Genomic DNA, 47,194 nt, shown 5'->3' on the forward strand with positions numbered 1-47,194 from the left:
CGTTGCGTAGGTGGTTGCGTTGGCGGGGTGGTCCCGTCACAAGCCGTACCAGGAGCGACGCAGCAAGAGCTGTGGCACGACTCGTGACGGGACCACCCCGCCGGAAACGCTTGCTCAATGCGTTAGCGGGGCTGCCACTCCGAGTTCGCTCCGCAGAGGATTACGCAGGGGAGCTCGCTTTGCTTGTCTCCCTTGAGGAACGACGCGAACGCTGCTGCTCCCGCTGGCTCTACTGCCAGGCGGAAGTCTGCCCACAGGCGGTCTCGGGCCGCGAGGATCTCCTCGTCGGACACCAGGGTTGAGGTGACGTTGTGCTGCTGAAGGATTTTCAGCGAGAGGTCGCCTGCTCGGGTGGCGCCCAGGGCGTCGGCCGCTACTGACTTCACCTCGGAGTCGACTGGGTGACCGGCGACGAGGGCGTTGTGCATGGCGCAGCAGGTTTCTGGTTCCACGGCGATGATGTGGCGGCCGCCTGAGGCCAGTGCGGCGCCGGCGATCAGGCCTCCGCCGCCCACGGCTACGTAGATGGTGTCGACTTCGGGGGCGTCTTCGACGATTTCTTGGGTGACCGTGGACTGGCCCTCGATCACCGTTCGGTCGTTGTAGGCCTCGATGTAGGTCGGGCCGAGGTCGCGGGCGGCCAGGGCGGCCTCTGCGTAGGTGGTGCCGTGGCGGATCAGCTTGGCGCCCAGGGCTTCGATGCGGGCGGTTTTGGTTTCTGGGGCGGTCACGGGGACGAAGACGGTGGCGTGGGCGCCGAGTAGCTGGGCGGCTTGGGCTACTGCGATGCCGTGGTTGCCGCCGGACGCGGTGACGACTTCGGAGACGTTCAGGGAGAGGAGTTTGTTGACGGCTCCGCGGATCTTGAACGAGCCGGTCAGCTGGAGGTGTTCGAGTTTGAGCACCAGGGGTCGGCCGTCGACAGTGGCGTGCATGAGCGGGGTGCGGCGGACGTACTGCGACAGCGTTCTCATGTGACCAGCTTCCACAAGAACTGGACGAGAGTCACGATGCCCAGGATGAAACACACGAGGACGAAGGTGCCGCCGACCATGACGATCAGGCAGGCGCCCCAGGACGTTTCCTCGTTCGGGGTGGCGTCCAGGTCGTGCTGGAGCTCTATGCGGGCTTCCAGGTAGAGGGAGGCCAGGCGGGTTCGTGCGGCTTCGGTGGGGGCCTCGTCCACGCGGCCCTGCCAGCTGAGGGCCACCAGGCGGGACTCGGCTTTGCGGTAGGCGCGTTCGAAGGCGAGGGTTTCTTCCGGGTCGCGTTCGTCGGAGAGGTACGTCCAGCGGCCGGCTTGGGCCGGTTGGCCGAGGGTTCGGTAGACCTCGGCGAGGCGCTCGCGGAGATCGAGGCGGTGCGGGTAGGTGCCTACCAGCCCGGCGACGCGCTGACGTGCGCGAAGCACGCTCGCGAGGTCGCCTCGTCGCAACTCCTCGGCCGCTTTGTGGAGCGTCAGCTCTACCGGCATGAAGATTAGTTTTGCAGGTAGGGCTAGCTTTGACCCGTGTTTGGCCTATCGCTGCTGGTCTCCGGCCTCGCCTGGTGGCTCGGGCTGTACCTGCTCGCGCGCGATCCGCGCAAGCCGCTGCTGTGGTTCGCGGGCGCGGGGATGATCGGCTATTCGGCGGCGGTCGTCGTGCCGCATCCCGTGCTGCTCGGGGTACCTGCGCTGGCCTGGACGGGTGCGATCGTGTTGCTCGCGCGGCCCGAGTTGATCAGGTGGTGGCTGGTCGCGCTCCCACTGATCTTGGTGGCTTCGTGGTGGGTGCCGTGGATCGTGTTGGTTCCTTTGGCCGTGTCGACAGTCCTTGCCATAAGGAAACGCGTCTACTTTTCACTCGTTGGAGTGATGTTCGGGCTGTCGGCTGCCGCCTTCCTGCTGCAACTTCTGCCAGACGCGGTGACGCTGCCGATGATCGGCTTCGACCTCGTGGTGTTCGGGGTGCTGGTGGCCGTCACGGACGCAGTCGAGGAGGGCGAGGCGATCCGGGCGGACATGCTGCGGTCGTTCGTGATCGCGGGCTTCACGGCGGTGCTGTTCGGGTCGCAGGTGGTGTTGTTCGGCGGGCCGGACCTGCTCGCCTACACGACCGTGGCGGCGGCGATCGCGGTTCAGGTGCTGGCGAACCCGCTGGCCGCCGTCGTCGACCGGCTCGCGGTGCCCGCGGTGGCCGCTGAGCGTGCCGAGCTGCGGGAAGCCGCCGAGTCGTTGCCCAAGCGGCGGGCGCTGGTCACGGAGGACGAGGCGGAGTTCGCCCGGCTGACGCGCAAGGCGTTGAGTCACTACGGGGATCTCGGGAAGTTGGTGGCCAGTCCGTTGATCGCGCTCACGGACGAGGCTCCGCCGCTTGATCGCGCCGCGCAGTTGAAAAGCATGTTGCTCGTCAGCATTCAGCGGCTGAAGCCTGTCGACGGCGATTTCGGCACCAGCGACGAATGGCGTTACTACAACGCGCTGTACTTCTATTACGTCAAGGGAATCCGGCCGTACTCGGTGCGAACCAAGCGAGAGGGTCTCGACGCCGAGGATCGCCGCGCGCTGCAGTGGTTCGTGACACAGGTGCCGGAGCGGACGCTGCACAACTGGCAGAACGCCGCCGCACGGCTGGTCGCGGCGGACCTGATGGCAGGAGTTGGCAGCGCTTGACGTGGTTCTGGCAGCGTTGACCGGGCGATGGTCGGGCCATGTTGAAATTCGCCTTGAAACTCGACGGTGTCGCTTCGTTCACGATGGGCGTGCTCGCCCTGCTGATCCGCCCGGAAATCGGTATGCCGACGGGATGGCTGATCGGGATCGGTGTTTTCTTCCTCGTCTACGGCGCGGGCGTGTTCTCGCTCGGGATGCGTCCTGTTCCGGATCGCCGAATGGTGCTGCTTGTTGTCATCGGCAACACGGTGTGGGGCGTGGACAGCATTCTCACGGCCGAGCTGAAGTGGTTCCCGCTCACCGACGCGGGCGTCGGCCTGGTGTTGATGCAGGCGCTGGCCGTGTTCGTCTTCGCCGCGCTGCAGTTCATCGGCCTCAGGCGCGCAGGGTCCGCGAGCGACCGCGGAACTCAGCCACGATCTCGGTCCCTCGCCTGACCGTGATGTCGTAGATCCCGCTGCGGCCGAACCGGGTCCGTTCCACCGCCTCCGCCACCAGCTCGTCGCCCTCGTGCACGGGCTTGATGAAGTCGATCTCGGCCGTGGCGGCGACGGTGACGGACCCGGCCCTGTTGCAGGCGCACGCGAACGCCGTGTCCGCCAGCAAGAAGACGTAACCGCCGTGCGCGATGCCGTGGCCGTTGATCATGTTTTCCGCGACCGTCATCCGCAGCAACGCGTAGCCGTCGCGCAGCTCGATCGGCGCGATGCCGAGCGCGGTGGAGGCCTTGTCGGCGGCCAACATCTCAGCAGGACCATTCATTCGTCACTCCAAGCGCGACGTGTCGAGCGTCCCGTCGCAGCAGGCTCTGCATCACCTGCACAGCGCCTTCGGGAACTTCTTCGCCAACCGTGCACAGCATCTCCGTTTCAAGTCGCGCAAGAAGGCTCGCGCATCAGCGGAGTACACCAGATCGGCGTTCCGATGGCGTGATGGTCGGCTCCAGCCGGCCAAGACGACCGAGCCGTTGGCGGAGGACAAGCCAATCGTGGCAGCGTAATCACCCTGAAGGTGGTGTCACGCCGAGTTGAGCGCGCCTTACTGTCCGAGAGCTTGATCGCTCAAAATCGGAGGTGGTCACCATGGCTGGATGCTCTTGCTGCGGCTCGTGCACGGGTCCGGGCTGCGGGTGCTGCAGCGGCTGTTAGAAGCCTCGGACGAACGAACAAAGGCCGGTGCGGGGACGGAAGATCCCGGACCGGCCTTTGCTCTGCAGGGTGAATCAGCCCGTGTAGGTCTTGAACAGGTTCGTGAATTCCCAGTTGGCCTGGGAGATTCCACTGCACGTGGGTGAAACTCCGCCGCCGGGGCATGAACCGTTGTCACGGCCCGCGGACCAGAACGCGATCCGCCCGACGTGGTTGGCCTTCGCGTAGTCGACGACCTTGCGTGCGTCGGCCTGGGTGGTGGTCGGGCCCGTGTCGTTGCGTCCGATCATCGGCGTGAGGCCGAGCGAGGCCTTCAGTTGTGCGTCGGACTTCGACGGCCAGATGGCGCGCATCTGCCCGAGGGTGGCGTTCGAGGCGGCGACCATCGCGTCGCCCCAGTTGCCCGTGTAGCCGAAGTTCATCAGCATCGGGTTCACCAGCACGTCGACGCCCTTGGCGGCCGCGTCCTTCAGCACGTCGACCGAGTACGGGTCCATGCCGTAGTCCTGGCCCTGGATGCGCATCGTGTAGCTGACGGTGGTGCCGCGGGTGGTCTGCAGCCTCTTCAGCGCCGTGTTCACGATCGCCTGCGGGATCGTTGCTTCCACGTCCACATCGATGCTGTTCGACCCCACGGCGTCCAGCACGGCGACGTAGGCGTTGTACAGGGAGTCAGCCGTTGAGCAGACGTGCTCCAGGTACGGGCCCATCGCGCCGCCGGTCGCCACGATGACGCTGCCGCCCTGTGCTTTCAGCGCTTTGGCGTCGTTCACGATGCGGCTGTCGTTCAGCGGGACCGTGCCGCCCCACGCGGGTGCGCAGCCGGCGGAAGAGCCCAGGGCGAACGCGAGGGTGAAGTGCTTCTGGCCGGTCGCGTTGGCGACGTCGATCAGTGACGGCTTCGGCATCGTGATGTCGATGTACGGCGCGACGCGTGCGCTACCGGGCGTTGGTGGCACGTCGGACGTCGTAGTGGTGGTGGGCGTTGTTGTGGTGGTCGACGTTGGTGTCGAGCCGCCGCCGCACGGGACGCCGTTGAGCTTGCAGTTCGTAGGTACCGCGGAGCCGCTCACCAGGAAGCCGAAGCTCGTCGAGGCGCCCGCGGAGACGTTGCCGTTGTACTCGCGGTTGGTGAACGTGTGGTGGGTGCCGCTGCTGGTCAGCGTGGCGTCCCAAAAGGAGCCCATGGTGGCTCCCGGGAGGTCGAACTCGAGCTTCCAGCCGGCCAGCGCGGTGGTGCCGGCGGTGATCGTGTACTTGCCCTGGTAGCCGGAGCCCCAGGCCGAGTCCTGGCTGAACACCGCGGATTCGCCGGCGGCGGAGGCCGGGGCGATGGCGACGAGTCCGGCCACCAGTGCGGTGGCGGCCCCGGCGGCGAAAAGGGCGAAGCGGGCCATCGGGTGGTCCTTCCGGCAGGGGGGAAGGGGTGGTGTGGGAACACGGGGCGCGTCGCGTTCCCACACCACGACTGTGGGCGCTTCGTACTGAGAGCGCCTGCTCAATCACGGTAAGTGGCCTAGACCACAGCGTCAATGGGTCTAGACCTCTTCTGTCTGGCGGACAGTGGAACAATTCGGTGGGTGCATGGAGCTACTGGAATCGGATCGCTGCCCGGAACCGACATCGACGAGGCGGCGAAGATCGTCGTCGGCGAGCTGCCGGACCTGCCGCACGTACCGGAGCTGCCTGCCCGGGGAGTTGGCGCGGACATGATCGGCCGCACCGCCGGCCTGCTCGTCGACCTCGCGATCGAGGTCATCACCTCCGGCTACCGCGTGAACCCGCGTCCCGGTCGTGACCACCGCCTGGCCGTCGATCTGCTGCGGGGCGACCTGGACGCGTTCGACGAGGCGTTGGAACGTGCGGGTGCGCAGCCGGAGACGGTCAAGGTGCAGGCCGTCGGACCGTGGACGTTGATGTCGAACATCGAGCTGATGCGCGGCCACCGGGTGCTCACGGACCGCGGCGCGGTGAAGGAGTTCTCCGAGTCGCTCGCCGAGGGCCTCAAGCTGCACGCCGCCGAGGTCGCCAAGCGCACCAAGGCGAAGGTCGTCGTGCAGCTCGACGAACCGGGCCTGCCCGCCGTGCTGCAGGGCCTGCTGCCGACGCCGTCGAAGCTCGGCACCGTGGCCGCCGTGCCCGAACCGGACGCCCGCACCGTGCTGGCCGTCGTGATCGAGGCGTTGAAGGACCACGAGGTGATCGTCCACTGCTGCGCGCCGCACCCGCCGTTGACGTTGCTCAGGGAGGCGGGCGCGGCCGCGATCGCGTTCGACGCGACGCTGATCAAGGGGGCAGCGGCGCTCGACGAGATCGGCGAGACGTGGGAGGCGGGCACGACGCTGGCGCTGGGTCTGGTGCCCAGCACCGATCCCGGCACGCCCGTGACGTTGAAGGACGTGGGGCAGCGGGCGTTCAGCCTGGTCGACCGCCTCGGCTTCCCGCGGTCGATTCTGGCCGAGAGGGCGATGGCCACGCCGACGTGCGGACTAGCGGGTGCGACGTCCGGTTGGGTGAAGCGCTCGCTGTCGTTGACCCGTGATCTCTCCTCGTCCTTTTTGGAACCGCCCGAGGGCTGGTGATGTCCGGTTTGGGCGGCTAGTCTGCTGCGAACTATTAGGAAACTTTCTTAACCGTAGGCTTCCGCCGGGCCTGGATCGGGAGTTCCCCCTCATGCGCATCAGACGTGCAGTCCTAGTCGCCGCAGTGCTTTCCGGTGTGGTCGTGGCGCCCGCTCAGGCGGCCCCCACCGGGCAGATCAGGCTGGATCAGGTCGGTTTCGGCACCACCGAGGCGAAGCACGCCTACGTGCTCGGCGGGGCCGCGAACACCAAGTTCACGGTGGTCGACAGCCGCGGCAACACCGTGCTGACCGGGAAGACGGGCGCCTCGACGGGCTCGTGGAGCGACACGTTCCCCGCGGTGCACCCGATCGACTTCTCCGCACTGAAGAAGTCCGGCACGTACCGGATCAAGGTCGGCTCGACGACCTCGACGGCGTTCAAGGTCGACTCGCTGAACAAGCTGTTCCAGCCGGTCGCGAACAACACCGTGGAGTTCTTCCAGGCGCAGCGGGATGGCGCGAACGTCATTCCCGGCCGCCTGAACCGCAAGCCCGCGCACCTCACCGACCGCTCGGCCGCGGTCTACGAGACGCCGGTGTTCAAGGGCGAGGGCGGCGACGAGATCGCGGCGCCGCTGAAGCCGACGGGTGTGAAGGTCGACCTCGAAGGCGGCTGGTTCGACGCCGGTGACTTCGTGAAGTTCACCCACGCCTCGTCCTACTCGACCGCCTCGATGCTGCTGGCGTTGCGCAACAAGCACAACGACGCGCTGTACGAGGAGGCCAAGTTCGGCCTCAAGTGGCTCGACAAGGCGTGGGACGAGAAGACCGGGGTGCTGTACGCCCAGGTCGGCATCGGCACCGGCTCCGAGGAGTTCGGCTTCGTCGGCGACCACGACGTGTGGCGCCTGCCCGAGGCTGACGACAAGCTCGACGTCAAGCCGGGCGACAGCGAGTACTACATCAAGTACCGGCCGGTGTTCAGCGCGAACAAGGCTGGCGAGAAGATCAGCCCGAACCTGGTCGGCCGCGTCGCGGGCTCGTTCGCACTGGCCGCGCAGATCGAGGCTCGTCGCAACCCGCGTCTCGCGTGCGAGTACCTGAACAAGGCCGCTCAGCTGTTCGCGGCGGCCAAGACCGAGAACCCCGGCGAGCTCGTGACGGCGTTCCCGCACGCGTACTACCCGGAAGAGTCGTGGACCGACGACATGGAGTTCGGCGCCACCCAGCTCGCGCTGGCCGCGAAGGCGTTGAACGACAAGCGCTACAACCAGTTCGCTCGTGCCGCCGCGCACTGGGCCAAGGAGTTCCTGGCCACCGGTGACCCCGACACGTTGAACGTCTACAACATCTCCGCGCTCGGCCACGCCGATCTCGCTCCGTTGCTGAAGAAGGGCGTCCCCGGCGCCGAGGTGACCGAGAAGCAGGTCGTCGGCGACATCCAGCGCCAGCTCGAGAAGGGCGCGGTCGCTGCCCAGGCTTCGCCGTTCCGCACCGCCGCCAACGTCGAGACCTGGGACGTCGGCTCGCGCACGTTCGGCTTCATCACCACCGCCGCGCTGTACCAGAAGCTGACCGGCGACAAGAAGTACGAAACCTTCGGCACGCAGCAGCGCGGCTTCGCTCTCGGCACGAACGCCTGGGGCACCTCGCTGATCGTCGGCGTCGGCGCGAGGTTCCCCGAGTGCCCGCACCACCAGGCCGCGAACCTCTCCGGCTCGCCGAACGGTGGCTCGAAGGTGCTGGTCGGTGCCGTGATCAACGGCCCGAACGACGCCTCCCTGTTCGGCGACCTCGGCGAGATGCCGCCGGGCGCGGTGGACTGCACCAAGCCGTACACCAAGGAGTTCGACTCCGCGAAGTCCGTGTTCGCCGACGACCTCCGGTCGTGGCCGAGCTCCGAGCCCGCCATCGACTTCACGGCGACGGGCGTGCTGGGCTTCTCGCTGATCGCCAACTCCTGAGTGGCGCCAGTGCGAGCCGGGGTGTCCAATTCGGACTTGTGCTCAGGCTCGCGCTGGTCTTCTCGCTGCTTGTTTCGGCTGGTACGGCTGGTGTCGCTCACGCGCTGCCGCTGAACGTGGCCTGCCGAGTTCCCGGCGTGCACGACGCGGACGTGATCCGTGTCGTGCACGCCGTTGGTCTGTCCCTGAAGGTCAGCGAGAAGGTGATGCTCGCCGGGTTCGAGGCCGGGTGGGTCGAGTCGCACATGAACAACCTGGACTGCGGCGACGCGGACTCCCTGGGCGTGTTCCAGCAGCGGCCGTCGATGGGGTGGGGCACGCCCGCCGAGATCATGGACGTCTCGTACGCCGCGCGCCGGTTCTTCGAGTACGCGGTGAAGGTGGACCGGCCGGATCTCTCCGCGGGGATGCTCGCTGACGCGGTGCAGCGATCCTGCTGTCCGGAGCGCTACGACCAGGCGTTGGATCGGGCCTCGTCCATGCTGCGCCAGGCTTGGCAAGGCGGGCCCGAGGTGGTGGCCGGTGGCGTGTACGTCGTGGAGGACGGCGATGTCCGGGTTGATCGCACGCGCTTGAGCACTTCTGGTGACTTCGTCGGACGTCCTTCTGTGGCCGGCCGGTTCGTCTATGCGCGGACTGTTCGCGGTGACGTCAGGGTGCTGGCCGACGGAGTTTGGCGGCAAGTGGCCTCCGGTGTGGCGGGCGATCCTGAGGCGGTGTTGCGTCCTGATGGGACGGTCGTGCTGTACGGCGTGCTGGCCGACGGCAGCGTGGCGAAATTGTCAGACCCCTCTGAGATGATCGGAGCGGAGGCCTCGGGTGCCCTGCAGTGCTCCAACGAAGTCGCTCCTGCTGATCGGCGTGTGCAAGTACCGCCAACTCATGATCAAAGCGCCGCCAACTACACCCGACCTGTGAGCCCGCTCGATCGCGCAGGTCACGTTGGTAGTGGAAAAACGCCAGTTGATGTTGAGTTGGCGGTACTTGCAGACGCCATCGGCCGGCTCTGCGGGAACCCCGCAGAGCCCTTCCAGCCGAATGCCGAAACCGAAACGATTCCGAGTTGGCAGGTGCTCAGCCCGCCTGGGTTCGCCACCGGCAAGCCGTCCGCGGTCACCCTCCCGGACGGGTCCGTCGTCCTGTACCTCCGCTCCGGCACCACGCTCGTGGCAGGCGGCGCGGGTGCGTGGCGCGAGATCGCCCAGGGACTGGAAGCCTCGCCCGAGGCGGTCCTCCGTCCTGATGGGACGGTCAGCGTGCACACCCTGATCGGCGGACGCGTGCACCGCCTCGGCACGGCCTGGGAACCGTTGAGCGAGGCCAGGTTCATCGACACCGTGTCAGCTCAGCCAGACGGCACGGTCCACGCGCGCACGGCCGACGGTGAGGTGCTCAAAGTCGGTTGAACGGCTCCGCGTACCGGAACGCCCCGCCCGGCACGTCACCGAACAGCCGAGCCTGGAAGTGCGGCGCCCACTCCGGAACAGGCGGCGTGATCCCGAACTCCGCCGCGAGCCGGAAACCGTACCGCGAGTAGTAGTTCGGGTCGCCCAACAGGATGACGGCGCGCTCGCCACGAGCCTCCGCCGCGCCCAGAACGGCGTGCATCAGCGCCTTGCCGACGCCACTGCGCTGGTGGTCGGGGTGCACGCTGAGCGGCCCGATCCCCAAAGCGGGGAAGTCGTCGCCGATGTACCCGCGAGTGCCGACGACGTGCCCGATGACGCCGTCCGCGACGAGTGAGAACTCCGGAATCCAGCCCTCGTCCTCCCGCAACCAGTCGACCAGCGGTGCCTCGGGTCCGTTCTTGAACGCGAGGTTCGTGACGGTGCGGATGGCGTCGATGTCTGCGGGCGTCTCCCGCCGGATCAGCATGACGCGCACTGTGTCCCGGTAAGTCGTCGCGCGCCACCGAGTTTTCGCCGCCATAATCCGCTGCGTGGTCGTCAGACAGACCGTGATGGTGTGCGTACTCGCCGTGTTGGCCTACCTCGGACTGTGGTGGGCGTTCAGCGAAGCGGACGAACCAGCGCCAGCGGCACCGGAATCCCTGTTCCTCACGGACTATTCGAAGGCGGCGAAAGGCAGCTGCGTCAAGTTCACCGGCCCCGGCGAGAACGACCTGGGCCTGACGGTGATCGACTGCAAGGGCGAGCGGGCCGCGTTGAAGATCGGGACCGTGCTCACCGAAACGAGTGCCCAATGCCCGCGCGGTGAGTACAAGGTGTTGCGCGACACCAGGCACAACGCCGCGCTGTGCCTGCTGCCCAACGCCGAGCGCGGCGACTGCTTCGAGCTCGACACCGAGGATCTCCAACGGTCCGTGGTGGCCAAGTTCGACTGCGCTGCGCCACGCGTGAACGTGCAAGTTGTCGGCGTTGTGCGAGAAAGTTGCCCCGAAGAGGCCGAACTCGGTGTTCCCTATGAGGACATGACGCTCTGCCTGAGGAGGGTGCGTTGATCGTCTTCGAGGAACCCGCGCAGTTCGACGCCTGGCTGCACGAGCACGGTGCGCAGGAGACCGAGCTCTGGATCAAGTACGCCAAGAAGGGCTCGGGGCTCAAGTCGATCACTTACGCCGAGGCGCTGGACATCGCGTTGTGCCACGGATGGATTGATGGGCTCACACGGTCTGTGGACGACTCCTACTACTCGCAACGGTGGACGCCTCGGCGCCCCCGCAGCAAGTGGTCCAAGCGCAACTGCGCCAAGGTCGAGGAGCTGATCGCACAGGGCAAGATGCTGCCGGCGGGGCTCGCCGAGATCGAGAAGGCCAAGGCGGACGGACGCTGGGAGGCGGCGTACGCGGGCCCGGCGACGATCGAGGTGCCGGACGACCTCGTCGAGGCGCTCAAGGCGAACCCCAAGGCTGCCGCGTTCTTTGAGACGCTGAACAGCCAGAACAGGTACGCGATCCTGCTGCGCATCCACGACGCGAAGCGCGCGGAGACGCGGCAGAAGCGCATCGCCCAGTTCGTCGAAATGCTGGCCGACGGACGCAAGCTCTACGCTTGAACATCATGAAGTGGTTCCGCCGCCGCAAAGCCGAAGACGTCACGCCCGCTCACCTGCCGAACGCCGAGGAGGCCGCGCAGCGCTTCTGGGAGCGGTGGTTCGAGCTGGTACCGGTGGTGAGCGCGGCGCTTGGTGACGGGGAACCGCATCGGGTCGAGGACGAGCTGAAGGACCTCGTCCGGGAGTTGCACCCGGACCTGATGTTCTCGCTCGAGCAGGGCCACATGGCGATCTACGCGCTCGTGATCACCGGTCAGGAAGACCCGCGGCTGCGGCCGTACACCGACGCGTGGATCAACGCCGCCCCGCCGTCGGACATGGTGTGGGAGTTCCACGACTCGGTGCCGCCGGTGCCGGACCCGACCGAGGTGATCGTCAACCTCGGCGAGGTGCGCATGCGGCTCGGCGACTACCGCGTGGTGGCCCAGGTGGACGGTGACGTGGTGGACGTCGCGGTCTACCACCCGGCGCTCGCGGAGCTGAGCGACCAGCAGCGGCAGACGATGACGTTCCTGCCGCTGGACGTCACTCTCGGCGAGCGGCTGGCGGGGGAGCGGTTGCGGCGCGTGGAGACCGCGCAGCTGGAACCGGAGGGCACGATCAGCCTGCTGGAGCTGCGTTCACTAGTCAGGGAACTCGCCGGGGTTTCGGACGGCTGAAAACTGTCAGACCTGGTCACTAAGCTTAGTGACGTGACCAGCGAAGGCCTTGAAGACGTTCCCGCAGAGGTCCGCGAGCGGCATGCCGTGCTCGCGGAGGAGTTGCGCTCGCACCAGTTCCGCTACTACGTGCTGGACGACCCGATCGTCACCGATGGTGAGTTCGACGCGTTGCTCAAGTCGCTGGAGGCGCTCGAGGCCGAGCATCCGGGTCTGGCCACACCGGACTCGCCGACGCAGCTCGTCGGCGGCACGTTCTCGACCGAGTTCAGGGCGGTCGACCACCTGGAGCGCATGCTCAGCCTGGACAACGTCTTCGCCCAGGACGAGCTGACGGTGTGGTTCGAGCGCGTCCAGAAGGAGATCGGCGCGGGCACGCACTTCCTGTGCGAGCTGAAGATCGACGGCCTGGCGATCAACCTGCTGTACGAGAAGGGCAGGCTCACGCGGGCGTTGACCCGTGGCGACGGCCGCACGGGCGAGGACGTGACGTTGAACGTCCGCACGATCGCGGACGTGCCGGAGATCCTGAAGGGGTCCGACGAGTACCCGGTGCCGGATCTGGTCGAGGTGCGCGGCGAGGTCTTCTTCGCGGTTGAGGACTTCCTGGCGCTGAACGCTTCGCTGGTCGAGCAGGGCAAACCGCCGTTCGCGAACCCGCGCAACACCGCCGCGGGCTCGTTGCGGCAGAAGGACCCGAAGGTCACCGCCGCGCGCAAGCTGCGGATGATCTGCCACGGCATCGGCAAGACGGTGGGGTTCGAGGTCGCGCGCCAGTCACTGGCCTATGAGGCGTTGAAGTCGTGGGGCCTCCCGACTTCCCCGCACACCGCCGTGCTGACCGACCCGGTGGAGATCCGCGAGAAGGTCGAGTACTGGGGCGAACACCGGCACGACGCGGTCCACGAGATCGACGGCCTGGTCATCAAGGTCGACGAGGTGTCCCTGCAACGCCGGCTCGGCACCACGTCGCGCGCCCCGCGGTGGGCGATCGCGTACAAGTACCCGCCGGAGGAAGCCACCACCACGCTGCTGGACATCCAGGTCCAGGTGGGCCGCACGGGCCGCGTGACACCGTTCGCCCTGATGGAACCGGTGAAGGTGGCCGGCTCGACGGTCGCACGGGCCACGCTGCACAACGGGTCCGAGGTCAAGCGCAAGGGCGTGCTGATCGGCGATCGCATCGTGATCCGCAAGGCGGGCGACGTGATCCCCGAGGTGCTCGGCCCGGTGCTGGCCGCGCGCCCGGCCGACGCGCGTGAGTTCGTCATGCCGACCCGTTGCCCGGAGTGCAACGCCGAGCTGCGTGCCATGAAGGAAGGCGACGTCGACATCCGCTGCCCCAACGCGGAGACGTGCCCCGGCCAGCTGCGTGAACGCCTGGCGTACCTGGCTTCCCGTTCCGCGCTCGACATCGAGGTGCTCGGCTACGAGGCCGCCGCCGCGATCACCGAGTCCACGGTGTACACGAACGAGGCCGACCTGTTCGACCTCGACGCCGACGACCTGCAGCAGATCGAGCGCTTCAAGACCAAGAACGGCGAGCTGTCCGCGAACGCCTTGAAGCTGCTGGACAACCTGGAAGCGGCCAAGTCACGTCCTCTGTGGAGGGTGCTGGTCGCGCTGTCGATCCGCCACGTGGGCCCGACCGCCGCCCGCGCGCTGGCGCTCCAGTTCGGTTCGATGGACGCGATCATCGCCGCTGAGGAGGACGTCCTGGCCAGCGCCGAGGGCGTCGGCCCGACCATCGCGACGGCGGTGGTCGAATGGCGGGAAACGGAGTGGCGTCAAGGAGTCGTGGAGCGCTGGCGGGCCGCGGGCGTGCGGATGGAGGACGAGCGCGACGAGTCCATCACCCGCAACCTCGAAGGCCTGTCCATCGTGGTCACCGGCTCGCTGACCGAGTACTCCCGCGACTCGGCCAAGGAGTCGATCCTGGCCCGCGGTGGCAAGGCGGCCGGTTCGGTCTCCAAGAAAACCGCTTTCGTGGTGGTCGGCGACTCGCCAGGATCCAAGTACGACAAGGCCATCTCCCTGAAGGTCCCGGTTCTCGACGAGGCGGGCTTCCGCGTCCTGCTGGAACAGGGCCCGGACGCGGCGAGGGAGGTGGCCCTCCCAGGGGAAGAAGGCTCAGATGGCTGACCTGATCATCCGCCCGGCTCGCGAGGCCGACCTGCCGGTGGTCGGAGCGATCACGGTCGAGGCGTACAGCGTCGACGGCTTCGTGGACGCTCACGACGACTACGCCAAGACCCTCGCCGACGCCGCGTCCCGCTTTCGCGACGCCGAACTCCTGGTCGCGGCCGACAGCGGCTCCGGCGAAGTCCTCGGCTCCGTCACGGTCGTGCATCCCGCGACGCCCTACGCGGAGATCTCACAGCCGGGCGAGCTGGAGTTCCGCATGCTCTCGGTCGCGTCCTCGGCGCGCGGCCGAGGCGTGGGCGAGGCACTGGTGCGCACGGTGATCGACCGCGCCCGCGCCGCCGGTGCGGGCCAGGTGGTGCTGTCGTCGTCGGAGAAGATGCTGGCGGCGCACCGGTTGTACGAGCGGCTCGGCTTCACTCGTCTGCCGGACCGCGACTGGATGCCGTTGCCTGGCATCAAGCTGGTGGCCTACGCCTACGGAATGCCGCTCTGAGCAACCCCGTCGTGAGCCGCGCGTCCACCGGACAGCCGGCGAATGGGGGTTCGCGAGATGAGATGGGCCGTTGTCCTGCTGGCGCCGCTGCTGCTGGGCGCCTCGGCGACCCCTGGGACCCTCAGCGAGCCGGACCGGAGCCAGATCGCCGGAATCGCCCAGCGCTACCTGGAGAACCGGGCGCAGAAGGTCACCACCGGCCCTCAGACTCCAGGCTTCGGCGTACCGGTCACGCCGGCTCTGGCCGCGAAACTCGACGTCCACGAAGCGAAGCTCGACGCCGCCAGGAGGTTGCCGGCCCGCACGCGCTACCGGTCCGCGGAGATCAGGACGCGCGTGGACAGGTTCGACGTCGACCAGAACGGCAAGGCGGTCGTGGTGCGCGTCCACGAGCACGGCGAGCTGTACTTCGTCGACGCCGGCACAGTCCAGTACACCGGCTACGGCCTGCCGCACCTGCTGACCTTCAGCCGCGGCAACGAGGGCTGGGTGCTCGCCGACGTCGCGTTGGGGCACTACAAACACTGCGCCTTGCTGCCGGAAACCCAGCAACCGTCAGAGTGCTGAGATGATCCGCGCCCGCAGCTTGGAATCACCCGCCGCCTGCTCGTACAGCAGGTCACGCAGGACCTCCGCGGGCAACGATCTCAGCGTGTCCTTGAGCTCGAGGTCCTCCGCGTCCGGCGGCGGCACCGTCTCACCCCGGTCCAGCAACACCAGCCCGACGGCCACGCAGTGCTTGCAGAAGAACCCCTCCGACCCGTGCGGACAACTGCAAGCGCCCACCAAATGCGTGCCCGACCACGAAAGCTCCACCACGTACGCCGCGTCGTCACCGCCCCGCACCCGCGCCGCCACGTGCCTGCTGTGCACCCGCAAGGACTGCACGGAGTCGCGGTAGGTGAGCCCGCGCCAGTACGACTTGGTGCCCGCGCGGTGCAGCAGCAGCTCGGTGGTGAGGGTCGTCGACACGGAGGTCATCCAACCGGGTGACCACAGAAAGGATCAACATGATCGCGATCGGCCCACTGGAACCCGAGGACCGCGCCCGCTGGCAAGAGCTCTTCGAGGGCTACAACACCTTCTACGAACGCACGCTGCCAGCGGAAACCTACGACGAGAAGTGGGAAGCGTTCCAAGTGGGCAAAAGCATCCACGCCCTATGCGCCCGCGACGAGGGCGACATCATCGGCATCACGCACTTCTTCAAACACCCCAGCACGTCCGGCCCGGACGTCTGCTACCTGCAGGACCTCTTCACCGCACCCGAGGCGCGCGGCCGTGGTGCCGGCCGCGCGCTCATCGAGGCGGTGACGGAGTGGGCTCGCGAACAGGCCTGCGCCCGCGTCTACTGGCACACCAGCGAGTGGAACGAAACCGCCCGCAAGCTCTACGACCAGGTCGCGGAGAAGACGCCGTTCGTCCACTACCGCATCCTGCTCTAACGAGCCGTCGCCTCCAGGTCGAGCAGCGTCACGGCGGCGCGGAAGAACTTGTTGGTGCCCAGGTCGCGCACCGTCTTGATGTTGAACGCGGCCTTCAGCTTCTCCGCGTCACCCGCGCTCACGCCCTGCAGCGCGTCGACGGGGGCGTCCAGGATCTCGTTGAGCGGGAGGTTCTCGTAAGCCTTGTCGAGGAGCATGTCGAGGTTCACGGTCACGGCCATGATCTTCTTACCTCCAGAAGGTGAGGGCGATCACGGCCGATTCTGGCGGCAGAACAGCGAGCCCGCAGATCGGGCGGAGCTCAGCGCTTGCGGCGCATCACGGCCACCACGATCACGCCGGCCACCGCGAGCACCCCGGCGACACCCAGGGCCAGATCGCCCATCGTCAGGCCGGATTGGGCGAACGTCCACGCCAGTCGCATGGTCCCAAGCTAACCGTTGGAGCAACGCGGCGGCGAGGATTGTGTGGGACCGTATGAAGTGTGCTGCAAGCCTGTCTGAACGGCTCCCGCACAGCCGAGGAGCACCCGGCCCTGCCGCTGTCACCTGAGCGCCTGGCCGAGGACGCCGCCGACGTCGCCGCGCTCGGCGTCACCTCGGTGCACATCCACCCGAGGGACGTCATCGGCGCGCTCACGCTGGCCGGGCCGGAGATCGCCACCACGATCGCCACGGTGCGGGCGGCGGTGCCGGGCATCGAGATCAGCGTGTCGACGAACGTTCCCGGCAACCGCACGACGTTGATCGGCAGCTGGGCGCCGCTCGCGGCGGGGCGGCCGGACGTCGCCTGCGTGCACGTGAACCAGCCGGGGTGGCGTGAGCTGGCCCAGGCGTTGCACCGGGTCAACGTCGGTGTCGAACTCGTCGTGGAATCGCCCGCGGACCTGACCGAACCACCCCTGGGCACCACGAGGATCACCGTCAGCGCGACCCGGCAGACCGCGGAACAGCTGCTTCGGCACGTGGAACCGCTCGGCCTGCCGATCCTGTTGCACGGCAAGGACGACGACGCCTGGCTGGTCTTCGGGTACGCCGCGACGCTCGAACACCACGTGCGCATGGGCCTGGAAGACACCCTGCTGATGCCCGACGGCCGCCGGGCCAAGAACAACGCCGAGCTGATCGCGATGGCCAGACGGCAGCGGAGGGCCAAAGCCCCCAGCTAGCTAGTCCGGCAGCACCACGGCGACGATTCCGGCCAGATGCGCCAGCCGCGCCACCTCGGCCGCGCGGAACATCGGCCCGCCGGGACGTCCTACGACCAGCACGCGGTCCGGCTTGCCCAACGGTGTCGCGGCGAGTTCGGTGCCCAGCTCGCGCCAGGTCTCCGGTACCCACTCCTCCTCGCCGTCGAGCACGGTCGCGCGCTCCAGCGGGAACCACGGCACGTCCGCCATCCGCGTCTCCGGGGCGGCGGAGGAGGCGGTCAGGCGGTTGATGCCGGTGCCCTCGGGGCCGACGACGACGGCCCAGCCGGCGCGGATGATCTTCGGGACGCCCTCGGTGAAGATGTCGAGGCCCTTGCGCGGATCGTCGGCGATCTCCTCGACGAGTTCCAGCTCGCGGTGGGTGTCCAAAATCCCTGCGTACGGCCGCACGGCGTCCACCTCGACGCCTTCGACGGATTCGGCCGCGGTGATCAACGTGTCGGGCAGGCGGCCGGACGGCAGTTCCACCACGAGGTCGTCGATGGCGATGCCGGAACCGCGTTCCACCACGTCGACGCTGAGTATGTCCGCCCCGATCTCGCCCAAAGCCGTTGCGACCGCGCCGAGGGTGCCGGGACGGTCCGGGAGCTGGACCCGGATCAGGAACGACAAGGTGAACGCCTCCATAGCTCGTGCGCGAGACCCCGCGTCTTGCGCCGTTGCCGGTCGGTGATTCTCGCAGACGCATCGTCAGCGCATGACCTGCTGTCCGCGTTGCGGAACGGTTAAGTTGAGAGGTCGGTCAGAAACCCAGGCGGTAACCCGTTCGAAGGCGCGCCTGACCAGCCCATAGACTCACGGGGTTCCCGATTCGTATCCCGACCCTACGGGGGTTGACAGGAGTGCCCAGCATCTCCCGCGACGAGGTCGCGCACCTGGCGAAGCTCGCCAGGCTGGCTGTTACCGAGGACGAGCTCGACTTGTTCGCCGGCCAGCTCGACGTGATCCTCCAGTCGGTGGCCTCGGTTGGCGACATCGCCACGGCCGACATCCCACCGACGTCGCACGCCGTTCCGCTGACCAACGTCTTCCGCGAGGACGTGGTCCGTCCGAGCCTCGGTCAGCAGCAGGCGCTCTCAGGCGCTCCTGAAGCCGAGGACGGCCGGTTCCGCGTGCCCCGCATCCTTGGTGAGGAAGCATGACCAACGACCTGATCCACGCCACCGCGGCCGAACTCGCCGCGAAGATCCACAGCGGTGAGGTCTCCAGTGTCGAGGTCACGCAGGCCCACCTGAACCGCATCGCCGAGACCGACGGCAAGGTCCACGCCTTCCTGCACGTCGACACCGAGGGCGCGCTCGCGCAGGCCCGCAAGGTCGACGACGCCGTCAAGGCGGGCGAGAAGGTGTCCTCGCTCGCCGGTGTGCCGCTCGCGCTCAAGGACGTCATGACGACCGAGGGGGTGCCGACCACGGTCGGCTCCAAGATCCTCGAAGGCTGGATCCCGCCCTACGACGCCACGGTGACGCGCAAGCTCAAGGAAGCCGGCGTCGTCATCCTCGGCAAGACGAACATGGACGAGTTCGCCATGGGTTCGTCGACCGAGAACTCGGCGTACGGCCCCACGCACAACCCGTGGGACCTCGACCGCATCCCCGGTGGCTCCGGCGGTGGCTCGTCCGCCGCACTGGCCTCCCTGCAGGCGCCGCTCGCGATCGGCACCGACACCGGTGGCTCGATCCGCCAGCCCGGTGCGGTCACCGGCACCGTCGGCGTGAAGCCGACCTACGGCGGTGTGTCGCGCTACGGGCTCGTCGCGTTCTCGTCGTCGCTCGACCAGGCCGGTCCGTGTGCGCGCACGGTGCTGGACGCCGCGCTGCTGCACGAGATCATCGCGGGCTACGACGAGATGGACTCCACCTCGATCAACGCCCCGGTGCCGCCGGTCGTCGCCGCCGCCCGCGAGGGTCTGAACGGCGACCTGTCCGGTCTGCGCATCGGTGTCGTCACGCAGTTCAGCGGTGACGGCTACCAGCAGGGCGTGGCGCGCAGCTTCGAGGCCGCCGTGTCGCAGCTCAAGGAGCTCGGCGCGGAGATCGCGGACGTGTCGTGCCCGAGCTTCGACTACGCGCTGCCCGCCTACTACCTCATCGCGCCGAGCGAGTGCTCGTCGAACCTCGCCCGGTTCGACGCCATGCGCTACGGCCTGCGCGTCGGCGACGACGGCACGCGCAGCACCGAGGAGGTCATGTCGCTGACCCGAGAGGCCGGTTTCGGCCCGGAGGTCAAGCGCCGCATCATGATCGGCACGTACGCGCTGTCGTCCGGTTACTACGACGCGTACTACGGCTCGGCGCAGAAGGTCCGCACGCTGATCACGCGGGACTTCGCGAAGGCGTTCGAGAAGTTCGACGTGCTCATCTCGCCGACCACGCCGACCACGGCGTTCAAGATCGGTGAGCGCGCGAACGACCCGATCGCCATGTACAAGGCCGACCTCTGCACCATTCCCGCGAACCTCGCGGGCACGCCTGCCATGAGCGTGCCGAGCGGTCTGTCCGATGAGGACGGTCTGCCGGTCGGCCTGCAGATCATGGCTCCCGCGCTGCAGGACCACCGCATGTACCGGGTGGCCGCCGCGTACGAGGCCGCGCGTGGCGCGTTCGGAGGTCCGTCGCTGTGAACATCAAGAAGGCAAGGGGTTTCCTCGGCCTCGCGGGCGCCGTCGCCGGTGCCGCGGCCGCGTTCTCGGGCTTCCGGAACGCGCGGGCCAAGAACGACAAGCTGGCCCTGGCGAACGCGATCGCCAGCATCGCCGTGGCGATCACCGGTGCGGCGCTGGCCGTTCGTGCTCTGCGGAAGGACGACCTGGCATGACCTCTCTGGTTGAGCTGATGGACTACGACGAGGTCATCGAGAAGTACGACCCCGTCCTGGGCCTCGAGGTGCACGTCGAGCTGCACACCAACACGAAGATGTTCTGCGGCTGCGCCAACGTCTTCGGCGGCGAGCCGAACACGAACACCTGCCCGATCTGCCTCGGCCTGCCGGGCGCGCTGCCGGTGGTGAACGCCAAGGCGATCGAGTCGGCGATCCGCATCGGCCTCGCGCTGAACTGCGAGATCGCCGAGTGGTGCCGGTTCGCCCGGAAGAACTACTTCTACCCGGACATGCCGAAGAACTTCCAGACGTCGCAGTACGACGAGCCGATCGCGTTCAACGGCTGGCTCGACGTGACGCTGGACGACGGCGAGGTCGTGCGGATCGAGATCGAGCGCGCGCACATGGAGGAGGACACGGGCAAGTCGCTGCACGTCGGCGGCGCGACCGGTCGCATCCACGGCGCGGAGCACTCGCTGCTCGACTACAACCGCGCCGGTGTGCCGCTGATCGAGATCGTCACGAAGATGATCCCCGGCACCAAGGAACGCGCTCCCGAGGTGGCCCGCGCGTACGTCGCGGCGCTGCGCGACCTGCTCAAGGCGCTCGACGTGTCCGACGTCCGCATGGACCAGGGCTCGCTGCGCTGCGACGCGAACGTCTCGCTCTCGCCGAAGACCACCGGCGCGCTGGGCACCCGCACCGAGACCAAGAACGTCAACTCCCTGCGCAGCGTCGAACGCGCTGTCCGCTTCGAGATGACGCGTCAGGCCGCGGTGCTGGCGAACGGCGGCGAGGTCACCCAGGAGACCCGTCACTTCGACGAGTCCTCGGGTTCGACGTCGCCGGGCCGCAAGAAGGAGACGGCGGAGGACTACCGCTACTTCCCGGAGCCGGACCTGGTCCCGATCGCGCCGTCGCGCGAGTGGGTCGAGGAACTGCGCCTGACCTTGCCCGAGCTCCCCTGGGAGCGCCGCGCGCGCATCAAGGAGGAGTGGAAGCTCACCGACGAGGTCCTGCGCGACCTGGTCAACGCCAACGCGCTGGACGTCATCATCGCCACCGTCGAGGCGGGCGCGAAGCCGGACGAAGCCCGCTCCTGGTGGGTGTCGTACCTCGCGCAGCAGGCCAACTCGAAGGGCATCGAGGTCACCGACCTCGCCATCACCCCGGCCCAGGTCGCGAAGGTGATCGAGCTGGTGAACGCGGGCACGCTGACCAACAAGCTCGCCCGCGAGGTCGTCAACGGCGTCCTGGAGGGCGAAGGCTCCCCGGAAGTCGTCATCGAGAAGCGCGGCCTCAAGGTCGTCTCGGACGACTCGGCGTTGGAGAAGGCCGTCGACGAGGCCCTCGCCGCCCAGCCGGACGTCGCGCAGAAGATCCGCGACGGCAAGGTCCAGGCCGCCGGAGCCATCGTCGGCGCGGTCATGAAGGCCACGAAGGGTCAGGCCGACGCGGCCCGCGTGCGCGAGATCGTGCTCCAACGCTGCTCGTAGATACACATTCGCCATAAAAATCACAAAGGGTCACCTGTTTGTGCAGGTGGCCCTTTGTGATCTTAGGCCGACCGAGTGGCTGTTAGCTAAATGAGACGTATACCTGTAGCCGTGTGTGCGCGTCTTTCTGGCGCACCCATCTGGGGGGATGGGAAGTAAATAGTCCAAACGAGGGGGGAACCTCATGACCGTCCAGCGCGAGAACACGCTGGCCCCGGCAGTGGAGCCGGAACAGCAGGAATCGACGCTCGAAGGCACTCCGGTCACGCCGCAGCCCGCGCCACAGCCGCAGCCTGCGCCGCCGACCCCGGTGCCTTCGCCGTCGCCGAAGCCTCCGATCCGGCCGCAGTGCTGCGGGCAGCCGCCCGGCCCGATGATGCTCGTCGGCAACTTCGACGAGACCGAGCACCTGCACGACGCGGAATGCCCGAACCACCCGGACAACCTGGCGAAGCAGGAAGTCGCGAGCTAGTCACACTCCGCTCTGTCCGTCGGTCAGGCCTGCGCCTGGTTGGCGGACAGCGCCATTTGGAGGCATGTGGTGTGATGATCACATGCCCGCTCGTGCCCTGGAGAGAGCGCGCGAGTTGTACCGGACCGGTTGGGTCGAGCAAGAGAAATACCAGGCTCCTGCCGCCATCCGTCTCCTCAACCGTGCACTCGTGCACACCGATCGCGCCCCTGACAGTCCGGAACGGACTGAACTGCGGGTGCGGATTCTCTACACCCTGGGTCGCAGCCTGGGAGAAACCAGCGGCATGTCGGTCGCCATGGCGACATTCGACGCCGCGCGCCGCGAAACCGATCTTCTGGCAGACCCGAGGCAACGCGCGTTGCTGCACGGATGCATTGATCACAGCCAGGGCAACATCGTTCTCCGGCTCGGCCAACCGGAGCAGGCCGTCCAATGGTTTGGACCGATCATTTCGTTCATCGAGCACGAACGGGCGACTGCTCCGGATCAGCTCGACGCCGGACTGCTGAGGCAACTCGCATCGGCACGGATCGCCCGTGCGTTCGCCAACGCCGCGGTCCGCCGCCGCGATGTCGCCATCGCCGACCTGGAAAGCGCCAGTGCGCTCGCTCGCGAGTACCAGTTGGACGACCTGTACCCGTACACGCTGCACGCGCTTGCCAACACCCACAAGCAAAGCGGTGACCTGGCAGAGGCGTTGCGGCGGTACGAGGAGACAGAACACTTTCTCCGTGCGCACGGTCAGACGTCATTGCTCACTGGAGTACAGCTCGACCGCGCCGAACTGATGCTGATGGTCGGACTGTCCGATGAGGCCGGTAGGCAGCTGGACGAGGCGCTGCCGGTGATGCGCCGCGAGAAGCGGAAACAGGACGTCGCCGAGGTCGAGATGTTCCGCGCCTCTGCCGCGTTGCTCGACTACCAGCTCGATCTCGCTCGGCGAATGGCGAAGCGGTCTCAGCGAAAGCTGGAGAAGCGCGGCAGCACCTGGTGGATGATGGCCGCGCTCATCGAACTCTGGGCGCACGCGATGCAGGCCAAGCGAGTGACCGCGGCGTTGGTGGAGAAGGCGCTGACTCTCTCCGACGTGCTGGCGGCGAACCACCTCGTGGACGAGGCGCGGCTGGCGAAGTTGCTGGCTGCCAGGCTTCAGGTCCGCAGACGCAGGCTAGTCGAAGCCGAGGAACTGCTGCGGCAGCTGCCCGGCCCGAGAGGCGTCACTCCGATCGACCACCGGATGCAACGCAGGCTGCTGCTGGCCGAGCTGGCGTTGGCGAAAGGTAATCGCCGGGCGGCGTTGTTGCACGCTCGCAAGGGGCTCGAGGAACTGGGTCAGGTCCGTGACCAGCTCGGGGGCCTCGAACTCGTGTCGGCTACCGCCGTCCACGGCCGGGAACTGGGCGAGCTTGCAATCCGCTTGGTGCTGGAGAGCAACGACGCGCGGCGGTTGTTCGTGTGGCTCGAACGCACCCGTGCGCAGACCTACCGCTACGAACCGTTGGAGCACGTAGAGAACTCCGAGCTGGCCGAGCGCATCGTGGAAGTTCGCGGTCTCGGTCGGGACCTGATGCGTGCCGGTCTGGACGGCAGGCCCACCCAGGAGTTGAGGTCCAAGCTGGCCAAGGCGCAGCGGGAAGCCAACCGGTTGGGGTGGAACGCGCAGCGCTGGGGTCGGCCGCGTCCGATGGCCGGCCTCGCGGAGGTCGTCGCCGAACTGGGTGAGCGGGCCATGGTCAGCTTTGTGGTGTCGGGCGGCGGGATGGTCGCCGTTGTGATCGCCGGCGGCCAGGTGCGGATGGTTCGGCTGGGTGCGGCGAAGGAAGCGCTGGAGAGTGCGCAGAAGCTGCACTTCGACCTCAACGCGTTGGCGCCGGACTATCTGCAGCCGCCGTTGGTGCAGGTCATCGGGGCGTCGGCGCGTCGGCAGGCGGACACGCTGGACACGTTGCTGATCAAGCCGTTGGTCCATCTGATCGGTGAGCGCGAACTGATCGTGGTGCCCACCGGGACGCTGTACGCGGTGCCCTGGGGGGTCATTCCGAGCTTGCACGGCCGGCCTGTTGTCACGGCGCCCAGTGCCACGGCGTGGTTGGCGGCCGCGCAGTCGGACAACCCGCGGACCGACCGGGTGTTGCTGGTGCGGGGGCCGAGTCTGCTGTTCGCGGACGGCGAGTTGGACCGGCTGGCCGCGCACCACGACAAGGCCACGGTGCTTTCGGGGGAGGACGCGACGGCGGCGGAGGTGCTTGCTCATCTCGACGGGGCGGACCTCGTGCACGTTGCGGCGCACGGTGAGCATGAGAACGAGAACGCGTTGTTCTCGCGGCTCGAGTTGGTGGACGGGCCGTTGTTCGCGCACGAGTTGGGCAGGCTCCGCAAGCCGCCGGCCCATGTGGTGCTGGCGGCCTGTTCGTTGGCGTTGAACCGCATCAGGCCCGGTGACGAGGCGCTCGGGTTCGCCGGGGCGATGTTGGCCGGGGGCACGCGGACGGTAGTGGCGGCGGCCAGCAAGGTCGGGGACGAGGCGAGTGCGGCGGCGATGGCCGACTACCACCGGGCGCTGGCCGCGGGGGCCGCGCCGGCGGTGGCGTTGGCTGAGGCGATGGCGAAGGATCCGTTCCGCAGGCCGTTCCTGTGCCTGGGGTCTGGCTAGGCCGTTCGAGTGGTTGTGGGCGTTCAGTGAAATGAACGGCCTGGTCAGTGGTGATTTGTACCCTTACTTGTGGCAGCGGTTGGTGAACTTTTCTCGTTCGCCTGCGCGGTTTTGTGTCACCCTCTTGGTTCAGGTCTTGACCGAGGGGAAACAACGGCCCGCCTATCGGCTCTAGTCGATACGCGGGCCGTTGTGCGAGAAACGACCGATGCGCAGAACTCTGCTCGCTCTACTTCTGGCGGTCACCGCGGCGGTGGCGGCGCCCGTCAGTGGTACGGCACAACCGACAGCACCCACATCTCCGGTCACTGACCGAGAGCCCGGCAACGGGCCCGAGCGCAACGAAGTCGCCGCCGTGGACACGGTCGGCGCGAACCTCGTCCTGGCTCAGGGGGAGAACCAGGCCGACCGCTACCAGGGCTATCCGCGCCGGACGAAGCTGCGGACCTACCCCGAGAACCCTGCCGACAAGACCATCAAGCTCAACCTGGCGCCGTACCACTCGCTCGCGCCGAAGCTGAACACGTTGCAGCAGAAGAGCAACCGGATCTCGGTCGAGGTCGCCGGCCAGTCCGGGCTCGGCCGCGACCTCTACCTGGTCACGCTGACCGCGCCGGAGAGCCCGGCGGAAACCCGTCTGCAGGAACAGCTCCGGGCGAACGTAGAGGAGGGACGCAAGGTCCCCGCGGGTCTCTACAAGGCGCCGGTGTGGATCAACAACAACATCCACGGTGACGAGTGGGAGGGCACCGACGGCGCGCTCCGGGTCATCGAGCACCTCGCCACGTCCAACGACCGTGAGACGCAGAACCTGTTGCGCCGCAGCAGGATCTACTTCAACCTCACGGCGAACCCGGATGGTCGCGTCGCCGGCACCCGGCAGAACAACGCGGGTTTCGACCTCAACCGCGACTTCGCCACGAGCTCGCAGCCGGAGAACCGGGTCATGCGTGAGATCGTGGAGAACACCCAGCCGTTGATGATGCTGGACGAGCACGGCTACGTGGAGAACACGCTCATCGAGCCGACCACCCCGCCGCACGGTCAGAACTACGACTTCGACCTCTACATCAAGCACGGCCTGGCCAACGGGCTCGCGATGGAGAAGGGCGTGCAGGGGCTGGGGCACCCGGAGGCGGCGAAGCCGGAGATCCCGTTCCGCGACTACGACCCCGGCGTGTGGGACGGCTGGGCGCCGATCTACACCGCCCAGTACTCGATGTACCACGGCGCCATCTCGTACACGATCGAGATCCCGCAGCAGGTCAACCGGCAGGCGTACGACACGCTGCCCGCGGCCGAGCTGCAGCGCCGGGCGAAGATCAACACCGACGTCGCCGAGTCCACCATCAAGACCACGATCGACTACGTGGACGACCACCGCGGCGAGCTCATCTCCAACCAGGTCGAGATGTTCCGCCGCGGCAAGGCCGGCGAGCCGCAGCGTGAGATCCCGGACGGGTTCGTGCCGGGATTCGGACCGGAAGACCGCTACCGCACGGAGTTCCCGCGCGCCTACGTGATCACGAACGACCGCTCGGCACCCGCCGCTGCCCGGCTCGTCGACCTCCTGGTCGCGCACGACGTCCGGGTCGAACGCGCCGAAAAGCAGTTCACGCTGGGCGGTAAGCGCTATCCGGCCGGGTCGTACGTGGTCGACATGCACCAGCCGAAGCGTGCGCTCGCGAACGTGATGCTGGAGCAGGGCAGCGACATCAGCACCAAGGTCCCGGTCATGTACGACATCTCCGGCTGGAGCCACCGCCTGCTGTGGGGTGCGTCGATCGACATCTACAAGAACGGCGCGTTCCACTTCAACGGCAAGGACGTCGTCGCGGCGGCCCCGACCGGCACCGTCGACGCTGCTCCCGGCGCCGACCTCGCCCTGACGCTGAACGACGCCAAGGACGCCAACGCCGTCAACGATCTCCTCGGCCGTGGCATCGCGTTGCGCCGCCACGACGACGGCTCGATCGTGGTCCCGGCAGCCGAACGGCTCGCGGCGAAGGAGGTCGCCGACCGCTACGGCGTCCGGTTCACCACCGCCAAGCCGGGTGGAACGGCGTTGCAGCGCAAGACGATCGCGGCCGCCGTCGGCCCGGACGAGCTGCAGGTGCTGCGGGAGTCCGGTTTCGACGTCCGCACGATCTCCACGAACGTGCTCAACGCGGGCTTCGACTGGTCGCGGATCGACGTGCTGTTCGTGTCGTCCGGCCTGAACTACGCGCAGCTCAACGCCACGGCCAAGGCAGCGCTCGACGAGTTCCTGAAGCGCGGTGGCGTGGTCACCCGCGGCGCCACGGGCGGCAAGTTCAACGTCGACGCCAAGTTGCTGCAGGCCACCCCGGTCGCGGGCTGGGAGGACGCCAACGGTGTGGTGAACATGGTCAACGGCACCGGCCCGATCGGCACTGGTGCACTGCCGCACTCGTTCGTCTACTCACCGCAGTGGTTCACGAACCTCGGCACGGGCGTGACGGTCGAGCAGCGTTACGGGAGCACGGTGATCGCCGCAGGTCACTGGCGTCCGCGTGACGACGGCACGGGTGGTCAGGACGCGGCTGCAGGTCAGGCCGCGGTCGTGTCCGGTAGGTCGGCGAACGGCGCGAAGGTCGTGCTGTTCGGCACCGAGCCGATGTTCCGCAACCACCCGAAGGGTCTGTACGCGCAGGTGGCACGGGCCATCTTCTGGACCGGCACCCGCTAGGGACAGAGCAGGGCGGGGAAGCCCCGACAGCCTTCCCCGCCCTGCTCATCAATACCCCGCACGAGGGTTCCCCGCTCCCGGCCGGCAAAACCCCTAAGCCTCTGAGCAGCGAAAACCCGCTCAGGACTCCCCAGCGCCCGGTGGCAGGAAGCCGTGCGCGGACAGATCGAACCAGTTGCCCTCGGGATCGATCGCCCGGTACTCGGCGAACGGCCGGTCACCGCCACGCAGCGCCGGACGAGGCTCCAGCGTCTCCAGGTACGGCTCGACGGACTCGACTTGGAACCCGAAGTGGTTGAACCCGGTCGGCACGTCACCGTCGAGCCGCTGCTGGATCAACGCCAGGTTGAGGTATCCGTCGGTGACGAAGTGGCTGCCGTCGGGGTCGGTGTGGAACAGCTCCATCCCGAACCGCGAGGTGTAGAAGTCGGCCATCTGCTTCGCGTCCTGCACGACGAACGCGATGTGCCGCAACCGGGGCCTGCTCATGACTTTCCCTTCGGGATCATGTTGTGGAACGCCGCGATCTCCCACCCGTCCGCGCGCTGCACGACGACGGCCTGCGCGTGGGTGGTGATGCCCGCCGGCGCGATGGAGGACGTGACGTGCACGACGGAGATCCCGTCGGCCAGCGGCCTGATCAGGCTGATCTCCGCGGTGAGTTTGGTGTCGCGGTACGGTCCGGCGAACAGCTGCGCGTGGCCCGAAGCCACGGCCCGCCGCCCGAACAGCTCCTCACCGCGCACGGTCACGAAGTCGACGTCCTCGGCGAAGACACTGGCGAAGGCCTCGCCGTCGCCGTCGGCCCAGCCCCGCTCCATGCGCCGCCACAACGAGTAGATCTGTTCGCTCATCTGAAGTCCTTCGAGGAGACCCCGCCGTTGGGGCGGGGAGGAATCGGAGCCCTGCGGAGCGGCTTGGTAGTTTGTGAACGATGAATGAGCAGGTGAAGCGGGCGTTCCGGTACCGCTTCTATCCAGCCGAGGCGCAGGCTGCGGAGCTGTGGCGCACGTTCGGGTGTGTCCGGAAGGTCTACAACCTGGCGTTGCAGGCCCGCACGGAAGCGTGGACACAGCGCAGGGAACGGGTCGGCTACGAAGCCACATCGACGTTGCTGACCGCCTGGAAACGCACCGAGGAACTGGCGTTCCTCAACGAGGTGTCGTCGGTGCCCCTGCAGCAGACGCTGCGGCATCTGCAGACTGGGTTCTCGAACTTCTTCGCCAAGCGCGCCAAGCATCCGCGGTTCAAGTCGCGGAAGAAGTCGCGTGCCAGCGCCGAGTACACGCGTTCGGCGTTCCGCTGGTGTGAGGGGACGCTGACGCTGGCGAAGATGACCGAGCCACTGGACATCCGTTGGTCGCGGCCACTGCCCGAGGGCGTGGTGCCCTCGACGGTCACCGTGTCGCGGGACGCGGCCGGGCGTTGGTTCGTGTCCCTGCTGTGTGAGGACCCCGGAGTGATCCCATTGCCCGCCACGGATTCGGTGGTGGGCATCGATGTCGGTCTCGATCACCTGCTGGTCCTGTCGACCGGGGAGAAGATCGGCAATCCTCGGCACGAACGCCGCGACCGGACGGCGCTGGCCCGGACGCAGCGTGCCTTGTGCCGCAAGCAGAAGGGCAGCAGCAACCGGAACAAGGCCCGCGCCGAGGTCGCGCGTGTCCACGCCCGGATCGCCGACCGGCGCACGGACTACCTGCACAAGATCACGACTCGGCTCGTGCGTGAGAACCAAACGCTCGTGATCGAGGACTTGGCCGTGTCCAACCTGACCGGCAACCGGCGCCTCGCCCGCTCGATCAGTGACGCGGGATGGCGGCAGCTCCGCCAACTGCTGGAGTACAAGGCGAACTGGTACGGGCGGGCCGTGATCACCGTGGATCGCTGGTTCCCGTCGTCCAAACTGTGTTCGGTCTGCGGTGCACTCGCGGCAGCGATGCCGCTGCACATGCGCACGTGGACCTGTGGCTGCGGCGCGACCCATGACCGGGACGTGAACGCGGCACGCAACATTCTGGCCGCCGGGCTGGCGGTGACAGTCTGTGGAGCCGGTGTAAGACCTCAACGGAGCACTCCGGGCGGGCAGTCGGTGACGAAGCAGAAAGCCCTGCGGCGCGAGCCGTAGGAATCCCCTCGTTCACGAAGGGAGGAAGTCAAGCGTGGTTCATCCTCAACGGCAGGCGCAGGCACTCGGCGTCCCATGCGGCAAGCGAGTAGTAGAGGCCGCCATGGCGGCGTTCGAGGTAACAGACGACGTTCACGGGCCACCCGCTGTTGCGGAACATGTGCTCGTCCATCGGCGTCGGGTTGTCGCTCAACGGCCGGTTGCGCTCGCACTCGGGCCCCAACCGGTGCCAATCCGGGTGCAGGTGGATCGAGCCGAGAACGTCCAAACCGGCGGCATCGGCCGTGCGCGTGATCGTCAGCAGGTCGGCGGGGTCGAGCCACCACGCCCGCACCGGGTTCTCGTACGCCGTGCCGAACCGCGGCACGATCGTCGACGCGAACTCCTCCCGTGCGGAAGGGTCGGTCAGCCGCGCGTTGCGGCCGAACGCCACCTCCTGGACCACGGCCTCCGCTCCGGCGCAGCGGCCGAGCAGCACCGCGAAACACGGTCTCGGTTCGTCCTCGGTGATGAACGAGTATTCGGCGGACGCGGCCTCCAGAAACGTTTTCACTGCGCGATCCGAAAACAGCACCGCCTCGGTGCGCGCCGGTCGCTCGGCCAATTTCATCACGCCGGCGAACGTATCGAGACCGCGACGTCTCCCGCGAGATTCCGGAGGGTATTGGCCCTATTACATTGAGCGATAACATCGGGCGCATGCGTCTCGAAGTGCGGCACCTCGAACTGGTCGTGGCGATCGCCGACTGCGGCAGCCTGCGCAAGGCGGCCGCACGCCTGCACCTCACCCAGCCAGCGGTGACGACGCAGCTCAAACGCATCGAGGACCATCTGGGCGGGGCGCTGTTCCTCCGCACGGCCGACGGTGCGAGGCTCACGCCGACCGGTCAGGGTTTTGTGCAGGAAGCGCGGTCGATGCTCGCGCAGTTGCACTCGCTGGAACTCGTAACGCGCCGTAACGCGCACAGTTCCGGCGCTCCTACCAGGCTCGCGGGAATCCCCGCTTATCACTTTGGACTACTCGTGGGCGCCTTGGGGGACAACGTCACGAGCCGCACCATCAAGGAAACAGGCACGCTCACCGCGTTGCTCACCACCGGCGAACTCGACATAGCTGTGATGCGTCAATTTCCCGGTACTCCGCTCACATTGCCGCCGAACACAGGCCACCGCCTGCTCACCCGCGAGCCGCTGTTCGTCGGCGTACCAGAACACCACCCGCACGCCACCGAGGCCGAGATCCCGCTCGGCGCGCTCGCCGACGACAAGTGGGTCATGCCGGAGCCGGACGACAGCGGCATGAACGCCCACTTCGCCCGCGAGTGCGCCGCAGCCGGGTTCGAGCAGCGGATCGCGCACTTCAGCAGCGAGGCGCACGTCGTGCTGACGTTGATCAGGGAGTCCGGCGCGGTGTGCCCGCTCTACCCGGTCGGCGGCACCCCGCCGGGCGTCGCGCGGCTGCCGATCACCGGGAACCCGCTGGTCCGCGAGGTCGTGCTGGCCTGGCGCCTCGACGCGCCGGTCGCGGAGGAGATCGACGACCTGTGCGAACAGGTCGCGGCCGGGTACCTGAAGCTGGTGGAGGAGAGCGAGGTGTACGCCCGGTGGTGGCGCACGGGTGGCGAAGCCTTCGCCACCTGAGGCACTTGCGGCACTTAGTCCTTGCCGGGGATCTCGCTGTCCGAACGCACGACGATCGCCACCCTGTCGTCCGACGACACGGACTGGCCGCCCACCTTGTTGATCGTGCCGACGAGCGCGGCCGAGTCGTTCAGCTGCTCCATCGGCCCCATCCGGCCGAGGCCGTTGGCCTCGTCCATGGTGACGGTCGGCTTGCCGGTGAACGCGCCGGTGGCGTTCATCGGCAGGTTCTGCACGCCGGGAGTCTTCGCCGTGGTCACCCAGAGCATGTTCGACAGGGACGCGCAGCCCATCACGCCCGGCCGGTCCGGCCAGGTCCAGGCCGCGTCACCGAGCTTGCCGGGGACGACCTTGTAGACGGCGTCGGCACTCGCCGACCAGTCCGTCACCCAGATCATCGAGGCGTCCGCGGACACGCACAGGCCGCCCGGTAGCCGCAGGCCGGAGGTGACGACGGCGCTGCCGGCCGTCGGGTTGCCCTGGGCGGGCTGTCCGGAACCGTCGATGCGCAGCACCTTGCCGGCGAGCGAGGTCGGGTCGGCGGCCAGCGCCGGATTGCCCGCGTCGCCGGTGGCCACGAGGATCGCGCCCTTGCGGTCGCTGGCCAGCGCGCCGCGGTTGCCGGTCGGGCCCTTGGGGATGCCGGTGAGGATGGGCTTCGGGGCGTCACCGGGCGCGATGCGCAGCACCCGGTTGTCCGTCGCGGTCGTCACGTAGACGTAGGCGAGCTGGTCCTCGGCGAACGTGGCCGACAGCGCCAGTCCGGTCAGGCCGCCGTCGGTCGACGCGTCGACCTCGAGCTGGGCGACCACGACCGGGTCGACGTCCTTGGTGACCTTGACCAGGCGTCCGCCGCGTTCCGTCGCGTACGCCGCGACGCCGCCCTGGGCGTCCGCGCCGATCGGGGCGACGCCGGTGACGGTGTTGAGGCACGTGGCGATCACCAGAGGGCTGAAGTCCTTGCAGCCCTGCGGCGGCGGCACGCTCGTGGGCGCGGGGTTGCGGCCCTGCTCGCCCGGCGTCGGCCGGAACTCGCCGGGCAGCTCTGGCTTCGGGCCCGCCTGCGGGGTCAGCTGTGGTTGTGCGCTCCAGCTCGTGGGGGCCGGCTCGTCGGGAAAACTCGCACAGCCCCCTGCCAGCAGGCAGGCGGCGGCCAACAACGCGACGGAACGAACCACGGTGCCCAGGCTAGGTGCGGGACCGTCAACTCCTGGTGAGCGAAGAAAGCGAACTTGCGTTCGATTCCTTCAAGCCAGGTCGCGTTCCTCGTCCGCCACTGGCTGTGGCGGACGGGCCGCATCTACCCACAACTGCTCAGGCGGCTGCGGGTAAGGGCATGTTGACGAATACCCACGCGCGCCGTGCCCGGTTACGGATGTTCACGGCGGCGACGACATCGGCGGGTCCAGCGAGACCGCATCGACGACAAGAGAACGTGTCCCTGGTGGGACGGTTCGAGCGGGATGTGTGCGTGCACCTGGGGCACATTTGCGATGTGTGGTGGGCGTCGACCAGCAGCACCGGTACACCAGCCCGGCGGGCCTTGTAGGCGATGTGCTGTTCGAGCTGGTGGAACGGCCAGGATGACTGTGTGGCTCGCTGGTGCCGGTGGAGCCGTACCCGGTCGCGGATGCCGTGGAGTTCCTCCAGGGCGATGCCGCGGCCGGTGCGTTCGGCAACAGCCACGATCTGCTTGGCGATGCGGTGGTTGATGTGGGTGGCGTGACGGGCCTCTTTACGTGCCCGCCTCTTCAGGCGACGGTTGGCTGATTTCGTCTGTCTGGCCTGGAGCTCGGCGCGTTTGCGGGCGTGCCAGCGGCGGTAGCGTTGCAGGCGGCGGCCTTGGAAGTTGTCCAGGTCCGAGGTGGTGGCCAGGTTGGTGATGCCGCGGTCGACGCCGATCCAGTCGGCAGGCTCGAACACCTCGGGTTCTGTGACCTCGCAAGTGGCGATCAGGAACCACATGCCGTCGCAGAACAGCAGGTCCGACTCGCCTTGACGGTGGGCGCTCAGCGTCTTCAACTGGTCGGGCGAGCAGGCGAACTGAATGTCCTTCAGCCTGCCTGCGGTCGTCCAGATGCTGACCCTCTGCGCGTCCAGCCACCACGAGAGGCACCGATCGTCGAACGGCTGCGCCGCCGTCCGCCGAAACGCGATCGGCTTCGACTCGGCCTTGATGCGGCGCTTGGACTTTCTCCGCCGAAGTTTCCTGCCCGGATCGCGGCATGCAAGGCGGTGTAGGCATCGACGACTTTCTTCACCACCCGCACCGCAGGCTGCGCCGACAGGCCAAACCGATCCTTGATCTCGCGGTAGCAGAGTTTCTGCAACTCGTTACGGGACTTCACGTTCCGCTCGAACGCCACCCTCGACGTACAATTCGCAGCCTCGTTGCAGGCATGCAGGGTTGCCGCCAGCGCCGCCGCCTGGTCCGGCGTCGGTAGCAGCTTCACCTGCGCCACCAGCTTCACGCAGCGATCCTATCGAACGCGTGTTCGGTCACTCGATGCTCGACTCGATCGCGAAGTCGACGGCGCGCACCCGGTCGAGCAACAGGTCCAGCTCTGCCGACACGACCTCGGGTGCCTCCAGCGGCACGTAGTGGCTGCACGGCAGCACCCTCAGCCGTGCCTGGGGCAGCGCGCCGACGGGGCCGGACATGCTCTCCGCGGTCGTCAGCACGTCGTCACGACCGGACAGCAGTGTGACCGGGCACACGATCGGGCTGAGGTCCTGGCGTGCGGTCTCGCCCAGCGCGAGCGCCAGCGTGAAGTACCAGCGCCAGTCGTGCTGCAGGAACCGGCTGACGGCGTTCGTCACGGCCTGCGGGTCGCTGGTCGGCTTGATCACCCCGCTGTGCCGCAGCAGGAACGTCGTCAGGTCCGTCACCGGGACGCGGTGCAGCACGCTGTCGAGCACCGGGCCGGCCTGCCTGAGCATCCGCGTGGCCATGGCGCCGGCGAGCCGGCGCGCGTTCTTCGGGATCACCGGCAGCATCGCGTCGAACGAGTCGCCCGGCGCGCCCGCGACGAACAGCAGGCCCGCCACCCGTTCCGGATGACGCAACGCCAGTTCGGCCGCGATCGTGACGCCCATCGACCAGCCCATGACGACGCACCGCTCGATGCCCGCGTCGTCCAGCACGGCGATCGCGTCCGACACGTGGTCGTCCAGCGAGATGTTGCGCTCGTCGACCGGCCGGTCCGAGCCCATCGTGCCGCGCATGTACCAGCTGAGCAGGCCGCCGCGTTCGGCCAGCGACGGCCACGACTCCGGTCCGGAACCCACGCCGGGGCACAGCAGCACCGGCGGGCCCTCGCCCGGCGCGTGCCACGTTCGGATCTTCGTACCGTCCCAGGAGATGACGTCGTGCTCCCGCATGGTCGACATTCTGACGTACTTTGCTCTGGTGACGCTCACCGTGCTCGTGCCAGATGATTTCGGAGTTCAGGCGCTGTCTCAGGTGGACGGTGTCCGGCCTGTTCGCTACACGCCGGGGCAGCCGTTGCCGTCCGACGGGGTGGACGCCGAGGTCCTGGTACCGAAGTTCCTCGCCGGCACCGACCCGCGTGACGTGTTCGCGCAGTTGCCGAATCTCAAACTCGTGCAGTTGCTGAGCGCGGGCGCGGAGAACTTCGTCGGCAAGGTACCGGACGGTGTGATGCTCTCCACTTGCCGTGGCGCGCACGGCGGCAGCACGGCGGAGTGGGCGATCGGCGCGTTGCTGGCGATCTACCGCGAGTTCCTCGTTTTCGAAAAATCCCGGGTCGAGGGCCGCTGGGACTACCACCTCACGGACACCTTGCAGGACAAGAAGGTTCTGATCGTCGGAGCCGGCGACCTCGGTGATCAGCTGCGGCGGCGCCTGGAGCCGTTCGACGCCACCGCCGTGCTGGTCGGCCGCACGGCCCGCGACGGCGTGCACGGCGTCGACGAGCTGCCGGAACTGCTGCCGGAGTTCGACGCGGTGGTGATCTTCACGCCGATGACCGAGGAGACCCGGCACCTTGTCGACGCCAAGTTCCTGGCCGCGATGAAGGACAACGCGATCCTGGTCAACGGCGCCCGCGGCCCGGTCGTGGACACCGACGCACTGGTCGCGGAGCTGAATTCCAGGCGACTGCGCGCCGCCCTCGACGTGACCGATCCCGAACCACTCCCTGCGGATCATCCACTGTGGACCGCGCCGGGCCTGCTGCTGACCCCGCACGTGGCCGGATCCTGCACGGGACATGCACAACGCGCCTACGCCGTCGTCGCGGCGGAGGTCGCTCGCTACGTTGCGGGGGAACGTCCGCGCAATCTTGTGAACGGGAGCTACTGACGGCCGCTAGGCCATCTGGGTGAAACTGGGCTGCCGTTCGGACCTCGCGCGCTCGCGCGGGGTCTCCTAGCGTGCGGGCGTGGCTACTCACGACAAAGGCTCGACCACATCGAGCGCTTTCTCCGACGACTCGTTCTACTCGAGCAGCGGAGGGGGAGTGCACCACTTCGACGACAGCACCACCAGAGTCGGCGAAGGCGCCGGATCGCCGTACGACTCGTCGACCAAGGCGTTCGACACGACGGGCTACACGCCGCTGGACAAGTCCACTGTGGACAGCCCGGCGTACGCGGACGACGACCCGTTCGACGACGACCGCAAGAAGTTCGGCTGGACGGCGGGGCCGGACATCGGCCTGCTCGGGCTGCGCGCGGTGCTCGGTGGCATCTTCGTGCTGCACGGCCTGCAGAAGGTGTTCGGACTCTTCGGCGGTCCCGGCATCAACGGCTTCGCGCAGTCGCTGGAGAAGATGGGCTACCGCGAGTCGGTCGTCCTCGCCTGGGTCACCGGCATCACGGAACTGGCCGGCGGCGGGCTGCTCGTCCTCGGTCTCTTCACGCCCCTGGCCGCGGCGGGCCTGCTGGCCGTGATGGCCAACGTCATCGCGCTGCAGTACAAGGGCGGTTTCTTCGGCCCCAACGGCGTGGAACTCGAGCTGGCGCTGGCGGGCATGGCGTTCGCGGCGCTGTTCGCCGGACCCGGCCGGGCGGCGCTGGACTACAACCGCAGCTGGTTCCGCCACCCGCTGGCGGCCGGTTTCATCGCCCTGCTGCTGGGCGCTGGTGGTGCTGCGGTGACCTTCTTCGTGTTCCGGTAAGAACTGCTGAATGCGGAAGAACCTGACGGGAGCGGTGCTCCAGCTCGCCCTGCTGGTGATCGGGATTCCGGTCGTCTACCTGGTGGCGTTCCCGTTCGGTCTCACCGCCAAATCCCTGCTACCACCGCTGGGTCTGCTCGCGGGCCTGATCATCAGCGGCATCATGGTCAAGAAAACGAGCCAGCCCGTCAGCGGTCCGCTGACGGGCTGGCTCGTGTTCGGCGCCTCCATGGCGCTTGCGCTGGCTCTTTAGAGGTCCGGGTTGCGCACGGCACCGGTCGACGCGTCGGTCGCCATCCGCGCGTACGCCCGCAGCGCCGCCGTGACCGGACGGATCCGGTCCACCGGCTGCCACGGCCGTTCGGAGGCCTCCATCTTGGCGCGGCGCTCGGCCAGCACCTCGTCGTCCACCAGCAGCTCGAGGCGCCGCTCGTGCACGTCGATCAGGATCCGGTCGCCGTTCTGCACCAGGCCGATCGTGCCGCCGCCCGCCGCCTCCGGCGAGATGTGGCCGATCGACAGGCCCGACGAACCACCGGAGAACCGGCCGTCGGTGATCAGCGCGCACTTCTTGCCGAGGCCGGAGCCCTTGAGGAACGCGGTGGGGTGCAGCATCTCCTGCATGCCGGGGCCGCCGGACGGACCCTCGTAGCGCACCACGAGCACCTCGCCGGCCTGGATCTCCTTGTTCAGGATCGCCGAGACGGCCTGCTCCTGGGACTCGACGACGCGTGCGGGGCCCTCGAAGTGCCACAGCTCCTCGTCGATGCCCGCGGACTTGATGATCGCGCCGCGCTCGGCCAGGTTGCCGCGCAGCACGTTCAGGCCGCCGTCACGGGTGTAGGCGTGCTCGTCGTCGCGGATGCAGCCGCCGGCCGCGTCGGTGTCCAAAGAGGACCAGCGGTTCGAGGTCGAGAACGCCTCGGTCGTCCGCACGCCACCGGGGGCCGCGTGGAACAGCTCGATCGCCTCGGGTGACGGGTTCTCCGCGCGGATGTCCCACTTGCCGAGCCACTCGGCCATCGTCGGCGTGTGCACCGACGTGACGTCGTCGTTCAGCAGGCCGGCGCGGTAGAGCTCACCCAGCAGCGCGGGGATTCCGCCGGCCCGGTGCACGTCCTCCATGTGGTAGTCGGAGTTCGGCGACACCTTCGACAGGCACGGCACGCGGCGGGACAGGTCGTCGATGTCCTGCAGCGTGAAATCGATCTCGCCTTCCTGTGCGGCGGCGAGGATGTGCAGCACGGTGTTCGTCGAGCCGCCCATGGCCATGTCGAGCGCCATCGCGTTCTCGAACGCCTTGCGGTTCGCGATCGACCGCGGCAGCGCAGACTCGTCGTCCTCGCCGTACCAGCGCTTGCACAGCTCCACGACGACGCGGCCGGCCTCGGAGAACAGCTCGCGGCGCGCGGCGTGGGTGGCGAGCGTGGAACCGTTGCCCGGCAACGACAGGCCCAGGGCCTCGGTGAGGCAGTTCATCGAGTTCGCGGTGAACATGCCGGAACAGGAACCGCAGGTCGGGCACGCGGAGCGCTCGACCTCGGAGAGCCCGTCCTCGCTCACGGCGGGGGAAGCGGACGCGGAGATCGCGGTGATGAGGTCGGTCGGTGCGACAGCGACGCCCTCGACGACGACGGCCTTGCCGGCCTCCATCGGGCCGCCGGACACGAACACGACGGGGATGTTGAGCCGCATCGCCGCGTTCAGCATGCCGGGGGTGATCTTGTCGCAGTTGGAGATGCAGACGATCGCGTCGGCCTGGTGCGCGTTGACCATGTACTCGACGGAGTCGGCGATGATCTCGCGGCTGGGCAGCGAGTAGAGCATTCCGCTGTGGCCCATGGCGATGCCGTCGTCGACGGCGATGGTGTGGAACTCGCGTGCCACGCCACCCGCCTCGCGCACCGCCTCGGCCACGATGTCCCCGAGATCGCGCAGGTGCACGTGGCCCGGCACGAACTGCGTGTAGGAGTTGGCGATCGCGATGATGGGCTTGCCGAAGTCGCTGTCGGTCATGCCGGTCGCGCGCCAGAGGGCGCGGGCACCCGCTGCGTTGCGGCCGTGAGTGGTGGTGCGAGAGCGGAGCTGAGGCACTGCTCCTCCAGATTCAGTTCAAGAAAAACGCGCGGGACGCCAGGGGTGAGGGCGTCCATCAGTCTGGGAGCGGTGCCTCAAAGGTTACTTGTGCGCAGACTCGCGGCCACCAGCAGATAGGCCAGTGCGAGCGTGATCACGTGCACGACGGTGCACCACAGGCAGATCTTGCCGATGATGAGGATCTCGGCCGCGACCAAGTACACGACCATCAGCACTCCGACGCCGACCGCTCCCAGCCGAACCCACTTCAGCGCGTCGATCCGCCACGCGAACGGGAGGCAGATCACGGTCAGGAACGCGAAGAACGCCAGACCGAGGAATGCGACGGGGATGCCAAGGAGCTCCGACTGGTCGCTCGTGGTCACGGTCTCGCAGTCGATGACCGCGTCCGCCGAGCACAGCAGCGCGCTCGCGTTGAAGTGCGTGTACGTCAGATAAGCCGAGGTCAGCAGGCCTGCGATGGACAGCAGCAGGCTCAGCAGCGGAACCCGTTTGATCACTTCTCCGACTTTACGGACTCTTCCGCGACTTCTTCCGCAACCTCGTCGGCCGCGTCTTCGGTGACCTCTTCCGGCACGTCTTCCTGCACTTCATCCTTGACTGTCGGGTCGGGCACGCGCCCACCGCTCACCAGCGACAACGCCGGCAGGTGCATGAACCGCACCGCGGGCAGCGTCACCTCGGTGTCGTCCTCCTTGACGGCCTTGAGCCATCCCTTCTGCACCAGGCGGATGGACTTCACCTCGGACCACTTCAGCGTCGTCGAGCCGAAGACGCCTCGTGCGACGAGCGTCTCGTCCGTGACCGTCGTGCGGTTGCGGAGGATCCAGTACGCGTAGCCGAGGGGGAGAACGTAGAGCGCTTGCAGTCCCGGAGCGACCCACGCCACAGGGGTCACGCAGATGGCGATCAGACCCGCTGCGAGCAGCGCCGTTGCCGGGATGCGAAAGACCAGCTTCTTCACTCGGACGATTGTTCCACGTCCACGATCCGGGAATTCCATCCCGCAGAGTTGACGCACTCTTGCGCTAGGCGATAACGTCCGCTTCATGCAGCGCACGCTCGTTCTCGTACTTCTCAGGCGCGTCGACGCCTGAGCCGAACAGCCTGCGTCGACGCGCGACCCTCGCACGACCCAACTTCGGGTTGTCGAGGGTTTTTTCGTGTCCGGACCCCGATACCCACGAGGCAATGAGATGACCAGCGCACCATCGCGACAGGCTTCCGAGCCCACGTCGCCACGTCCAGGTCCGCGGCCCAAACCGGCCCCGCCCAGTGGCGCACCGATTCGTGTAACCGGTGCTCAGTCGCTTGTGCGGTCGCTGGAGGCGGTCGGCTGCGAAGTGGTGTTCGGCATTCCCGGCGGGACGATCCTTCCCGCGTACGACCCGCTGCTGGACTCCACGAAGGTCCGGCACATCCTCGTCCGCCACGAGCAGGGCGCGGGACACGCGGCGACCGGATACGCGCAGGCCACCGGCAAGGTCGGGGTCTGCATGGCGACCTCGGGACCGGGTGCGACCAACCTCGTCACCCCGATCGCGGACGCGAACATGGACTCCGTGCCCATCGTCGCGATCACCGGCCAGCAGTCGCGGCCGCTGATCGGCACGGACGCCTTCCAGGAGGCGGACATCTGCGGCATCACGATGCCGATCACCAAGCACAACGTTCTCGTGACCGACCCGGCGGACATCCCGCGGGCGATCGCGGAGGCGTTCCACATCGCGTCGACCGGCCGACCCGGCCCGGTCCTCGTCGACATCCCGAAGGACGTGCTGCAGGAGCAGACCAGCTTCTCGTGGCCGCCCGACATGCGCCTGCCCGGTTACCGGCCGACGACCCGGCCGCACGGCAAGCAGGTCCGCGAAGCCGCCAAGCTGATCGTCAACGCCCACAAGCCCGTTCTCTACGTGGGCGGCGGCGTGATCAAGGCGGATGCCCACGCCGAACTGCTGCGCCTCGCCGAGGAGAGTGGCATTCCGGTCGTCACGACGCTGATGGCGCGCGGCGCGTTCCCGGACTCGCACGAGCAGCACATGGGCATGCCCGGCATGCACGGCACCGTCGCGGCCGTCGCGGCGATGCAGAAGTCGGACCTGCTGATCGCACTGGGCGCCCGCTTCGACGACCGCGTCACCGGTCAGCTGAACTCGTTCGCGCCGGACGCGCAGATCATCCACGCGGACATCGACCCGGCCGAGATCTCCAAGAACCGCCGCGCCGACGTGCCGATCGTCGGTGACTGCAAGGAGATCATCACCGAGCTGATCGACGCGCTGCGCACCGAGCGCGAAACAGCGACGAAGGTCGACCTCGCGCCGTGGTGGGCGACGCTGAACTCGATCCGCGAGACGTTCCCGCTCGGCTACGACTGGCCGGAGGACGGCACGCTGTCGCCGCAGTACGCCATCGAGCGCATCGGCAAGCTGTCCCCGGCGGACACGATCTACACCGCGGGCGTCGGCCAGCACCAGATGTGGGCCGCGCAGTTCGTGAAGTACGAGCACCCACGCACGTGGATCAACTCCGGCGGCCTCGGCACGATGGGCTTCGCGGTTCCCGCCGCGATGGGCATCAAGGCCGGTCAGCCGGACCGCACGGTGTGGGCCATCGACGGCGACGGCTGCTTCCAGATGACCAACCAGGAGCTGGCCACCTGCGCCATCGAGGGTCTGCCGGTGAAGATCGCCGTGATCAACAACGGCAACCTGGGCATGGTCCGGCAGTGGCAGACGCTGTTCTACGGCGAGCGGTACTCCAACACGGATCTGGGGACGCACAAGCACCGCATCCCAGACTTCAAGCTCCTGGCGGAGGCACTCGGGTGTGCCGGCCTGCGGGCGGAGTCGCGCGAGGAGGTGGACGAGGTGATCGCGAAGGCGCTGGAGATCAACGACCGGCCGGTCGTGATCGACTTCGTCGTCGGCAAGGACGCCCAGGTGTGGCCGATGGTCGCGGCGGGCACCGGCAACTCCGAGATCATGGCCGCCCGCGGCATCCGCCCCCTGTTCGACGAGGATCTGTGATGACCAGGCACACGCTGAGCGTTTTGGTCGAGGACAAGCCCGGTGTGCTCGCACGCGTCGCCGGCCTGTTCTCCCGCCGCGGCTTCAACATCGAGTCGCTGGCGGTCGGCCGCACCGAATACCCCGACATCTCCCGCATGACCATCGTGGTGTCGGTCGACGAGCTGCCGCTGGAGCAGGTGACCAAGCAGCTCAACAAGCTCATCAACGTCATCAAGATCGTTGAGCTGGAACCGGCCGCTTCCGTTCAGCGGCAACTGGTTCTGATCAAGGTCCGTGCCGACGCGACGGTGCGGTCCCAGGTCCTCGAGACCGTTCAGCTCTTCCGCGCGAAGGTCGTCGACGTGTCGCCCGAGGCGGTCACGATCGAGGCCACCGGCACGTCTGAAAAACTCGACGCGTTGCTGCGCATGCTGGAGCCCTACGGGCTTCGCGAAATCGTCCAGTCCGGCATGGTCGCCATCGGCCGTGGCGCTCGTTCCATCACCGCCACCGCGGTTCGATAAATCCAGAGAGTAGGGAATTACAGTGAGCGTCGAGATCTTCTACGACGACGATGCCGACCTGAGCATCATCCAGGGCCGCAAGGTGGCCGTGATCGGCTACGGCAGCCAGGGCCACGCCCACGCGCTGTCCCTGCGCGACTCGGGCGTCGAGGTCCGCATCGGCCTGCAGGAGGGCTCGAAGTCCCGCGCCAAGGCCGAGGAAGAGGGCCTCGAGGTCGGCACGCCGGCCGAGGTCTCCGAGTGGGCCGACGTCATCATGATCCTGGCGCCGGACACCGCGCAGCGCCACATCTACGCCAACGAGATCGCCGCGAACCTCAAGCAGGGCGACGCGATCTTCTTCGGCCACGGCTTCAACATCCGCTACGGCCTCATCACGGCACCGTCCGGTGTGGACGTTGCCATGGTCGCGCCGAAGGGCCCCGGCCACCTGGTGCGCCGCCAGTTCGTGGACGGCAAGGGCGTTCCCGCGCTCATCGCGGTCGAGCAGGACGCCTCCGGCAACGCGCAGGCCCTCGCCCTGTCCTACGCGAAGGGCATCGGCGGCACCCGCGCCGGCGTCATCAAGACGACGTTCAAGGAAGAGACCGAGACCGACCTCTTCGGCGAGCAGGCCGTCCTGTGCGGTGGCGCGTCGGCTCTCGTCCAGGCGGGCTTCGAGGTGCTGACCGAGGCGGGCTACGCCCCCGAGGTCGCGTACTTCGAGTGCCTCCACGAGCTCAAGCTGATCGTCGACCTCATGTACGAGGGCGGCATCGCCCGCATGCGCTACTCGATCTCCGACACCGCCGAGTTCGGTGACCTGACCCGCGGCCCGCGCGTCATCACCCCCGCGGTCAAGGAGGAGATGAAGAAGATCCTGGGCGAGATCCAGGACGGCACCTTCGCCAACGAGTGGGTGGCCGAGGACGACAACGGCCGCGCGAACTACAAGAAGCTTCAGCAGGAGGGTGAGAACCACCCGATCGAGGCGACCGGCAAGAAGCTCCGCGACATGATGTCGTGGGTCGACCGGCCGATCACCGAGACCGCCTGATCTTCTTTCCGCGAGGGGCCCGCAGCATGCCGCTGCGGGCCTCTTGCTCTTATCCGATAGCGTCTTTCGCATGACCGACAGCGCGCCGATCTACGACGACAAGGCCCACGTGCGCGGCAACCTGGACCTCCGCGACGCGGAGTGGAAGCGCCCGCCGGAGCCGGAACCGGAAGACGGTCACGTCGAGATCGCCTTCGTGCCGCACACCGATGGCGCCACCTACGTCGCCATGCGCAACTCCAAGCAGCTCGAACCAGTCCTCGTGTTCACGATGGCCGAGTGGGACGCTTTCGTAGCGGGCGCCAAAGACGGGGAGTTCGACGAGCCCTGGTGAGCATCCCCAGGCCGGCGAACCGATCGCGTGACCTCGGCCCGGTGCTGCTGCGCACGTCCGCTTCCCGGACGCGATCCGCACGCCGGCGCGCACCGGTGGCCGTGATCAACGCGACGACCTTCTCCGCGCCGAGTTCCGCCCGGAGCTCCTCGATGGTGCAGAACTGCCGGACGGACCTCCCGCAGAGGCCGTCGAGGAATCCGTTCCTGAGTTCTGTCAGGCGCGTCATGAGCGGAAGCTAGCAAGGCGCGGGCCCGTGGTCAGCCGGTTTTCCGCCCGGTTCGTGACCTGCGAAATGCAGAATGCGTGCAAGGAACCTGCACGACCCCTCGGCCAAGGTGGCCTCACACCTGCTGAGAAGGGGAGAAAGCCTTGAGGATTCTCGTGACCGCCACGGCCGCCGCGCTCACCGCGGCGGCGCTGCTCGTGCCGGGAAGCGCGTCGGCGCAGGACATGGGCGTGCAGGCCGCGTGCAACCCGGACAAGAACGTGAACATCCACGTGCAGAAGCGCGGCAACTTCATCGACGGGCTCGGCGGGTTCTTCAACTGCGACCAGGCGACCACCGGCTTCACGATCATGGTCCAGGAGAAGACGACGCTGAGCTGGAAGGACCACGTGGTCCGGTCCGGCGTGTGGAAGACCAACCAGTACGCCGTCACCACGTACACCTGCAACGGCTCGAAGACGAAGACGTACCGAGCTCTCATCAAGAGCGGTATCGGCACCCACGCGTGGATCCGCACGTCCAACAGCATCAAGGTGGCGTGCGGATGATCTCCGTTCACTGACCAGGGGGAAAGCCCGCGTCCCTCGCCTTCGTCTGTGGTGTCATGGACGAAGGCGAGGGGGCGGTGTTGCGTGGCGGTGGTGGTGCGCCTGCTGGGCGAGGTCAGCACGGAGATCGACGGACAGCGGGTCGACCTCGGCACTCCCAAGCAACGCTGCGTGCTGGCCGCGCTGGCCGTGGACGCGGGCCGCGTGGTGCCGGTGGACCGCCTGGTCGAGCGGGTGTCCGGTACCGATGTGGCCCAACGGTCGCGGGCGACGCTGCAGAGCTACATCTCCCGCCTGCGCCGGGCGCTGGCCGCCGGCAACGTGAACATCGTGCGCCGCTCCGGTGGTTATGCCCTGATCACCGACACGTCCGAACCGGTGACGGACCTGCACCAGTTCCGCGACCTGTGCTCGCGCGCCCGCGATGACGACGGCGAAGCGGTGCGGGCGTGGACCGAGGCGCTGGCGCTGTGGCAGGGACAGCCGCTGACCGGCGTGGACGGCGCGTGGGCAGAAGCCGAACGCGACCGGCTGTCCCAGGAACGACTGGCCGCCGAGCACGACCTGGCCGATGCCCTGCTGCGTCTCGGGAAAGGCGGTCAGCTGGTGAGCGAGCTGTCCGCGCGCAGCGCAGAGCAGCCGCTGGACGAGCGGGTGGCGGGCCAGTACATGCTCGCCCTGCACCAGGCGGGCCGCACCATCGACGCCCTGGAGCACTACCGCGAGGTCCGCGCCCGCCTGGTCGAGGAACTGGGCACCGAACCCGGCGCCGCACTGCAGGACCTGCACCAGCAACTGCTGAACGCCGACTCCGCCCTGGCCGGCGCGTTCCGCAACACGTTCGCCGAACCCGTCGTGCCACGCCAACTCCCGATGCCACCCGCCCCGTTCGTAGGCCGCCAGGACGAACTGGATGCCCTGAACACCGCCCTGGACCCCTCGGCCACGACGGTCGTCACGGCCATCGCCGGTTCAGGCGGCGTCGGCAAGACCTGGCTGGCCCTGCACTGGGCCCACCAGCACGCCCATCGTTTCCCCGACGGCCAGCTCTACGTGGACCTGCGCGGCTTCAGCCCCGACGGCGACCAGCTGCACCCAGCCGTGGCAGTGCGCGGTTTCCTGGACGCCCTGGGAGTCGAGTCCGGCCGCATCCCAGTCGACCCGCACGCCCAAACAGCGCTGTTCCGCAGCCTCGTGGCGAACAAGCGAATGCTCCTGGTGCTCGACAACGCCGCCGACACCACCCAGATCACCCCACTGCTGCCAGGCAACAGTTCCTGCACCGTCCTGGTGACCAGCCGCAACCGCCTGCCCGGCCTGATCACCGGCCACAACGCCCGGCACGTGGCCCTGGACGTCCTGGACGAGCCCGCAGCCCGCAACCTGCTGGCCGCCAGGCTGGGCACCGCCGCAGTGGAGGCCGAACCCAACGCGGTGGACGAACTAGTACGCCTGTGCGGCGGTTTCCCCTTGGCGTTGAGCATCATCGCTGGCCGAGTCCACACCTACTCCCGCTCATCCCTGCCCGCCATCGCCGCCGAACTACGCGAAAGCCTCCTCGACGTACTGGACGAGGGCGACCCCGTGGCCAGCCTGCCCGCAGTCCTCTCCTTGTCCTACAACGCACTGACCGACGAACAGGCCACCGTCTTCGGCCTGCTGTCCATCGCCCCGGGCCCCAACATCGCCCTCCCAGCAGCAGCATCCCTCACCGCCCTGACCCCCACCCGAACCCGAACCGTGCTGCGCGGCCTGGAACAGGCCTCACTGATCACCCAAGACGCCTCCGGCCGCTACGGCATGCACGACCTGATCCGCCGCTACGCCGCTTCCCAACCCCTCCCCCCAGACGCACGCGAAACAGCCCTACGCCGCGCGATCGACTTCTACCTCCACACCGCCCACGCGGCAGACCGCCTGCTGCACCTGCACCGCGTGGACATCGACCTAACCCCGCCAACCGCCCCACCCCACCCGCTCCCAGACGCGGCAGCGGCCATGGACTGGCTCCAAACCGAACACCTCTGCCTACTGGCCGCCCAGCAAACCGCCGCAACCCAGCAGTGGCACCGCCCCGTCTGGCAACTCGCCTGGTCCCTCTCCACCTACCACCAACTACGCGGCCACCACCGCGACCAGATCAACACCTGGCAAACCGCCCTCCCGGCCGCCGAACACCTCCCAGCCCCACCCGTCCTGGTACTGGCCCACCGCCAACTAGGCCTCGTCCACGCCGAACTGGGCCACCACGAGCAGGCCATGACCCACCTGCAACAAGCCCTCTCCCTAGCCGAACACCAGGGCGACGAAACCGCCCAAACCCACACCCACACCGTCCTGGCCAGGGCCTACGAACAACAGGGCAACCACCAGCAAGCCCTGCAACACTCCCTCCGCTCCCTGTCTCTCAGCCGCTCCCTGGACAACCCGGTGTGGGAAGCAGGAGCCCTGAACGGCGTCGGCTGGTTCTACGCCCGCCTCGGCAACCACGAACGGGCCCGCGAACACTGCCTGGCCGCCCTCGCCCTCTACCGCGCACACCACAACCCTTCAGGCGAAGCAGGCACGCTGGACAGCCTCGGCTACATCGCCCACCTAGCAGGCCACCACGAGGAAGCCGTGAAGCACTACCGCGAATCCCTGGCCCTGCAACGCGAACTGATCTACGACTACGCCATCGCCGAAGCCCTGGCAGGCCTAGGCGCCCCACACGCAGCCCTAGGCCAACACGCCGAGGCACGCGCCGCATGGCAAGAGGCCCTGGAGATCTACCAACAACAGGGCCGAACCGAAGAAGCACAACGCATCCAGGCTCAACTAGACGCCCTGGACTAGCGAGGCGAAGCCGAAGGCACCCTCAAGCGAAGGCGAAGCCGAGCAGTCCCGATGGCGAAGCCGAGGTGTCTTTAACGCTTGAAACGGGAGGTTCCGGTGGGTGGTCCCGTCACGAGTCGTGCCTCAGCTCTTGCCGCGCACGAGGAGGGATGTCAAACGGACACGCTTTTCGTCCGTTTGACATCCCTCCTCGTGGGTGGCTCGCTCTGGCCCGACTTGTGACG

General features: G+C 67.8%; 50 protein-coding genes. 31 read left to right on the plus strand and 19 right to left on the minus strand.

The features are described 5' to 3' along the window. Positions 1-122 precede the first annotated feature (122 nt). Together ACWGE0_RS41335 and ACWGE0_RS41340 are read right to left on the minus strand one after the other, a co-directional pair. Positions 123-974 (minus strand): serine/threonine dehydratase, encoded by an 852-nt coding sequence (locus ACWGE0_RS41335; RefSeq protein ID WP_452266340.1) that lies wholly within the window; start codon positions 972-974, stop codon positions 123-125. Continuing rightward, complete coding sequence (locus tag ACWGE0_RS41340) at positions 971-1,474, minus strand: DUF6584 family protein (RefSeq protein WP_452266341.1); 504 nt, start codon at positions 1,472-1,474, stop codon at positions 971-973. The genes ACWGE0_RS41335 and ACWGE0_RS41340 overlap by 4 nt, the downstream gene beginning before the upstream one ends. Positions 1,475-1,510: 36 nt before the next feature. Between ACWGE0_RS41340 and ACWGE0_RS41345 the strand changes: the two genes are divergently transcribed. Both ACWGE0_RS41345 and ACWGE0_RS41350 read left to right on the plus strand, forming a co-directional pair. Beyond that, a complete protein-coding gene (locus ACWGE0_RS41345; RefSeq protein ID WP_452266342.1) occupies positions 1,511-2,653 on the plus strand; it encodes a hypothetical protein in 1,143 nt (380 codons plus the stop codon). 38 nt (positions 2,654-2,691) lie between these two features. After that, the gene (locus ACWGE0_RS41350; RefSeq protein WP_452266343.1) at positions 2,692-3,090 is read left to right on the plus strand and encodes a hypothetical protein; all 399 of its coding nucleotides are present in this window, start codon (positions 2,692-2,694) and stop codon (positions 3,088-3,090) included. Here ACWGE0_RS41350 and paaI read toward each other — a convergent pair. Continuing rightward, positions 3,029-3,415 (minus strand): hydroxyphenylacetyl-CoA thioesterase PaaI, encoded by a 387-nt coding sequence (gene paaI / locus ACWGE0_RS41355; protein WP_452266344.1) that lies wholly within the window; start codon positions 3,413-3,415, stop codon positions 3,029-3,031. The two genes, ACWGE0_RS41350 and paaI, sit on opposite strands and share 62 nt — an antisense overlap. Positions 3,416-3,875: 460 nt before the next feature. Then, entirely contained in the window at positions 3,876-5,198 is a 1,323-nt protein-coding gene (locus ACWGE0_RS41360; protein WP_452266345.1) for a cellulose binding domain-containing protein, read from the minus strand. 135 nt (positions 5,199-5,333) lie between these two features. On the opposite strand from ACWGE0_RS41360, the gene ACWGE0_RS41365 reads away from it, so the two are divergent. From ACWGE0_RS41365 to ACWGE0_RS41375, 3 genes are all read left to right on the plus strand, one after another. Further along, the gene (locus ACWGE0_RS41365) at positions 5,334-6,383 is read left to right on the plus strand and encodes a methionine synthase (RefSeq protein WP_452266346.1); all 1,050 of its coding nucleotides are present in this window, start codon (positions 5,334-5,336) and stop codon (positions 6,381-6,383) included. 91 nt (positions 6,384-6,474) lie between these two features. Further along, on the plus strand, positions 6,475-8,328 hold the full coding sequence (locus ACWGE0_RS41370) for a glycoside hydrolase family 9 protein (RefSeq protein WP_452266347.1): 1,854 nt from the start codon (positions 6,475-6,477) through the stop codon (positions 8,326-8,328). A gap of 38 nt (positions 8,329-8,366) precedes the next feature. After that, complete coding sequence (locus tag ACWGE0_RS41375; protein ID WP_452266348.1) at positions 8,367-9,734, plus strand: hypothetical protein; 1,368 nt, start codon at positions 8,367-8,369, stop codon at positions 9,732-9,734. Here ACWGE0_RS41375 and ACWGE0_RS41380 read toward each other — a convergent pair. Next, positions 9,721-10,203 (minus strand): GNAT family N-acetyltransferase, encoded by a 483-nt coding sequence (locus ACWGE0_RS41380; RefSeq protein ID WP_452266349.1) that lies wholly within the window; start codon positions 10,201-10,203, stop codon positions 9,721-9,723. The genes ACWGE0_RS41375 and ACWGE0_RS41380 overlap by 14 nt on opposite strands. A 64-nt stretch (positions 10,204-10,267) precedes the next feature. Here ACWGE0_RS41380 and ACWGE0_RS41385 point away from each other — a divergent pair, with 64 nt between their 5' ends. From ACWGE0_RS41385 to ACWGE0_RS41410, 6 genes are read left to right on the plus strand one after another with little or no spacing between them, the layout of a single operon-like run. Then, complete coding sequence (locus ACWGE0_RS41385; protein WP_452266350.1) at positions 10,268-10,789, plus strand: LppU/SCO3897 family protein; 522 nt, start codon at positions 10,268-10,270, stop codon at positions 10,787-10,789. Continuing rightward, the gene (locus tag ACWGE0_RS41390) at positions 10,786-11,343 is read left to right on the plus strand and encodes a YdeI/OmpD-associated family protein (RefSeq protein WP_452266351.1); all 558 of its coding nucleotides are present in this window, start codon (positions 10,786-10,788) and stop codon (positions 11,341-11,343) included. The genes ACWGE0_RS41385 and ACWGE0_RS41390 overlap by 4 nt, the downstream gene beginning before the upstream one ends. A 5-nt stretch (positions 11,344-11,348) precedes the next feature. Next, positions 11,349-12,002: a hypothetical protein gene (locus ACWGE0_RS41395; RefSeq protein ID WP_452266352.1), complete on the plus strand. Its 654-nt coding sequence runs from the start codon at positions 11,349-11,351 to the stop codon at positions 12,000-12,002. Positions 12,003-12,035: 33 nt separating this feature from the next. Further along, on the plus strand, positions 12,036-14,144 hold the full coding sequence (gene ligA, locus ACWGE0_RS41400; RefSeq protein ID WP_452266353.1) for an NAD-dependent DNA ligase LigA: 2,109 nt from the start codon (positions 12,036-12,038) through the stop codon (positions 14,142-14,144). Further along, the gene (locus tag ACWGE0_RS41405; RefSeq protein WP_452266354.1) at positions 14,137-14,640 is read left to right on the plus strand and encodes a GNAT family N-acetyltransferase; all 504 of its coding nucleotides are present in this window, start codon (positions 14,137-14,139) and stop codon (positions 14,638-14,640) included. The genes ligA and ACWGE0_RS41405 overlap by 8 nt, the downstream gene beginning before the upstream one ends. 57 nt (positions 14,641-14,697) lie before the next feature. Further along, positions 14,698-15,207, plus strand: coding sequence for a hypothetical protein (locus tag ACWGE0_RS41410; RefSeq protein WP_452266355.1), 510 nt, complete (start codon positions 14,698-14,700; stop codon positions 15,205-15,207). Here the strand turns inward: ACWGE0_RS41410 and ACWGE0_RS41415 are convergent. Beyond that, positions 15,196-15,612 (minus strand): SWIM zinc finger family protein, encoded by a 417-nt coding sequence (locus ACWGE0_RS41415; protein WP_452266356.1) that lies wholly within the window; start codon positions 15,610-15,612, stop codon positions 15,196-15,198. The two genes, ACWGE0_RS41410 and ACWGE0_RS41415, sit on opposite strands and share 12 nt — an antisense overlap. Positions 15,613-15,629: 17 nt before the next feature. On the opposite strand from ACWGE0_RS41415, the gene ACWGE0_RS41420 reads away from it, so the two are divergent. Continuing rightward, positions 15,630-16,085: an N-acetyltransferase family protein gene (locus ACWGE0_RS41420; RefSeq protein WP_452266357.1), complete on the plus strand. Its 456-nt coding sequence runs from the start codon at positions 15,630-15,632 to the stop codon at positions 16,083-16,085. On the opposite strand, the gene ACWGE0_RS41425 is transcribed toward ACWGE0_RS41420, so the two are convergent. Continuing rightward, entirely contained in the window at positions 16,082-16,306 is a 225-nt protein-coding gene (locus ACWGE0_RS41425; RefSeq protein WP_452266358.1) for a hypothetical protein, read from the minus strand. The two genes, ACWGE0_RS41420 and ACWGE0_RS41425, sit on opposite strands and share 4 nt — an antisense overlap. A gap of 80 nt (positions 16,307-16,386) precedes the next feature. Continuing rightward, positions 16,387-16,509, minus strand: coding sequence for a hypothetical protein (locus ACWGE0_RS41430; RefSeq protein ID WP_452266359.1), 123 nt, complete (start codon positions 16,507-16,509; stop codon positions 16,387-16,389). Between the two features lie 60 nt (positions 16,510-16,569). On the opposite strand from ACWGE0_RS41430, the gene ACWGE0_RS41435 reads away from it, so the two are divergent. Further along, on the plus strand, positions 16,570-17,253 hold the full coding sequence (locus ACWGE0_RS41435) for a 3-keto-5-aminohexanoate cleavage protein (protein ID WP_452266360.1): 684 nt from the start codon (positions 16,570-16,572) through the stop codon (positions 17,251-17,253). Here ACWGE0_RS41435 and ACWGE0_RS41440 read toward each other — a convergent pair whose 3' ends face one another. After that, positions 17,254-17,907 carry an ACT domain-containing protein gene (locus tag ACWGE0_RS41440; protein ID WP_452266384.1) on the minus strand — a complete coding sequence of 218 codons (654 nt, stop codon included), beginning with the start codon at positions 17,905-17,907 and terminating at the stop codon, positions 17,254-17,256. Positions 17,908-18,137: 230 nt separating this feature from the next. On the opposite strand from ACWGE0_RS41440, the gene gatC reads away from it, so the two are divergent. The 7 genes from gatC (at position 18,138) to ACWGE0_RS41475 (ending at position 27,446) form a co-directional block, all read left to right on the plus strand. Beyond that, the gene (gene gatC / locus ACWGE0_RS41445) at positions 18,138-18,437 is read left to right on the plus strand and encodes an Asp-tRNA(Asn)/Glu-tRNA(Gln) amidotransferase subunit GatC (protein ID WP_030467875.1); all 300 of its coding nucleotides are present in this window, start codon (positions 18,138-18,140) and stop codon (positions 18,435-18,437) included. Continuing rightward, on the plus strand, positions 18,434-19,918 hold the full coding sequence (gene gatA, locus ACWGE0_RS41450) for an Asp-tRNA(Asn)/Glu-tRNA(Gln) amidotransferase subunit GatA (RefSeq protein ID WP_452266361.1): 1,485 nt from the start codon (positions 18,434-18,436) through the stop codon (positions 19,916-19,918). The genes gatC and gatA overlap by 4 nt, the downstream gene beginning before the upstream one ends. Then, positions 19,915-20,112 carry a hypothetical protein gene (locus tag ACWGE0_RS41455; RefSeq protein ID WP_452266362.1) on the plus strand — a complete coding sequence of 66 codons (198 nt, stop codon included), beginning with the start codon at positions 19,915-19,917 and terminating at the stop codon, positions 20,110-20,112. Before gatA ends, ACWGE0_RS41455 begins: the two co-directional genes overlap by 4 nt. Next, positions 20,109-21,611 (plus strand): Asp-tRNA(Asn)/Glu-tRNA(Gln) amidotransferase subunit GatB, encoded by a 1,503-nt coding sequence (gene gatB / locus ACWGE0_RS41460; RefSeq protein ID WP_452266363.1) that lies wholly within the window; start codon positions 20,109-20,111, stop codon positions 21,609-21,611. Before ACWGE0_RS41455 ends, gatB begins: the two co-directional genes overlap by 4 nt. Positions 21,612-21,795: 184 nt before the next feature. Next, complete coding sequence (locus ACWGE0_RS41465; RefSeq protein ID WP_452266364.1) at positions 21,796-22,083, plus strand: hypothetical protein; 288 nt, start codon at positions 21,796-21,798, stop codon at positions 22,081-22,083. Positions 22,084-22,273: 190 nt separating this feature from the next. Then, on the plus strand, positions 22,274-24,739 hold the full coding sequence (locus ACWGE0_RS41470) for a CHAT domain-containing protein (RefSeq protein WP_452266365.1): 2,466 nt from the start codon (positions 22,274-22,276) through the stop codon (positions 24,737-24,739). 208 nt (positions 24,740-24,947) lie between these two features. Further along, the gene (locus tag ACWGE0_RS41475) at positions 24,948-27,446 is read left to right on the plus strand and encodes a M14 family zinc carboxypeptidase (RefSeq protein WP_452266366.1); all 2,499 of its coding nucleotides are present in this window, start codon (positions 24,948-24,950) and stop codon (positions 27,444-27,446) included. 120 nt (positions 27,447-27,566) lie between these two features. On the opposite strand, the gene ACWGE0_RS41480 is transcribed toward ACWGE0_RS41475, so the two are convergent. Both ACWGE0_RS41480 and ACWGE0_RS41485 read right to left on the minus strand, forming a co-directional pair. After that, entirely contained in the window at positions 27,567-27,935 is a 369-nt protein-coding gene (locus ACWGE0_RS41480; protein WP_452266367.1) for a VOC family protein, read from the minus strand. Continuing rightward, the gene (locus ACWGE0_RS41485; RefSeq protein ID WP_452266368.1) at positions 27,932-28,300 is read right to left on the minus strand and encodes an SgcJ/EcaC family oxidoreductase; all 369 of its coding nucleotides are present in this window, start codon (positions 28,298-28,300) and stop codon (positions 27,932-27,934) included. Before ACWGE0_RS41485 ends, ACWGE0_RS41480 begins: the two co-directional genes overlap by 4 nt. 80 nt (positions 28,301-28,380) lie before the next feature. Between ACWGE0_RS41485 and ACWGE0_RS41490 the strand changes: the two genes are divergently transcribed. Continuing rightward, positions 28,381-29,574 carry an RNA-guided endonuclease InsQ/TnpB family protein gene (locus ACWGE0_RS41490; protein ID WP_452266369.1) on the plus strand — a complete coding sequence of 398 codons (1,194 nt, stop codon included), beginning with the start codon at positions 28,381-28,383 and terminating at the stop codon, positions 29,572-29,574. 28 nt (positions 29,575-29,602) lie between these two features. Here the strand turns inward: ACWGE0_RS41490 and ACWGE0_RS41495 are convergent, their stop codons facing one another. Beyond that, positions 29,603-30,127: a hypothetical protein gene (locus ACWGE0_RS41495; protein ID WP_452266370.1), complete on the minus strand. Its 525-nt coding sequence runs from the start codon at positions 30,125-30,127 to the stop codon at positions 29,603-29,605. 146 nt (positions 30,128-30,273) lie between these two features. Between ACWGE0_RS41495 and ACWGE0_RS41500 the strand changes: the two genes are divergently transcribed. Beyond that, positions 30,274-31,215 (plus strand): LysR family transcriptional regulator, encoded by a 942-nt coding sequence (locus ACWGE0_RS41500; RefSeq protein ID WP_452266371.1) that lies wholly within the window; start codon positions 30,274-30,276, stop codon positions 31,213-31,215. A 14-nt stretch (positions 31,216-31,229) separates the two neighbouring features. Here the strand turns inward: ACWGE0_RS41500 and ACWGE0_RS41505 are convergent, their stop codons facing one another. The 4 genes from ACWGE0_RS41505 to ACWGE0_RS41520 form a co-directional block, all read right to left on the minus strand. Then, the gene (locus ACWGE0_RS41505; protein ID WP_452266372.1) at positions 31,230-32,393 is read right to left on the minus strand and encodes a PQQ-dependent sugar dehydrogenase; all 1,164 of its coding nucleotides are present in this window, start codon (positions 32,391-32,393) and stop codon (positions 31,230-31,232) included. Between the two features lie 136 nt (positions 32,394-32,529). Then, positions 32,530-33,372, minus strand: a complete 843-nt coding sequence (locus tag ACWGE0_RS41510; protein WP_452266385.1) for an RNA-guided endonuclease InsQ/TnpB family protein — start codon at positions 33,370-33,372, stop codon at positions 32,530-32,532. Beyond that, the gene (locus ACWGE0_RS41515) at positions 33,270-33,686 is read right to left on the minus strand and encodes a hypothetical protein (protein WP_452266373.1); all 417 of its coding nucleotides are present in this window, start codon (positions 33,684-33,686) and stop codon (positions 33,270-33,272) included. The genes ACWGE0_RS41510 and ACWGE0_RS41515 overlap by 103 nt, the downstream gene beginning before the upstream one ends. A 28-nt stretch (positions 33,687-33,714) precedes the next feature. Beyond that, positions 33,715-34,596: an alpha/beta fold hydrolase gene (locus ACWGE0_RS41520; RefSeq protein WP_452266374.1), complete on the minus strand. Its 882-nt coding sequence runs from the start codon at positions 34,594-34,596 to the stop codon at positions 33,715-33,717. Between ACWGE0_RS41520 and ACWGE0_RS41525 the strand changes: the two genes are divergently transcribed. From ACWGE0_RS41525 to ACWGE0_RS41535, 3 genes are all read left to right on the plus strand, one after another. Further along, the gene (locus tag ACWGE0_RS41525; protein ID WP_452266375.1) at positions 34,595-35,539 is read left to right on the plus strand and encodes a 2-hydroxyacid dehydrogenase; all 945 of its coding nucleotides are present in this window, start codon (positions 34,595-34,597) and stop codon (positions 35,537-35,539) included. The genes ACWGE0_RS41520 and ACWGE0_RS41525 overlap by 2 nt on opposite strands. 79 nt (positions 35,540-35,618) lie before the next feature. After that, positions 35,619-36,356, plus strand: a complete 738-nt coding sequence (locus ACWGE0_RS41530) for a DoxX family protein (RefSeq protein WP_452266376.1) — start codon at positions 35,619-35,621, stop codon at positions 36,354-36,356. A 10-nt stretch (positions 36,357-36,366) separates the two neighbouring features. Continuing rightward, on the plus strand, positions 36,367-36,609 hold the full coding sequence (locus ACWGE0_RS41535) for a hypothetical protein (protein ID WP_452266377.1): 243 nt from the start codon (positions 36,367-36,369) through the stop codon (positions 36,607-36,609). On the opposite strand, the gene ilvD is transcribed toward ACWGE0_RS41535, so the two are convergent. The 3 genes from ilvD to ACWGE0_RS41550 all read right to left on the minus strand — a co-directional run bounded on the left by ilvD (position 36,606) and on the right by ACWGE0_RS41550 (position 39,417). Next, positions 36,606-38,450 carry a dihydroxy-acid dehydratase gene (gene ilvD / locus ACWGE0_RS41540; protein ID WP_452266378.1) on the minus strand — a complete coding sequence of 615 codons (1,845 nt, stop codon included), beginning with the start codon at positions 38,448-38,450 and terminating at the stop codon, positions 36,606-36,608. The genes ACWGE0_RS41535 and ilvD overlap by 4 nt on opposite strands. Positions 38,451-38,527: 77 nt before the next feature. Beyond that, on the minus strand, positions 38,528-38,953 hold the full coding sequence (locus tag ACWGE0_RS41545) for a vitamin K epoxide reductase family protein (RefSeq protein WP_452266379.1): 426 nt from the start codon (positions 38,951-38,953) through the stop codon (positions 38,528-38,530). Further along, positions 38,950-39,417 (minus strand): PH domain-containing protein, encoded by a 468-nt coding sequence (locus tag ACWGE0_RS41550; RefSeq protein WP_452266380.1) that lies wholly within the window; start codon positions 39,415-39,417, stop codon positions 38,950-38,952. The genes ACWGE0_RS41545 and ACWGE0_RS41550 overlap by 4 nt, the downstream gene beginning before the upstream one ends. Positions 39,418-39,649: 232 nt before the next feature. Between ACWGE0_RS41550 and ACWGE0_RS41555 the strand changes: the two genes are divergently transcribed. The 6 genes from ACWGE0_RS41555 (at position 39,650) to ACWGE0_RS41580 (ending at position 46,970) form a co-directional block, all read left to right on the plus strand. Further along, a complete protein-coding gene (locus ACWGE0_RS41555; RefSeq protein ID WP_452266381.1) occupies positions 39,650-41,482 on the plus strand; it encodes an acetolactate synthase large subunit in 1,833 nt (610 codons plus the stop codon). After that, a complete protein-coding gene (ilvN, locus tag ACWGE0_RS41560) occupies positions 41,482-41,988 on the plus strand; it encodes an acetolactate synthase small subunit (RefSeq protein ID WP_045310681.1) in 507 nt (168 codons plus the stop codon). Before ACWGE0_RS41555 ends, ilvN begins: the two co-directional genes overlap by 1 nt. A 22-nt stretch (positions 41,989-42,010) precedes the next feature. Further along, on the plus strand, positions 42,011-43,024 hold the full coding sequence (ilvC, locus tag ACWGE0_RS41565) for a ketol-acid reductoisomerase (protein ID WP_319965788.1): 1,014 nt from the start codon (positions 42,011-42,013) through the stop codon (positions 43,022-43,024). Positions 43,025-43,094: 70 nt separating this feature from the next. Next, entirely contained in the window at positions 43,095-43,358 is a 264-nt protein-coding gene (locus tag ACWGE0_RS41570; protein ID WP_319965787.1) for a DUF397 domain-containing protein, read from the plus strand. A 372-nt stretch (positions 43,359-43,730) separates the two neighbouring features. Further along, positions 43,731-44,135, plus strand: coding sequence for a hypothetical protein (locus ACWGE0_RS41575; protein ID WP_452266382.1), 405 nt, complete (start codon positions 43,731-43,733; stop codon positions 44,133-44,135). Positions 44,136-44,219: 84 nt separating this feature from the next. Next, positions 44,220-46,970: a BTAD domain-containing putative transcriptional regulator gene (locus tag ACWGE0_RS41580; RefSeq protein ID WP_452266383.1), complete on the plus strand. Its 2,751-nt coding sequence runs from the start codon at positions 44,220-44,222 to the stop codon at positions 46,968-46,970. Positions 46,971-47,194 lie beyond the last annotated feature (224 nt).

The organism is Lentzea sp. NPDC054927 (assembly GCF_053610285.1).

Coding starts and splice junctions, on each gene's coding strand:
- ACWGE0_RS41335 (WP_452266340.1), bottom strand. CDS start 974: ATGAGAACGCTGTCGCAGTACGTCCGCCGCACCCCGCTCATGCACGCC.
- ACWGE0_RS41340 (WP_452266341.1), bottom strand. CDS start 1,474: ATGCCGGTAGAGCTGACGCTCCACAAAGCGGCCGAGGAGTTGCGACGA.
- ACWGE0_RS41350 (WP_452266343.1), top strand. CDS start 2,692: ATGTTGAAATTCGCCTTGAAACTCGACGGTGTCGCTTCGTTCACGATG.
- paaI (WP_452266344.1), bottom strand. CDS start 3,415: ATGAATGGTCCTGCTGAGATGTTGGCCGCCGACAAGGCCTCCACCGCG.
- ACWGE0_RS41360 (WP_452266345.1), bottom strand. CDS start 5,198: ATGGCCCGCTTCGCCCTTTTCGCCGCCGGGGCCGCCACCGCACTGGTG.
- ACWGE0_RS41365 (WP_452266346.1), top strand. CDS start 5,334: ATGGGTCTAGACCTCTTCTGTCTGGCGGACAGTGGAACAATTCGGTGG.
- ACWGE0_RS41370 (WP_452266347.1), top strand. CDS start 6,475: ATGCGCATCAGACGTGCAGTCCTAGTCGCCGCAGTGCTTTCCGGTGTG.
- ACWGE0_RS41380 (WP_452266349.1), bottom strand. CDS start 10,203: ATGCTGATCCGGCGGGAGACGCCCGCAGACATCGACGCCATCCGCACC.
- ACWGE0_RS41395 (WP_452266352.1), top strand. CDS start 11,349: ATGAAGTGGTTCCGCCGCCGCAAAGCCGAAGACGTCACGCCCGCTCAC.
- ACWGE0_RS41405 (WP_452266354.1), top strand. CDS start 14,137: ATGGCTGACCTGATCATCCGCCCGGCTCGCGAGGCCGACCTGCCGGTG.
- ACWGE0_RS41410 (WP_452266355.1), top strand. CDS start 14,698: ATGAGATGGGCCGTTGTCCTGCTGGCGCCGCTGCTGCTGGGCGCCTCG.
- ACWGE0_RS41425 (WP_452266358.1), bottom strand. CDS start 16,306: ATGGCCGTGACCGTGAACCTCGACATGCTCCTCGACAAGGCTTACGAG.
- ACWGE0_RS41430 (WP_452266359.1), bottom strand. CDS start 16,509: ATGCGACTGGCGTGGACGTTCGCCCAATCCGGCCTGACGATGGGCGAT.
- gatA (WP_452266361.1), top strand. CDS start 18,434: ATGACCAACGACCTGATCCACGCCACCGCGGCCGAACTCGCCGCGAAG.
- gatB (WP_452266363.1), top strand. CDS start 20,109: ATGACCTCTCTGGTTGAGCTGATGGACTACGACGAGGTCATCGAGAAG.
- ACWGE0_RS41465 (WP_452266364.1), top strand. CDS start 21,796: ATGACCGTCCAGCGCGAGAACACGCTGGCCCCGGCAGTGGAGCCGGAA.
- ACWGE0_RS41475 (WP_452266366.1), top strand. CDS start 24,948: ATGCGCAGAACTCTGCTCGCTCTACTTCTGGCGGTCACCGCGGCGGTG.
- ACWGE0_RS41480 (WP_452266367.1), bottom strand. CDS start 27,935: ATGAGCAGGCCCCGGTTGCGGCACATCGCGTTCGTCGTGCAGGACGCG.
- ACWGE0_RS41485 (WP_452266368.1), bottom strand. CDS start 28,300: ATGAGCGAACAGATCTACTCGTTGTGGCGGCGCATGGAGCGGGGCTGG.
- ACWGE0_RS41490 (WP_452266369.1), top strand. CDS start 28,381: ATGAATGAGCAGGTGAAGCGGGCGTTCCGGTACCGCTTCTATCCAGCC.
- ACWGE0_RS41500 (WP_452266371.1), top strand. CDS start 30,274: ATGCGTCTCGAAGTGCGGCACCTCGAACTGGTCGTGGCGATCGCCGAC.
- ACWGE0_RS41525 (WP_452266375.1), top strand. CDS start 34,595: ATGGTCGACATTCTGACGTACTTTGCTCTGGTGACGCTCACCGTGCTC.
- ACWGE0_RS41520 (WP_452266374.1), bottom strand. CDS start 34,596: ATGCGGGAGCACGACGTCATCTCCTGGGACGGTACGAAGATCCGAACG.
- ACWGE0_RS41535 (WP_452266377.1), top strand. CDS start 36,367: ATGCGGAAGAACCTGACGGGAGCGGTGCTCCAGCTCGCCCTGCTGGTG.
- ACWGE0_RS41555 (WP_452266381.1), top strand. CDS start 39,650: ATGACCAGCGCACCATCGCGACAGGCTTCCGAGCCCACGTCGCCACGT.
- ilvN (WP_045310681.1), top strand. CDS start 41,482: ATGACCAGGCACACGCTGAGCGTTTTGGTCGAGGACAAGCCCGGTGTG.
- ACWGE0_RS41570 (WP_319965787.1), top strand. CDS start 43,095: ATGACCGACAGCGCGCCGATCTACGACGACAAGGCCCACGTGCGCGGC.